The organism is Falseniella ignava CCUG 37419 (assembly GCF_000301055.1).
In the GTDB taxonomy this organism is placed as follows: domain Bacteria; phylum Bacillota; class Bacilli; order Lactobacillales; family Aerococcaceae; genus Falseniella; species Falseniella ignava.
The window spans coordinates 270,879-326,027 of the sequence record NZ_JH932301.1; the positions used below are offsets into that span (position 1 = coordinate 270,879).

The following is a 55,149-nucleotide window of genomic DNA, read 5'->3' on the forward strand; positions in this document are numbered from 1 at the left end:
AATCTGAGTAGACCTTTTGGGGTCTACTTTTTTTACTGTAAGAGATAAAATAGGGATGTAAATTGTTGTTTAAGGCGTCATTTGCTATATTAAATGTAATATGAAATAAAGGAGAGCACGATGAAACAGATACTTGTAGTAGACGATGAGTCAGCAATCTTAACACTGATTGAATACAATTTAAAACAAGCCGGATTTCAAGTAACTCTGGCTTCTGACGGACGAGAGGCTTATCGAAAGATTCATAATGAAACATTTGACTTGATAGTGTTGGATGTTATGTTACCAGGTATGGATGGGGTTGAATTGTGTCGAACCGTTCGTAAAGAAGGTGTTGAAACACCGATTATTTTATTGACGGCTAAAAGTGAAGAGTATGATAAAGTCATCGGGCTTGAATTAGGAGCGGACGATTATATGACCAAACCATTCAGTCCACGAGAATTAATTGCGCGAATTAAAGCCATTCTCCGTCGCTCCGATACAACCCGGAAACACAAGGAAACAGCGATGAATGATTCTAACAATGACACAGAGAATTCAGAAGATAATATTATTCAAGCTGGAGATATTACGATTTACGAAGATCGCTATGAAGTTCAAGTTCGTTCAGTTTGGGTTGAATTAACCCCTAAAGAGTTTGAATTACTTGTTTATTTAGCGAAGCGTCAAGGTAGAATATTAAGTCGCGAGCAATTATTAAGTAATATTTGGCAGTTTGATTATGCCGGGGAATCTCGTATTGTCGATGTTCATATAAGTCATTTACGTGAAAAAATCGAACAGGATTCAAAACATCCGGAATATATTAAGACGGTTAGGGGATTTGGCTATAAATTTGAGGTGCCTAGCGTATGAGCCAGTCCGTAACATTCCCAGTACGTAGAAAAATTCGTTTAGTTTATGGTATGTTGCTACTGCTTATTATCCTAATTGCTTTAGGCTTTAATGATCAATCGTATCGTTGGATGAATCATTATTTATTCGAACAAACTAAAAATGAAGGTGAACGTATCGAACAATTAAACCTTCCAATGGAGCAAGCTTTGGAAAGTGACCTCGCAAAAGAACTTCCGGTATATAAGCGAATTCAGCGCGGTGTGCAATTACTAAATGGAACAACTTATGGTGAAATCCCATCTGAACGGTATCAGGATCAGGATGAAGCGATTAAGCGAGATCGGGACGGCGTTTTAATACGTGTTCCGTTCAATTTACCACAAGCGCAAGGGTATTATTATCAATTTTATCCGAACTATGTATTAAAAAACCAGTTTCAAAAAGAATATTGGTTGCGCTATGGAATGATAGGGCTTATAGGGTTAGGCTTGGTGTTACTCTTTATGGTTTATCGTTATCTAATCGTTCAGTGGATACAAAGTTTAGTTGTCCGTCTTCAAAATACGATGGAAGAAGATGGAGATTATCAGTATCAACCGGTTGGCTATCCTGCAATGGACCGATTGGATCAGTCTATCCATCAGCTAGTTCATACGAAGCATGAAGAAGTATCTGAACTACACTCGAAGTTAAATCAGCTCCAACTTTTAATTAATCATCTCAATCTCGGAGTCATCCAATTGGATCCATCGGGGAAAGTTGTGTTGATGAACCCCTTTGCAGCGCGATTATTAGCGATTGATACGCCTTTATTGCATCAACATTATCAAGTTTTAATTAAGAGTCGAACTTTAGTTGAAATGATCCAACAAACTAAGCAACATGAAGTGACATTGCATCGGGAAATTGAATTGTACGTTCCAACTTTTAAACAGATTGATGTAACGATTTTGCCGGACCGCTTGAAAAAGGGAGATCGCCCGATGATGTTAGTCCTTTTATACGATATTACAGCTGTCCGTCAGCTAGAAACTGTCCAATCTGAATTTGTAACCAATGCTTCGCATGAATTACGGACACCGATTACGGCGATAAAAGGATTTACTGAGACGTTGTTAAGTGGTGCGTTGCAAGATGAAGCAGCGGCTTATCAATTTGTAGAAATTATTGATCGAGAAGCGAATCGTTTAGAGTTAATTGCCAATGATATTTTAAGCTTAGCGCAAGCTGAACGCGGCGAAGAGTTAGCACAAGAAACTTTTGATTTAGCAGAGTCTATTTCGATGATTGTGGGGAATTTCCAGCCAATCGCTGAGGCCAAAGCGATTCAAATAGCTTCAAAAGTTGATTCATCAATTACTATAACAAGTCACCGACCATGGGTAGAACAAATCTTGATCAACTTAATTGATAATGCCATCAAGTACTCTGAAGAAAATGGTCAAGTAGCAGTCAACTGTCGACGGGAAGCTGAGACGGTTGTAATCAGTATAAAAGATACGGGTTATGGAATTGCCCCCGAGGAGCAAGAACGTATCTTTGAACGATTCTACCGAGTAGATAAAGCTCGCAGCCGTCATTCAGGAGGAACCGGCTTAGGGTTATCAATTGTGCGTCATATGGTGACGAGCTTGTCCGGCGAAATTTGGGTCGACAGTCAGTTGGGGAAAGGGTCAACCTTTTTTATTCGATTACCCATCAACGATAGATCCACTCACATCTAAGAGTCAGACCGATTCGTAATATATTCGAGGCAAACTTTACCAGATATTTACATAAAATTTACAATTGCCACGTACAATAGGAATGTAGTACAGATCCATCGGATAGAAAGCAAGGTGTGCTCGTATGCAAAAGAATTTTAATGAAGTATTGATGCGGTATATATTTTTAATATGTGCCTGCATGTCCATTGTATCGATTATCTTTATTTTTTATTTCGTCTTTGAAGGTGGCCTTCCTTTTATTATGGAAGAAGGCATTGGTAACTTTATTTTTAATACTGTTTGGCGGCCAACTGCATCCAATCCATCCTTTGGAATTGGACCGATGATTATTGGGTCCTTTATTGTCACAATTGGGGCTGTTATTGTGGGAGTTCCAATTGGTGTTTTAACAGCGGTCTTTCTGGCTTACTATTGTCCGAAAAATTTATATCGATTGGTTAAACCTGCTGTCAACTTAATGGCTTCAATTCCTTCGATTGTTTATGGCTACTTTGCCTTGCGCATGTTGGTACCTTTCTTCCAAAAAGTGATGGGAGGATCCGGGATGAATATGGTTACGGCTTCCGTATTGTTAGGGATCATGATTTTACCGACAATTATCGGTCTATCTGAGTCATCAATTAGATCAGTGCCAAAATCTTATTACCAAGCGAGTATCGGATTAGGAGCAAATCATGATCGCTCAGTGATGGCTGTCGTTGTTCCGGCAGCTCGTTCTGGGATTTTTTCATCGATTATTTTAGGAATTGGGCGAGCGATTGGGGAGACGATGGCGGTAATCTTAGTAACAGGGAACCAACCGAGAATTCCATCTTCATTGAACCAAGGGGTCCGAACTTTAACGACGAATATTGTGTTAGAGATGGGGTACGCATCGGGCCGACACCGTGAGTCTTTGATTGCTACAGCGGTCGTTCTATTTATCTTTATTATTATTTTAAATGCGATCTTTATGGTAGTTAAGAATAGAGGAGTGAAAAAATAATGAAAGATAAATTGACTTTAACCCGCGTACTTATCTGGGGAGCGGCTTTATTTACATTAGGAATTTTACTATTCATTATTGCTTATATTTTATGGCAAGGGGTTCCAGCGCTATCGCCGGAAATCTTCGCTTGGAATTACACAACGAGTAATGTTTCGATGATGCCAGCGATTATTTCAACATTGATTATTATTGTGATTTCACTTTTAATAGCTGGACCTATTGGTGTTTTCACAGGCTTTTACTTAGTAGAATATGCCAATCAAAATAATAAAATACTACCCATTATTCGTTTAGCAACCGACACGTTAGCGGCGGTCCCTTCGATTGTTTACGGTCTTTTTGGGATGTTGCTCTTTGTGACGCGTCTGGAATGGGGTTATTCACATTGGGCTGGAATTATTACCATTACGATTATGATCTTGCCAATTATTATTTCATCAACAGAAGAAGCATTACGCGCAGTTGATAATTCGTTAAGGCAAGCTAGTTTTGGATTAGGTGCGGGCCAACTTCGTACAATCTTTACCGTTGTACTTCCGGTTGCGATGCCCGGAATTTTATCGGGTATTATATTATCGATCGGACGTATTGTTGGGGAATCTGCAGCTTTCCTATACACGTTAGGTTCGTCATCAGGGATGCTTTCGAAGTTAACGGATTCAGGTAGAACCTTGGCCGTGCATATGTATGTTTTATCTAGTGAAGGTCGACATGTACAGGAAGCTTTTGCGACTGCGACCGTGTTAATTATTTTAGTGTTAGTCATCAATTACATTTCAACCCGACTCAGTCGTCGTTTAAGCCAAGGAGGAAAATAAAATGCCAGTAAATAAATTTGAAATTAAAGATTTAGATTTCTTCTATGGGGATTTCCAAGCTCTTCACAAAATTAATATGGATATTGAGGAGAAATTAGTAACGGCATTAATTGGCCCTTCTGGTTGCGGGAAATCGACCTTTTTAAAAATTTTAAATCGAATGCAAGATCTAATTCCAGGCACGCGCGTGGAAGGGGATGTCTTGCTTGATGGTCAAGATATTTTCCAAAAAGGTTACGATGTGAACCAATTACGCAAACAAGTTGGAATGGTGTTCCAGCATCCGAACCCTTTCCCTAAAAGTATATACGACAATATTGCCTACGGGCCAAGAACGCATGGTATTAAAGACTCAACCGAATTAGACCGAATCGTCGAGGAAAGTTTGAAGTCTGCCGCTATTTGGGATGAAGTTAAAGACAAATTGGATAAGCCTGCTACAGCGATATCAGGGGGGCAACAACAAAGAATTTGTATAGCCCGTGCAATTGCCAATCAGCCCGAAGTTCTATTGATGGACGAACCAACATCGGCTCTAGACCCAATCTCGACCGGTAAGATTGAAGAGTTAATTGAAGAATTAAAGAAAACTTACACGGTAGTCATCGTCACACACAATATGCAACAAGCTGCCCGTATTTCCGATAAAACCGCTTTCTTTTTAACGGGAGAAATGATAGAATTTGATGATACAGAGATTATCTTTACCAATCCAACAGATCAACGAACAGACGATTACATTTCGGGTCGATTTGGTTAATAAAGGAGTGAAGTGACATGAGAAAGTCTTTCCAAAATGAATTAGAACAATACCGTGATCATTTAACGTATATTGCGAATGCGGCGAATGAAGCAATCTACAAAGCCATTCAATCATTGAATCAACACGATCAAGTTTTGGCTGAAGAAGTCGTTAATGGCGATTTAAAGATTAATACTTTAGCCATTCAAATTGAACAAGAGGCTTACCGAATTATTGCACTGCAACAACCTGTTGCGTCAGATTTACGTAAAGTCTTTGCGGTATTATTGGCCAGTTCGGATATTGAGCGATTAGCTGACCATGCAAGTAATATTGCAGGGACAGTGATTCGTCGTCAAAATATCCCAATGGTGCGTGAAGCAGCAATTGATGAGATTATTAATCAAATGGCCGATATCGTGAAAGTGATGTTATCTGATGCGATTGAAGCATTTATTCAAGAAGATGCCACTAAAGCGCGAGAAGTAGCACTGCGCGATAATGAAGTGGATAGACTGCTGAAAGAAGTTTATGATCAAACAAATCATCTTATGTTGACACATACAGATGAAGACCGTATCGAAATCGCACGGGATTATGTGATTATCGCCAAAGCGCTCGAGCGTATGGGAGACTATGTGACAAATATTTGCGAGCGGATTGTCTATATGGAATCTGGCGAGATTGTAGAACTTGACTAAAGTTATGTGAGCCCACGATGAAGTGAGCTGCCCCCAAAAGTTAGACCAAAAATCTAACTTCTGGGGGTTTTATTATGAGATGAAGCCCAATAATATTCCGACAAAAAGTCTTGAGATCAAGTCAGCTGGGGTTGTATTGCTTTTTTTGAAAATGTATGACAGAAAATATTTACAGTAACTTTACAGTAGTTTTACCTAAAAACTACTTCGAGTTGTTAATATGAGTATGAAATCATATGTATTTCAAAAATTATTAAAAAAAGAGGAGCATAGAGAACATGAAAAAAACAATCTTGAAGACCTTGTCAACAGCGTTATTTTTATCAACATTAAGCCCTGTTGCGGTCTTAGCCAAGCAAGAAGAAGGGCAATTTTCAGAATTACCAGTTGTGGCATTAGAAGAAGGGAGAGCACTCACGGAAGACTTAAGCTTAATTAGTGAAAGTCAAGCCAAATATGTCTTCTTATTTATTGGGGATGGTATGGGAAATATTCCAGTATCTGCGGCTGAATATTTCTTAGGACCTGATAATGGAAATGAAGGTAAAGGGCGAGCCCAAGCTCAACCTTTAAACTTCTCTCAATTCCCAGTGATTGGTTTGCAAAATCCAACTGATGCCGACCACTATGTGCCAGATTCGGCAGCAACTGCAACCGCTTTTGGAAATGGTGTTAAGATTGATTCAAATGTGATTGGTTTAACACCAGGTTATACTGAACAGACGGAATCTGTGGCTGAAAAAGCAAAAAACGATGGTAAGTCAGTAGGGATTTTATCTACCGTTACTTTAAACCATGCGACTCCAGCAGCCTTCTATGCTAATGTAGAACACCGTCGTAATTACTACGAAATTGGCGAACAAATGGCTTTATCTAACTTTGATTACTTTGCAGGTGGGTCTTTAGGTCGTCGTACTGGCGATAATAAAGACCAAAAAGACCTCTATGAAGTAATGGAAGAAAATGGATACACTGTAGCAGAAACCAAAGAAGAGTTCGAAGCCATTACTGCTGAAACAGGTAAAGTATATGCTCCTTCTGAAGTAATGTCAGATGCGGATGGCTCCTCTATGAAATACGCCATTGACCAAGAAGAAGGTGAACAAACCTTAGCAGATATGGTAGCAAAAGGTATAGAAGTATTATCTACTAATGAAAATGGATTCTTCATGATGACTGAATCTGGTAAGATTGACTGGGCAGAACATGCCAACGATGCAGCAACAACCGTCAAAGAAGTGATCGATTTCCAAAATGCTATCCAAGAAGCGGTTGATTTCTACTATGAACACCCAGAAGAAACTTTGATTGTTGTAACTGCTGACCACCCAACCGGAGGCTTTACCATTGGTAACTCTGAAACAGGTTATAACTCTTATTTCCACTTATTAAATAACCAAAAAGTTTCTCAAGAAAAATTTGATACCATTTTTGCTGAATTACTAGAGGCTAACCCAGAATTAACTTTTGAAGAATTCCTACCAACTATTGAAGCGAATTTTGGTTTTGTATTTGACTTAGAAGCAAGTGAAGATGTGTTGACTTTTGGTGAACTCGAAGCGGCTGAAGAAGCAGGTGAAGTGGAAGAAAAAGACTTAATGCTAGTGACTCCTTATGAATTAGAGGAATTAAAATATGCTTTCGAACAATCTAAATTACCATTTGAAGAACGTAATGCCGGTCAATCAGATATTATCAAGGGGTATCATTCATACCTACCAATCTCTATTGCTTCCACACGTTTACTTGCCCGTAAAGCGGGTCTAGCCTTTACAACCGTTGACCACTCTCCAGAACGTGTACCTGTTTATGCTATTGGTGCTGGTGCTGCTATGTTTGAAGGAAACTATGAAAATATCGACATTGCATACAAGTTACTCGCAGCTATGGGTCTTTATGAAGGCGGCGACACAAAGGTTGACAAAATTACGGTCACAGGTAAGGTTGATGCAAGTCAAGAAAACATTTCTGAAGAGACTAACCAACCAGGTGATGACTCGAGTGAAGTATCTGAAGAATCCGAAGAATCAAGTGAAGATAGTTCTGAAGAGGAAAGCGCTGAACAAGAAATTGTAGAAGAAAGCTCAGAGGAATCTTCTGAAGAAGCTACTGAATAACTCAGCCTTCTCAACAAAATGATGACTTTAAGCATGGGGTGGGTTAGAACCCTGTGCTTTTTAGTTTAAAGGAGTAATTATGTACAAAAATTTTATCAAGAGTTTGATATGTCTTTTCGTTCTATTGCCGGCGGGTATAACTCATAGAATTCAGGGCATGGAGTTAAAGGATTTACCCTTTGAAGGTTACTATATTAATCAAGAAGACAATGCCATCGAAGGATTGGTGTTTAAAGAGAATGAATTGTATGTTTATGTAAAGGTCCTTGAAGCTATTGATGAAGATCTGGCAGGTTACGAGGATCTAACCCAGTTAACGGAATTTCATTCTTTTCCTTATCCAGACTTAAACGCCTATAGCCAGTCGGTAAAACAGGTCTATATGGAAGAATTTAATTTACCTTTTGATTTACAGGAAATTTATCAAAATCTCCTAAATCAAATTGAGCCAAAGATGTCTCAAGAAGATGTGCTCCACCTACTTAATCAGGAAATTCCTGGCATTTATTATACTCAAAGAGCGGGCTATCACTATTTTATCATTGCAAACCCTAGTGTTACTGAGGTGGATGATGGCTGGCAAGTTTTTCTATTCGGTCAGGAACTTTTCACTTTCAAACAAGCAGGACAAAAGATACTAGATCACGCCGGTCGAGAATTCGAGTATGTGGATGGCATTATGCCCCATTAGAAGGAGAAATCATGAAGAAAAAAATAGTCAATTACACCCTGATTCTTAGCTTAATGGTGGGATCTTTTCATAGTCTAATTCAGGTTCAAGCGAACGAATCTTCAACTGAGGATTCAACAGAAAAGGTCGCTCAGTCCTCTCAAGACGTGACAGAAGGTGAAGATGATCACGTCAATCATGGACATCATCACCACCATGATCATAATGAAGAAGAGATAGAAGACTTACCTGACCATATTCAATCTATCAAGTCCTCTTTTGTCGATCATCATCATAACCATGGCATTAAGCGAGCTAATTTCATCCCAGAGGAAATTCTGAATCCTGATGATTCAACTTATCAAGCTCCTAGAGAAGTAGCAGATTATCAGGGGTTTTACCAAGGGAATCTCCGTTTAGAGGAGCTAGGTGTTGATTTAAAAATTATTTTATCCATCGAAGATGATGGTCTTTTTAACCTAGCATATTACTTTGTTCAAGATGAAGATAACCGAGGTCAACGCTTTTATGCAGATGACCAGGGACAAGTGCGGTCACGCCCAGCAATCTATAACGACTTGGTTATTATGACTGGCGGCTTGAAGGAAGGAGAAGTTGGACTATTCGGTGGATTGATTCGTAAGACCCTTTCGCCGGTTGTGTTATTAGGACAAAGTGGGCAACCGGTTGCTCTATATCCTTATACGAATATGGCTTATGACTTAAGAGAAACTTATCGTAAGTATCGTATCTACCAAAACATCGGTCTTTATTTGACAGAAGGTAGTGTTTATATCGATGTGAATCATCTGATTGGCTTGGATTCAGAGACTTCTTATCAAGTGGAATTAGAACGATTCGAGGAGGAGAGTGAGGATCATTTCTTAGTAGAAAAGTATAGCTATGAAATCTTACAAGAATCCTTTGATCAATATTTAGTCGATCATAATGATTTTGCCTTTGATTTTGAGACAGCGAATGACTTCCTTCAAGAAATTTTAGCTATGCATTTACAAACTAATCGCTCTTTTCCATTGGATACAAAGATTTCGATGGTTGATCCAAGCCAAGTTGCAGTTGACCTGGGAGAAGATCGATTCATTAAATGGGCATTTATTATTGACCAGGCAGAGTTATATCTATACGATGGTGAGTCAGTTTATTTAGCGGATGGCTTACATAAAGAAGGCGGAATTTATCACGCAGACCAATGGATAAAATCAAAAAATTAAAAATGAAAGAATATAATTCTCTTAAAGCAGAAAATAAAGATAGTAGCTATTTTAGGAGGTGTATTTTGTTTTGGTAGGCTTGCCACTCTTGGGCAAGGTTAATGACTCTATTGATGCACTACAAGTAAGCAAAAAATCACAGGTGTGGTTATTGAGAAAGGAAGCCCCTCGCTTAAGTTGAGCCCCAAAAGTTAGACTAAATTTAACTTTTGAGATCGCAACAGTTATGTGGGCTTTTTTTGTTTGAATCAAGTCTGAAGGTGGCATCAAAGGTGAAGTCCGACTATAATGAAAGGTAGAACATGCAAGGAGGCACTATTATGATTAAGAAGAAATATTTTACCTTACTATTAAGTATTTTATTATTTATCCCTATTCGATCGGTTTCAGCTCAATCGGGACTGATTACCATTGTTTCTCGCGAAGATGGTTCAGGGACGCGCCAAGCTTTTACTCAAATTATGGGCGTCACCGATGAGCTGGGCGATGATATTACGACCTTTGAAGCGAATATCCAAAATCAAACGAGTGGCGCCATGCAAGTCGTTGCTAATGATCGTCAAGCAATTAGTTATATTTCGTTAGGCTCAGTTGATGACTCTGTTAAAATTTTAGCGGTAGACGGTGTCATGCCTACCCCAGAAACAGTGAATGATGGTAGTTACCCAATTTCTCGACCATTTCTATTAACATGGGGTAAGGAATTAACGGATTTACAAAACGACTTCCTCTCATTTATTCATTCGAAGCAAGGACAAACGATTGTAGAATCGGCTGGTTTTATTGCAGTTTCTGAAAAGGAATCGATGCAAAGTGAGGATAATAGTGAGTCACTCATCGACAGATTGCCAGATTATAAAGCTAACTCATCTCTTAAAGGAACGATTGAGTTAGTTGGGTCAACCTCTGTCACTCCTGTCTTGGAGCAATTGGCTGAAGTATATAGTGAATTAACCGGCGTCAAAGTCAATATCCAATCTACAGGTTCATCAGCAGGCATTCAAGCAGCCCTCGAAGGAACAGCTGATTTTGGGATGTCTTCTCGAGCATTAAGCGAAGCTGAAGATGAGAAATTAGAATCATCGATTATTGCTCAAGATACCATCGCGGTGATTGTTAACCCCGATAATCCGCTAACGAGTTTAAGCTTAGAAGATATCCGAGGTATTTTTATTGGGGGTATTGAAGACTGGTCCCAAGTTACGAAGTAGGAAAAGGTGATATTGAAATGGTAAAACAAATTAAGGTTGTAGGGGCCGCAATCGTAGATCCAAAGACCGGTCATATCCTCATCGGCCAGCGCGGTCCGACCCAAAGTTTAGCAGGAATGTGGGAATTCCCTGGAGGGAAGATTGAGCCGGGTGAGACAGAACCCGAAGCATTGATGCGAGAAATTCAAGAAGAATTAAATTTATCGATTGAAGTGAATGAAGCAATCGATACAGCGTCTTATCAGTATGATTTTGGTCAGGTAACGATGACAGTCTATTACGCCACATTGCGAGGTGGGGAATTAAAAAGGCTTGAGCATGCTGAAATTCGATGGGTAAGTGTTGAGGAATTAGCTGACTTTAATTGGGCTCCGGTCGATATTCCCATCGTAAATACTATAATTAAGAAACATCGAGAATAGCCTTAATAAATAAGCTATCTGCCTGGGGTAATTAGGTAGATAGCTTATCTTTTATGTATGGAGTGTGTGTGTTAAATAATGATAGAGGTCGTATTGAACTGGTGTCTCGAGGATTAGGTCCATCGTAACGATATCAAGTAGTTGATTATTTGCAGGTATTTTAGTTTCGCAAAATGATTCAGGGTGAGTTTGGACCGGACCTAAATAGTAAAAGTCACTTCCTTCAGCATCTTCCTTCTTCACAAAGAGGTGAATTTGTAGCCCCGTAGCTTGGCTATGATAAAGTTGTTGAACTTCTTTCGAAGCAAGCGTTCTCCGGCTGCGGGTATACCACTGAAATATTTGTTGGTTGCGGAATTGGTCTTCGTACATCGTTGAATCTGAGATATCTTCATTTTTATGATAGGTTACAAAAATTGGACAAGTGCCGTGTTTTGTTTTATATCCATAAACAGTGCTACTCTCATCAGTGTTCCAATTGAGTAATCGACAAGCATCTTTTCGACTATACTTCATACCTATATCTAGTTGACCTTGATAGCCCGCGGGATATTGCTTTGACTGATACAGACCGGTTTGAATAATATCATTGGCGACGTTTAAGGCAGCCGTATCATTGAACAGATTAGTGAGTCGTGAATCAAGTTGGTATTGTCCCTTACGGTAAATGACCACTGGCCCTTGATATCGCTTCTGTTCACTTTGAGTGTAAAATGATAGGTCGAGGATTCGGTGAACCGATTGACGCAACGCATCATTCCATGTGACACCTTCTTTTTTAAATACCGTTTGGAGCTCGGATTCATAAATAGTCCCGTTGCGACTAAAAATCTCTCGTAAAATAATCAATTCGTGGGGACGTTTGCCATTGAGTAATTCACGGGTCATAAAATCGAGTAGGGCATAATATTGGGGGTTGAGTGTAATGTGATCATAATTTGAGAATTTATTGATTACATCCGCATATGTTTTAAAGGTCGGGTTTTCGAAAAATACGGCTGGATCCATCTGTTGTTGCGTTAAGTAGTCAATCATCCAAGGAGTTCGTCCAAGCCGTTCCTCCAAGGTTAAATAATTTTTTCTCAGATGTTGGATGCTCGATAATTTCGCTTGGGTAATGGACGCGAAAATTTGATTTTTTGCAATTTGTTCAAAATTAACCGACGTTAATCCTTGGATCTGATTAAGATCACTCATTTGTCGACGATAATTATCTTTGTTAGAAGAGCGATCCCCAAATAATGCAATGGGAATTAAGTAGTTATTTTGATAATTGCCGATAAAATCAATCACTGTCACAAATTCTTTTGAAGGATGTTTCCGTAGTCCTCGTCCAAGTTGTTGTGTAAAAATAATGCTGGAAGCAGTTTGGCGTAACATAATCACTTGATTAATCGAAGGAATATCAATCCCTTCATTGAAAATATCGACCGTTAAAATGTATTCCAGTTGTCCTGACTCCAATTGCTCGATGGCTCTTTGTCGAACAGGTTGCGGGTCTTTACCGGATAAGTAAGTTGTTTTTAAGCCATATTGATTGAGTTTATTCGATAGAGTACGGGCCTCTTCAACGGAACCGACAAATATTAATCCTCGAGAGGGGTGTCCTTCAAAGCTGTAATAATCAATCTTCTCAATAATATGTCGGACACGTTCATCAGAAGTCAATTGATTAAAGTGAGTGAACTCATCCAGTAGCTTGCCGTCGGACATTATTTCAGTGACCCCATAATATAAAAATGGCGACAGCATTTCAGCCTCCAGTGCTTCACGCAATCGGATCTCATAGGCAATATTATAATCAAATAATTCATATAAATTATAATCATCCGTTCGATCCGGAGTGGCCGTCATTCCTAATAAAAAATCAGGTTTAAAATGGTCAATCACACGTAAATAAGAGGGAGCCCCAGCACGGTGTGCCTCATCAATTAAAATATAATCAAAATCATCCGGGCTGAAACTTTGGAGATTATCTTCTCTCGAGAGCGATTGAATCGTTGCAAATAAATATTGAACATGTGAATCAACAGGTTGATTACTGCGGTATATGGCTGCTTGCCCTGCTGAAAAACCGAGTATACGTTGAAAATCATCCAAGGCTTGATTTAAGATTTGTTCTCGATGGACGATAAATAACATTCGCCGAGGTTGATATTGCTTTACGTCAAAAGCTGCGAGATAGGTTTTCCCTGTTCCAGTAGCACTAATAACGAGACTACGATGTGCTCCACTGTGACGAATTGAATCGAGTCCTTTCAATGCTTCTTGTTGCATGGCGTTAGGTTTTATTGAGACTGGATAATAGGGAGTAAGCGGATCGTTGATAAGTTCTAAAGGTAATGCTTGATTTGTCTTATCAAGGTCAGAACTCTTTCCAGTTCCCAATCTATTTTTGATTGAAAAAATTTGAGGTTGCCGAAGTTGTTCATATTTTTGGATATAGTGCTCATCAATATGAGAAGCTTGATCCCATACGGCACGGAATTCAGTCATCGCTTCCTGAATAAATTGTCCATTATGGGTTGAAGTTAGCGAGACATTCCATTCATAGTTCGTTTTAAGGGCCGAATCGGTTAGGTTTGAACTTCCGGTTATTAACACTTGATAACCATTTAAGTTGAACCAGTAGCTTTTTGCGTGATGATTTAGATTGGAATTTGCAATCTTTACTTCGACTTGGGGAAATTTTAATAATTCCCTTAAGGTGGCGGGATGATTGAAACTTAAGTAGGGCGAAACGAGAATTTTACCATGGCCCCCTCGCAATGCAAAATCAGCTAATTGCGTCTTAATCATTCCAAGTCCAGCTTGGGTGACAAAGGCAATATTAAAAGCAAATTCATTTGCTTCCATCAGTAATTCTTGAATACTCGTAATTACATGCCGACCTTCTTCATGCCGATTAATAATTAATTGAGGTGCATATGAGTATTGGGTATAGTGTTGGGGGTCTACGAGACTATGGCCAAGCGAGCTCATGAGTCTCTGTTCAAAATTAGTCATATGCAACCTTCTTTCTTTATTATCTAAGTACAATTAGTATAACAGATCTGATCTGTCCAGATCGAGTGCAATTCATCTTCTTTGATGAAGCGAAAGGATACGTCTTTACACAACCTTTACATTCAATTTACTCAGAATTAATAATGGGTTGTTACACTAACAGTGTACTGATGATGATGTCAGTCAATAATTAAAAACCAAGTAGTTTTTGTTAAAGGAGAGAATTATTCATATGAAAAAAGCTTTATCATTTTTAACCGCAGCTGGTGTTGCTGTATCTGCCCTTGCATCAGTTTATGCACAAGAAGGTCCTATCACTATTATTTCTCGTGAAGACGGTTCAGGTACACGTACTGCTTTCGTTGAAATTGTTGGTGTCGTAGATGAAAATGGCGACGACATGACAACATTGGATGCAAGTATCCAAAATCAAACAAGTGGTGTTATCCAAGCGGTATCAAATGATCCATCAGGAATTGGTTATATCTCATTAGGATCTTTAGATGAATCCGTTAAAGCTTTAAAAGTCGATGGCGTTGAAGCTACTGCAGAAAATATCAATGCAGGCGACTATGCGATTGCGCGTCCATTCAACGTTGCATGGGGTGAAGAATTATCTGCAACAGCAGAAGACTTCTTATCATTTATCCACTCAAAACAAGGTCAAACATTAGTTGAAGAAGAAGGCTTCATTGCGGTAGCGCCAAGTAAAGAAGGCGAAGAAGATAAAGCCGAAGAAGGCGCAAGTGTTATTGACTCATTAGAAGAGTACACACCAGGTGAAGGTCTTGAAGAAACACTTGAAGTAGTAGGTTCAACTTCTGTTGCACCAATTATGGAACGCTTAGCAGAAGAGTACAAAGCATTAACCGGTGTTACAGTAAACATCCAAGCGACAGGATCATCTGCCGGAATCCAAGCTGCGCAAGAAGGAACAGCTGACTTAGGTATGGCTTCACGGGCTTTAACAGAAGAAGAAGCCGAAACATTAAATTATGACCGCATTGCAATGGACGGAATTGCGGTAGTTGTTAACAATGAAAACGAACTTGAAGATATTTCTATTGAAAATGTTCGTAAAATCTTCTTAGGCGAAATCTTAAACTGGGAAGACGTTAAATAATTACAACTAAATTAAGCTAACCAATCAATTATAGAACCAAGTACCGAGCGTACTTGGTTTTTTTATGCGAAGCGTCGAACGAACGTTTGTTTGCTTTGTGTGTTATAATAGAAGGGTATGTGATAGGAGAGGAGCGATTGCCTTGGTACAAGATAAAATTATTGTAAAAGGTGCACGAACGCATAACTTAAAAAATATTAACCTTGAAATACCTCGTGATGCGATGGTTGTGGTTACTGGACTATCTGGTTCCGGAAAGAGTTCGTTAGCCTTTGACACATTATATGCCGAAGGACAAAGGCGATACGTTGAAAGCTTATCGGCTTATGCGCGTCAATTCTTAGGTCAGATGGATAAACCCGATGTCGATTCAATCGATGGACTCAGTCCAGCAATATCGATCGATCAAAAAACGACGAGCCAAAACCCACGGTCAACTGTGGGGACAGCGACTGAGATTAATGATTATTTACGGTTATTATTTGCCCGTGTCGGGGTTCCATATTGTCCAACGCACCAAATTCCGATTGAACGACAAAGCCCGGAACAGATGGTGAATCGGATTCTTGAATTACCCGAACGCACCAGGATTCAAATTTTAGCTCCTTTAGTTCGTGAGAAAAAAGGACAACATGTAAAATTATTTGAACGCATCAATAAAGAAGGTTTCGTACGCGTTCGAGTGGATGGTGAAATCTACGATGTCACCGAAGTACCTGAATTAAATAAAAATTCAAAACACACGATCGAAGTCGTCGTTGACCGTATCGTGATTAAAGATGGCATTCGCAGCCGACTATTCGATTCGGTAGAGCAAGCCTTGACATTGAGTGAAGGCTATATGGTCGTGGATGTCATTGGCGAGGAACCGTTGTATTTTAACGAGCATTTTGCCTGCCCATTGTGTGATTTTTCGATTGATGAATTAGAACCGCGCTTGTTTTCATTTAACGCGCCGTTTGGCTCATGCCCAGCTTGTGATGGATTAGGTTTCAAATTAACGGTAGATGAGGACTTGGTCATTCCAGATCCGAGTTTATCCATTGAAGAAGGTGTCTTCGCTCCATGGAATCCAATCAGCTCGAATTATTATCCGTCGATGTTGGATCAGTTCGCGAAATCATATGGTATTCCAACAGATGTCCCTTATAACGAATTGACCAAAGACCAGCAAGAAAAGTTGAAATACGGGGGAGAAGGGACGGCCTTTAAGTTTACCTTTAAGACCATGGCAGGTAAGACGCGGACGGTGGAGCAACCGTTTGAAGGTGTGATGAATAACGTAGAACGCCGCTATCACGAGACCAATTCAGATTATACGCGCGATGTAATGCGTGAATATATGCAAGAATTAACGTGTAAGAAATGCCACGGCGCACGTTTAACGGATGAAGCTTTGTCGGTTAAGATTGCCGGAATGAATATTGCGGAAGTGACTGACTTATCAATTGGAGAAGCACTAGCTTTCTTTAATCAACTAACTTTTGAGTCCGGAGATCAGCTGATTGCCCGACCAATCTTAAAAGAAATTCAAGACCGTTTAACTTTCTTAAATGAAGTGGGATTGGATTATTTAACGTTAAGCCGGATGGCCGGAACGCTATCGGGTGGGGAGTCTCAACGGATTCGATTAGCAACTCAAATTGGTTCTAACTTATCGGGAGTACTCTATATTTTAGATGAACCGTCGATTGGGCTGCACCAACGTGACAATTCGAAATTACTGAAGTCGCTTCAGCGGATGCGCGATCTAGGTAACACCTTGATTGTCGTTGAGCACGATGAAGAGACGATGATTGAAGCGGACTACTTGATCGATATTGGTCCAGGAGCAGGCGAGTTAGGTGGTCAAATTGTGGCGGCAGGAACGCCCGAAGAAGTTAAAGCCAATCCAGACTCGATTACGGGCCGTTATCTCGCCGGTATTGAATCAATCCCGGTGCCGAGCGAACGCCGTCAAGAAGACTTAGGTTGGATTGAAATCAAAGGAGCGAAAGAGAACAACTTAAAAAATCTGGATGTTGCCTTTCCAATTGGTCGTCTAACCGTAGTGACTGGTGTATCAGGTTCAGGTAAGAGTAGTTTGGTGAATTCGATTTTGAAGACATCGCTTGCCCAGAAGTTGAACCGAGCGAAGTTGCGACCAGGGCAATTTGATACCATTGACGGCTATCAATCCTTGGATAAAATTATTGATATTGATCAGAGTCCGATTGGTAAGACCCCTCGGTCAAATCCGGCCACTTATACAAGCGTCTTCGATGATATTCGAGCCTTGTTTGCTCAGACGAATGAAGCGAAGATGCGTGGCTACAGTAAAGGCCGCTTTAGTTTTAACGTGAAGGGTGGCCGATGCGAAGCTTGTAAAGGGGGCGGCGTAAAGCAGATTGAAATGCACTTCTTGCCGGATGTCGAAGTCCCTTGCGAAGTTTGCCATGGGACACGTTATAATTCCGAGACCCTTGAGATTAAATTCCGAGGCAAAAACATTGCCCAAGTCTTGGATATGACAGCGGATGATGCGCTAGAATTCTTCACAGCGCACCCAAAAATCAAACGTAAATTACAGACCATTGTCGATGTGGGGTTGGGTTATATCCGATTAGGACAATCTGCTACTACTCTCTCGGGTGGGGAAGCCCAGCGGATGAAGTTAGCTTCAGAGTTGCAACGGGTGGCGACGGGGAATACCCTTTATATCTTAGATGAGCCAACAACAGGACTGCATACGCATGACATTAAGAAGTTACTACAAGTAATTGACCGCCTAGTTGAAGCGGGAAATACAGTCGTTGTGATTGAACATAACTTAGATGTCATTAAAACAGCTGATTATATTATTGACTTAGGCCCTGAAGGAGGCTCCGGCGGAGGTGAAGTTATCGCCACCGGGACACCGGAAGCTGTGGCCCAAGTTCCAGAAAGTTATACCGGACAATATTTAAAACAATATTTAAAACAATAATTATGACTTAGTGCAATAGACATAGTGAGTGGCTGACGAGCGCTCAGCATCAAAGGACAATCCTAGTTCTTGAAATGCTTTAAGCTTGGTCGGATCACTCACTTCTTTTTCTGCTAAAAAACGGACCATGGCGCCACGCGCTTGTTTTGCGAGCGTAGCAGGTTGGTAATAGCGTTCTTTTTCAACGTCGTATTTATAGAAGTCAAAGTCGATGACTTGGACTTTTGAACGGTCCAAGTATGGTAGGACTAATTTAGAGAATTCTGCGGAAGCTAAATTTAATAACGTTCCTCCATCAAGTGATAACGCTTGAGCCACTTTTTCACCCCAAAAGTCATATAGAGACGAGCTGGAATCGAATTGCAATTGGCAGTTAAAGTCCAATCGATAGGGTTTAATCGCATCAAAAGGACGCAACACCCCGTAAAGTGCGGATAATATACGTAAGTGCTCAGTTAAGTAACGCCACATGGATTCGGTCATTACATCGGCTTGCATTGCTTTAAATTGCAGTCCATTATAGCACAGTAGCGCAGGGCTCATCTGCATGGCATCCCAGTCTTGGAAGCGTTGGTAATTTGTTAGTGCAATTGATTCATTGGATCGGTAGAGTTGTGCCAGATCTTTCGGTGAGTAAGTGGATAAATGTTGAATGAGTTGATCCGCTTTTGTCTGAAAAATAGGTAGGGATATAGAAGAAATAACTTCTTCATCCGTAAATGTTTTGGCAGGTGAAATAATTGCAATGAGTGGTTGCATCGTTATCCTCCTCAATTTGTTCTTTAAATATCGTTCTTTGCTTAATTTTACCATAGGATGCAATATCAGTCTCGAGTACCATGAATTAAATCATCGAGCGTGTCATAATATAATTAAGCTAGTCATCAAGTTAGGAGGAAATGTGATGAATAAAAAAGAGCGTATTATCGAATTAGTCAAACAAAACATTATCACTTTAGAAGAAGCATTGGATTTGTTAGAAGCTTCTGACGTAGAGTTTGTCCAACAACAAGCACCTACCTCTCGCCAACAAACTGAAGAGGTGGAACATCCATTCACCTCAGATACAACGAGTTCCGATGAATACAATGAACCAGAAGTAACAGTGGAAGATTTGAGAAAGGATGAATTAAATCAACGTCGCACTGAATTAGAAACACAATTAAAATCACTTGAAGAATCGAAGACAATCCTACAACAACGTCTTCGGGAATTTGATATTATGTCCGAGCTCGATCCATTAACGGAAGAGCTCATCGAACAGCGAGAAGCATTGATCGAACAACAAGAAGACCTATTAGATCAAATCGAAGATATTTATGATGAAATCGATGATATCAATGATGAACTGGATGAGATCAACGAGGAGAGCCATGATGCATTTGATTGGCGTGAAGATTTGAAACGCGTGATTGATATTGATAGTGACCGTATCTCCAAAGAAGCGGCTTATTATGCTAATGAAGCCCGTCGTGGTGGTGAAAAATTAAGTAAATCGATCAAAGATTGGGCGACAGATTTTGCGGAAAATTTCAAAATGAAAGAATGGAATGTCAATGTTCAAGTTCCATGGGTTAAAGACAATCCATTTGACGTGTCAGACCATTACCCCGCAGAAGGCATTCAAATGATTGATATTAATAACTTGAATGGTGATGTTACGGTGCGTGGGGGAGAGAATGATCAAATTGAACTCGAATTAGTTGGTTCTATCTATGGAAAAGATGAATCAATCGATGTACAATATTTCTATGATAACGGTTGGGTGATTCTTACCGAAGATAAGTTAGCGATTGCTTTAACGTCACCAAAAATTCAAGTCGATATCGTTCTAACGCTACCAAAAAAACATTTTGATAGGGTTGATGTTCGTACGGTCAATGGTGATATCGATGTGACATCGGTTGAGTCTGAGGAATTGAAAGTCAACTCAACGAACGGTGATATTCAACTTGCTAAAACGCAAAGTAGTGAAGCAACGATTGATTTAGTCAATGGGGATACCCATATTAAAGATAGCCAGATTGATACCATTGTCCATAAGACAGTGAATGGCGATTTTTCAATCGACGGTCAATTGACCAATGCGTCAATTAACGCGGTTCATGCGGATTGTTACATTACCAAACGCGATACCAACCCTGCGCGTATCAAAGTTGAGACGCAATCGGGAGATATTATGTTGGCGATGCCTCAAGCGATGAAAGTCGATATTCAAAGTAAAGCACAATTCGGTAACATTAAGTATCGGATGACCGGTACGGAAGAAGAGGATGTATCTGAAGTGGATGGCGAGATGCGCTCGAGTCGTCTTCGCCGCAATCAATTATCGGCAGATGATGGATTAGAGGCTACATTAAAAACACGTTTAGGTGATATTTATATTAAGGATAATGAATTTAATCAATAGAAGGGGTGGAGAGAATGAATAACAACAAACGTCTTTATAAATCTTCGACAAACAAACAAATTATGGGGGTTTGTGGTGGACTTGCGGAATTTTTCAATGTTGATCCAACGGTCGTCCGTGTGATTACGATTATCTTAATTTTCTTAGGGTCTTCAGGATTTTGGTTATATCTTTTATTAGGGATTGTCTTGCCGTATGACTATCAAGTCAACGGGCAAACTCGACCGACTTATCGTTCCGTTAACTCACAAGGAAGTCGTTATAAAAAAGATGTAACACCTAAAAATGAAGGACGCTGGGACGAGTTTTAATCAATATATTTAAGCAACTGCGATTGAGCAGTTGCTTTTTTTATGAACTGAAGATTCAATAGTGAGCAAGGTAATGTTAAGATGGATAGCTCAGGTTGAATATGGTAACATTTAACCAGATATAAAGCCATGGAGGGATAACATGACACGTACAGTTACCGTAGATAAATTAGTCAATACGCTTGCTGTGACCATTAAATACGGCAGTGAATTTAAGGATAACAAACTTTATACCAGTGAGGTTTCACGACCTGGACTTGTTTTAGCGGGATTCTCTCAAGGATTCCCTCACGAACGAATTCAGTTGATTGGTCGAACAGAGATGGCTTATTTAGAACAAAAAACGGACAGCGAAAAAGAAGAAATCTACCAGGCGCTTTGCCATAATGACACGCCAGCGATTGTGTTTGCACGAGATATTGAGATTCCTGCAAAGCTGATTCCATATGCTCAAGCGGCTGGGATTCCAATTTTAGGTGCAAAATCTAAGACCAGTCGCGTTCTTTCCAATTTGACCAATTTCTTAGAACATGAATTGGCTGAGCGCATCTCAAAGCATGGGGTGTTTATGGAAGTGTACGGGATGGGTGTGATGTTAACAGGAACGAGCGGAGTCGGTAAATCAGAGACCGCACTTGAGTTGATTCAACGTGGGCACCGACTCGTTGCGGATGATCGCGTCGAACTCTATCAGATGGATGAGTTAACACTCTTAGGGGAAGCACCGGATATTTTACAAAATTTAGTTGAAATTCGCGGCCTCGGCATTGTTGATGTCGTCTCACTCTATGGGGTCGCTGCAATACGCAGTAATTTACAGCTTGAGTTAATCATTAATTTAGTTGTAGATGATGGTACGGTCGTCTATGACAGGTTAGGGAATATGGAAGATTATGAAGAAATCTTCGATGTTAAAATTCCTCGCATTACCATTCCAGTAAAAACTGGACGAAGTCTTTCTGTAATTATTGAGTCCGCGGCAATGAATCACCGTGCCACTTTAATGGGCTTTGATGCGAAAGAAACCTTTAATCGCAAGCTCAGAGAGCTGATTGATAGCAATCGTGAGGTTTAATGATGATAGGATTATTTTTAGCAATTTCTCGTGTTGCCTTTGAAATTGGCCCCCTCAAAGTTCATTGGTACGGTTTAATTATCGGTGTTGGAATGTGGCTAGGGTACTTTATCTTTAAACGTGAAGGGCTGCGACGTGGATTTTTATCAGAACATCTGTTTGATTTGTTTTTCTGGACGATGGTCAACGGCTTAATCGGCGCACGGCTCTATTATGTATTATTTAATTTAGACTTTTTCTTACAAAATTGGTGGGAAATTCCCGCTATTTGGCATGGTGGCATGGCTATCTATGGTGGGGTTATCGGTGGAATATTGACCGTGTACTATTATAGTCGCCATTATCACTTACCTCACTTGGAATTAGCTGATTGTGCAGCGCCAGGGTTAATGTTAGCTCAAGCAATCGGGCGCTGGGGAAACTTTATTAATCAAGAAGCACACGGCCAAGTGGTGACGCGCCAATTTTTAGAAAGTTTGCACTTGCCAGAATGGTTGATCCAGCAAATGCATATTCAAGGGCAGTATTATCAACCAACGTTTCTCTATGAATCTGTTTGGAACGTCATCGGTGTTTCGCTGATGCTGATGCTGCGTCGTTACTGGAAATCTTTACGAGCAGGAACACTGACTAGTTTCTATTTAATTTGGTATGGGTTAGGACGTTTTTGGATTGAAGGAATGCGCACCGATAGCCTGTATTTAGGTCCGATACGGATTTCTCAACTTGTATCGCTCGTTGCAATCGTGAGTGGTATTGGTTTGTTAAGTTATGTAAATCGTCAAAAACAATCATAAAAGGAGTGGACGGGATGCGAGTAGCAGTATTAGGTAGCGGATCTTGGGGAACCGCCTTAGCCAAAGTATTAGCAGAAAACAAACATGAAACGACATTATGGGGAATTGAACCTGAAGTTATCGAGTCCATCAATATGCATCAGGAGAACGAACGCTATTTGCCTGAGGCGAAGTTACCAAGCGAGCTTGAGGCGACGTTGGACTTATCTCAGGCTATTCGACGAGTGGAGTTGATTGTCTTAGCGGTGCCAAGTCAAGCGATTCGTGAAGTATGTCAAACGTTAAAAGAGGAACTTCAGCATCAAGAGATTGCCCCAATTATTGTCCATGTCGCGAAAGGAATCGAACGTGGTACGGAGCTCCGTTTAAGTCAAGTGATTGAAGCAGTTATGCCACGCGAAACGTATCGTGGTATCGCTGCTTTATCTGGACCGAGTCATGCTGAAGAAGTTGCGCGACGTGACTTAACTTCCATTTCAGCAGCAAGTGAAGACTTGGCGGTTGCTGAAGCGGTTCAACAAGCGTTTATGAATGACTATTTCCGCGTTTATACCAACCAAGATGTTCTAGGTGTGGAATTAGGTGGTGCACTCAAAAATATTATTGCGGTCTGCGCGGGGATTATTGCCGGACTGGGATACGGCGACAACGCGAAAGCTGGTTTAATTACCCGTGGCTTGGCAGAAATTACGCGACTCGGTGTTAAACTCGGCGCCGATCCTTTGACATTTAGTGGATTAAGTGGGGTTGGCGATCTCATTGTAACGTGTACCAGTGTCCACTCAAGAAATTGGCAAGCTGGGAATTTATTAGCATTGGGCTTAAATCTTGAACAAGTTCAACAAAAAATCGGCATGGTCATCGAAGGGACAGTGGCTTGCCAAGTGGCACGCAACTTGGCACGGAGCCAAGGTGTTGAAATGCCTTTAACCGAGATGTTATATCATTATTTGTATGAAGATCCAGATTTTTCAATTCAAGAAGCCGTGCAACAATTGATGTTGCGCGAAGGCAAGCATGAGACAACCTATTACGATTAAGGAGACGGTAAAATATGACGAATTTATATAACGATGTGGATGTACTAGTAGTCGGGGCAGGTCCTGGGGGATTGACCGCTGCTCAGTATGCATCGCGCGCGAATTTAAAAACGGTAATTGTCGAACAAGGAGCTCCCGGAGGTGAGTTATTGAATACTGCCGATGTCGAGAACTATCCTGGCTTTACTAAAATTAGCGGTCCTGAATTAGCCGCTAAAATTTACGACAGTTCGATGTGCTTTGGGGCGGAAAATGTGAGCGGTCACGTCGCTGACATTGTTTGCGAGGGAGCCTATAAAATCGTGACAGTCGGTGACACAACCTATCGTGCAAAAGCGGTCATTATTGCGACGGGAGCGACGCACCGTGAATTAGGTTTAGAAAGTGAGAAGCGACTGACTGGTAAAGGGGTCTCTTACTGTGCGGTCTGTGATGGTTTCTTCTTCCGAAATCGCGATGTCGTTGTCGTAGGTGGAGGAGACTCTGCGGTCGAAGAGGGAACATTCTTAACGCAATTTGTAAATAAAGTGACACTAATCCACCGTCGCGATCAACTTCGCGCACAACAAATATTACAAGATCGCTTATTTGCGAATGAAAAAGTCGAAGTAATTTGGAATAGTGAAGTGAAAGAAATTAAAGGAGATCAAAGCGTCTCGTCCGTCTTGATTGAAAATACTGAGACCGATGAACAGTCTGAGATTCCAGCAGAAGGAGTCTTTATCTATGTTGGAATGGTGCCTAACTCACAAATGGTGGGACAGTTAGGTGTAACGAATGAGGAAGGTTGGATTGTGACGAATGAGCGAATGGAAACGACCGTTCCGGGACTATTTGCGGTTGGAGACGTGCGCTTAAAACATCTACGTCAAATTGCAACGGCAGTTGGCGATGGAAGTATTGCGGGACAAGCTGCGTATGAATATTTACAAACTTGGAATGAATTTGAAGGAGCATAATGATGGATTGGCAAAAAGCATATCAAAAGTGGCAAACACATATTGAAATGGATGAAGAGCTACGCCAAGCGATGGCAAATTATTCTCCCGAAGAAGCGCAAGAGGCATTTACGGGAGCATTGTCATTTGGGACGGCAGGCATGCGAGGAATCTTAGGGCCTGGCACCAATCGGATGAATCGCTATACTGTTCGTCAGGCGACGGAAGGGTTAGCTCAATTAATCATCCAACATCAAGCGCAAGAACGCGGTGTGGCGATAGCGTATGACTCAAGACATTTTTCGCCCGAGTTCGCCCAAGAAGCAGCTTGCGTGTTAGGTCATCACGGAATTCAAGTCTATCTCTATGAGCGTTTAAGACCGACACCGGTGTTATCATTTGCGGTACGATATTTTAAAGCCTATGCGGGAATTATGATTACTGCCAGCCATAATCCAGCCGAATATAATGGTTATAAAGTCTATGGGGAAGACGGAGGACAGATGCCACCGGTCGAAGCTGAGCAGTTAATGGATTATGTTAGTCAAGCGGCAGATCCGTTGGAAGTTGCTACCTCGGATTTTGATGAATTGGTAGCATCAGGCAAGATAAAAGTGGTTGGTGACCAAGTTGATCAAGCTTATTTAGATGCGATGAAGTCTGTGACCATTGATTCAGAGCTAATTCAACAACATCAATCGAATATTTCAATTGTCTATACACCACTGCATGGGGCTGGGATGTATCTTGGTCTTAAAGCATTGAAGCAAGCTGGCTTCGAACAAATTCATGTTGTTGCCTCGCAACAAGAACCGGATGGTGCCTTTCCGACCGTTAAAAGTCCGAATCCAGAGTCAGCTGAAGCTTTTGATGAGGCACTACAATTGGCTGAAGAAGTTAAGGCAGATATTATCTTAGCAACCGATCCCGATGCGGACCGGTTAGGCGCGATGATTCGCACTGCAACAGGAGACTATCAAATGCTGACCGGTAACCAAATTGCGGCGATTATGCTCGATTACTTATTAGAAGCAGCTCAAAGCCAAGATAGCCTGCCTACAAATGGTGTGGTGGTCAAATCGATTGTCTCAACCGATCTTGTAAGACCGATTTGTCAACATTACGGCGTCGAAGTCGAGGAAGTATTGACCGGCTTTAAATTTATTGCTGAGAAGATCAAGGGATATGAACAATCTGAGACAAAACAATTTTTAATGGGATTTGAAGAAAGTTACGGCTACTTAATCCGTCCATTTGTTCGGGATAAAGATGCGATTCAAGCATTGGTCGTCTTGGCAGAACTTACAGCGTACCATCAATCCCAAGGCAGAACGCTCGGTGATGCGCTGGAATCAATCTATCAACGTTACGGCTGCTATTATGAACATACCATCGCCATTACGTATCCTGGGTTAGATGGTGCCGAGCGCATGCGTCAGATTATGGCACATATTCGTCAACAAGGTCCAAGCCAACTCGGTGAGATCGCTGTCGTTCAAAGTGATGATTATTTAACGAGCCAGTCAATGCAAAGCGATGGACACAGTGTGCCTTTAACGTTACCAACTAGTGATTCGTTGAAATATCATTTAACGGATGGCAGTTGGGTAGCGTTAAGACCGAGTGGTACCGAGCCGAAAATTAAACTTTACATTGCGACGAAAGCAGATTCGATGAATCAAGCAGAAGCCAAAGCCCAGCGGATTGAAGCAGACTTGCGGACCTATGTTCAATAGTTCAACTTACTGAATTTAACAAGCGAACACCTTGCTCTACCAAAGCCCTGTAAGCGTTCAAATTTTGACAGAAAATAGAATAAAGGTATAATAGATTAGAAGTATATGTCCCAGATAAGGAGGGCACGGAATGAAAAGAATCTTAGTAGTCGATGACGAAAAACCAATCTCGGATATTATTAGCTTCAACTTAAAAAATGAAGGATTTGAAGTATTAACTAGCTTTGACGGTGAAGATGCGATTGAGACATTCAATGAAGAACAGCCAGACCTTGTTATCTTGGATCTTATGTTACCGAAAGTGGATGGACTTGAAGTCTGTCGCCAAATTCGTAAAGAGAGTGCCGTTCCCATTATTATGTTGACGGCAAAAGACTCAGAAATTGATAAAGTGCTTGGACTGGAACTGGGCGCAGATGATTATGTGACAAAGCCTTTCTCAAATCGAGAACTGATTGCTCGAGTCAAAGCAAACTTACGACGTAATTCTGCGATTCTTAACGAAGCATCTGAGCAACGTCCGAATGATATTGAAGTTGGTGATTTAGTCATTCATCAAGATGCCTATACTGTCACTAAAAATGGGGAAGATGTTGAATTGACCCATCGTGAATTTGAACTGCTTAGCTACTTGTCGCAACATATCGGACAAGTGATGACCCGTGAGCACCTATTAGAAACAGTGTGGGGTTATGACTATTTTGGTGATGTGCGAACGGTCGATGTTACCATTCGTCGTTTACGTGAAAAGATTGAAGATCAGCCAAGCCATCCGACTTATATTTTAACGCGACGTGGCGTAGGCTACTACTTAAAAAATCAAAATGGCGACAATTAATTTGTCGCAAATAATTAGCCCCGTAGATTGATTCTACGGGGTTGACTATTAATAAAAATTAAGGGAAGATTATTTGTAATAAGAAGATAATAGGTGACTTTATGAGAAAAACACGGTTTCGTTTCTATCAATCGATTTACTTTAAAATACCTCTCCTGTTTTTATTTATTTTACTGATTAGCTTTCAGTTTATTGGGGTATTTTTTATTGACCAGTTAGAATCTCAAACGATTAATCAAACGAAAGCTCAAATTAATACGCAAGCGGACTTTTTAATGAATAACGTGGTCAATGTAATGGTCAATAATGCGGAAGATAGTCAACAGACTTATGTCCAACTCAATCAGACTTTAGATACCTTTACATCGACTTTGCCCGTTCGAATTAATGTGGTTAATAATTCAGAGACGATTATTGCGACCAATCAAGGATCGGAGCTGAGTTTGATTGGAACTCAAACGACGGAGCCGGAAGTTCGCAACGTTATTTTAAATCGTTCGATGATGGAGTTAGAATCGTATGATAATGAGACGAAAACACCGCAGTATCAAATTATTAAGCCTTTGTTAACACCTGACGGGACCAGTATCTTAGGCGCTTTATTAATCGAGACCAATTTAAATCAAGTGTATCAGCAAAACAATAATATTATTGATTTATTTGTTCAAGCAACCTTTTTGGCGATTGTCATTGCGATTGTGATTGCCTTAGTCCTCAGTCAAGGTCTGACACGACCGATTGAAGAGATGCGTCAACAAGCCTTGCGAATATCAGAGGGAGTCTACAATTATCCTGCGACAATCTATGGAACGGATGAGCTGGGTGAATTGGCTAATACGATTAACGAACTTGCGATTAAAGTAAAAGATGCCCAAGAATCGACCGAATCTGAACGTCAGAGATTGGACGGGATTTTACGGCATATGACAGACGGCGTGATTGGAACCGATCACCGCGGTAAAGTCTTGCTAGTGAATGATCGTGCGCTATCTTTACTTAATTTACGTGAAGATCAAGCGCACGGCCAGTCAATTTTGAAGTTATTAGGTATTGAGGATCAATTTAAACTAAATGATTTGTTCCGTAAAGAGCAAGAAATTTTAATGGTACAAGATGACGCAGAGCAGTCTATTTATAAAGGGGAATTCTCGATTATCAAACGCGATAGTGGATTTATTTCAGGGTTAGTTTGCGTCCTAACTGACGTTACCGAGCAACAAAAGACAGAACAAGAGCGACGTGATTTTGTATCGAACGTCTCTCATGAGCTAAGAACGCCACTCACAAGTATTAAAAGTTACTCTGAGGCTCTGGCTGAAGGCGCTTGGCAAGATGAATCAATCGCCCCTCATTTCTTAGAAGTTATCGAGTCTGAAAGTAATCGGATGATTCGAATGATTTCGAACTTATTAGATCTTTCCAAAATTGATGGTGGACAGATTGTTTTAAATAAAGATTATGTCGATTTAAAGCGCGTGCTGAATTTTATTTTAGACCGCTTAGAATTTACCGTTGCCAATGATCCAAACGGAGAGAACTATCAAATTGTTCGCGAGTTTACGCCGCGTGATATCTACGTGGATATCGATCAAGACCGGATGACTCAAGTGATTGATAACTTACTGAACAATGCGATTAAGTATTCACCAGATGGCGGCACCGTGACGGTCAGACTATCAGAAGAGCAAGGTTATGTAAAAGTGAGTGTGATTGATGAAGGCTTAGGAATTTCGAAATCTGACGCTGAACGCTTATTTGAACGCTTTTATCGAGTTGATAAGGCGCGCTCACGAGAACAAGGTGGGAGCGGTCTTGGCTTAGCGATTTCTAAAGAGGTCATTGAATTACACGGTGGTCAGATTTGGGTTGAAAGCGTAGAAGGAAAAGGAAGTAACTTCAGCTTTACATTACCATCGACATCTTTTGAAGATATCGAAGAAGATTGGGGGTAGGAACATGATAAATCGTTTGAAGCGACTATTACCTTATATTTTAAGTGCTTTAGTTATTTTAGGGTTATGCTTGTCCTACTTTATTTTCTACGATATTCGAGGGATTCAAAGACTGATTGGGATTGAACAAAGATTAACCACTCCTGAAGTGAGTGAATCGGACGACGAATCGAAGGTGGGGAGTTATCTCTATTCACCGATTCAGCAACGTTACTCGGATATTGTTACTCCGTCAACGATCTATTATCGTATGGTGGATCAAACGTATTGGGTTCGTTCACAAAATACGTATCAATCGATTAAAACATTAATTGAATCTCGCCCGATCCACGTGAATGACTCGCATGAGACGGTCAATCCTGGAACCTTAAATTATTTATGGGAGATTGAGCATTTACAATTAACCTTTCCACACCGTATTCCTTTAGGGGTGTTGAATCATCTCGTGGAAACTGAAGATGGGGACCTTGAGGACTTTTTAATTGACCGAATTGTTATCCCTCTAATTCCTGATGAAGGTGGCAATGTTTACTTGATGGATACGGGAGCGAATCGATTCGTTGTTGGACACCTTTCTAGACAGCTTAAAATCGAAGATTTAAAAGAAACATCCGAACAAAATAAAGAAAATCTCGTCCCAATGATTCGCTATGCAGGGCGTAGGGGGCCGATTTATTTACCTGAATTAGCCATGACGTTATCGACTCAGTTGTATACGCTCGAAGCGGTCCCGGAGAACTTATTAGTGAATCAGATTTTTCCGGACAGTGATTACAGTCTATTAGAAATCAACCCTGCGGGAGACGCACCAATTTATCGCTATCAAAACTATTTAAACACGCTCGATATTGATCGGACGAAGCAGTTGATTAGTTTACAACCCAACCGAGTCGAACAAGGAGAGGCACGGACCATTAGTGATAAAGTAACCAATACTTATTCCTACTTACAACAATTGGAGTATTGGCAAGGGGAATTACAACTCGAGCGAGCGGCTAATAATCATATTATCTATCGGCGATTGGTCAATGGGCTTCCAGTTCGCAGCGGATCGAAAGAAGCCGATTATGGGGAAATTACCTTTCAATTAAGAAATGACCGGAGCGGTGATGTTTATCGCTATCAACAGCCAACGTTATTTCCAAATATTTTTATCGACTCACTCTTTCAAGAAGTGACGCTAGATAATCATGAGCAGTTGCTCAATAATATTCAACAATATAATATGATGCTAGGGAGCTTTGATGCGATTTTTATAGGGTATTACTGGGAGAAAGATATGGAGAATTTCCGTAAAGTTCAGCTAACACCCCAATGGTTCTTTGAGTATCGCGGCGAAGTTTATACTTACGACGAAGTGATGAGCGAAACCTTTATTGATTATTGGTTCCAAAAAGAGGCAGAGGAGGAAGCGTAATGGACTTTAAACGAATTCAAATTGCACTGATTATCTCGTTTTTGCTATTTGATATTTATCTAATCTTTATGCTCTTCGCACGAATCAATACGATTTCAACGTATAATGCTACAGCTAGAAACTTAACCATCGAACAAGAGTTGAGTGCTAGAGGTATCTCTTATCCTAAGTTAAAATCCGACTCGCAAGAAGTCCCTTATGTCGTTGCTTCCAAAAATAATTATTTAGCAGCAAATATTGGACAGCTTAGCAATCAAAATGCCTCTGTTGATGGTGAAGGGACTCTTACAAGTACCTTTGATGAGCCTGTTAAGTTAAACTTGAATTTAAATGATCAAACGACGGGATTGTCTGAAGAAGACCGGACCCTCTTAACGAATAACTATTTATCGGATCCAGAAATGTTTATTGGCGGTCAATACTATCGAAATTTCTGGTATGTCAACAGTCAGCGAACCATCTATATTCGAATGACGGCATATGATGGCAATCCCATTACCGATGGAACCGCAGAAATTCAAATTAATTTAGATGAGAACTATAATATGGTAGGCTATATTCAAACCTTCCAAGCAGATATTACCGCTTTGAAGCAAAAAAGTCGCATGATTACTGAACGCGAAGCCATCGAAGTGATTGACCGTCGAGCTGAGACATTAATTCCTGACGGTTCACAAATTCATTATTCGGTTTTCACGTATTATCGATCACAAGAATTGGATAAATTTAATGTGTATTCACCCGCATGGCAAGTCGTTTATGATAATCAAAATGGACGTTATACCATTACTGTAGATGCAATCCGAGGAACTGTAATTCAACGAAGACAAATCAGCTAAGTATAGAAGGAGTTGAAATGTATGAAACGCAATCCATTTAAAATAATTCCGATTCTTTTATGTCTTTTATGGCAAGTAGGGCTGACAGCGATCCATGCGCAAGAAGTTCGTTTTGATATGAATCAGATTGAAATGAAGGGAGAAATCTCTTCGGAAGGTCATATGACGTTCCGCGAAATCTATACGTATGACGTCGAATTTATGAATGGGATGTATATTACAATCGATCATGATCAACATAACTTAACAAATTACCGCGTAGGGATTGTGGATGAACAAGGAGATGTGACGTATTTAAGCGAAGGTTTAAATGGTCGAGAAGGAACTTATAAAACGTCGGATGATGGAAAACTTTTAAAATTTCAAATTTTCTATCCAGCAAAAAACGAACAAGTCCGCGTTTTAATGGAATATACGCTAGAAAATTTAGTCACAAACTATTCTGATACAGCTGAACTCTACTGGGCGTTGACAGGAGATCAATTCGACTCCGCTTACGATTATCATGCGATTATTGAGCTTCCTGGTAAAGTAAATCAAGTTGAAGACTTTCGAACCTGGGCGTACGGCCATTATGAAGGAGAAGTCTATCCTCGAACAGAAGATCGAAGTTATATCGAGGTGACTGTGCCGAATAATCCACCGAATCAACTGATTGGTTTACGTGCGATTTTCCCAACATCATTAACCCCGAATAATCCAAACAAAGTGGATGCAGCGATGAAAGAGCAAATTATTGAGAAGGAGAATCAGCAAGTAGAAGCGGATCTCCAGCGTCGCGAAGCAAAACAACGTAGTTTAATGCGTCGCTTATTGGCCTTATCTCTTGCGCCACTCTTTACGATTTACGTGGGCTATTATTATTTTTCACGGAAACGTCGCTTGAATCCGAATCCGGTTCATATTCCAGATCATGTCTATTCATTACCCGCTGATTTAACACCGGCGATTATGGCAACGACCGTTTTGCGTAATGAACCTAATTCGGATGATTTCTCGGCTACGATTATCGATATGGCACGAAAGGGTTATATAATGATTGAAGAAGTTGACCGTGAAGAAGGAAAAATTTTCCGTCGACGTTCTCAGACGGTCCGAATCAGCCCATCGTCGCATTTGACTCAGGAAAGATACAATCAGCTCGAACGACACGAGAAATATGTCTATGATTACTTATTACCTGATGATGAGCCGGTTATTTTACGTGATATCGAAGATCGAATTCGCAAAGAATCGCACTTTGCTCGCACTAAAAATCGTCTATGGAATCAGTTCAGCAACTATGTCTCAGCGGTCGGTGAAAAACAACGTCAAGCTCCAGCTGAAAGACAAGTTGCCATAAGCTTAGCAATGTTTAATGTATTTGTATCTATTGGCTTATGTGTGCTCATGCTTGTTTGGGTGATTGACTCACCTTTAGCAAATTGGCTCCAATATATTGGTTTCTATTTTGCAATAAATGCAATCGCTGCGATTATCCTAATGATTTTGACTGCCGCAAAACCCATTCGTTCTTACGAAGAAGATAAGCAAATCAAAGAATGGCAGGGCTTTGCGAATATGTTAGACGATATTGGTAATATGCGAATGCGTGAAATAGCCTCCCTCCCATTGTGGGAAGAGTATTTGGCTTATGCAGTTTCGCTCAATGTGGCAGATAAAGTGATTGAAGCCATGAACCAGCAATATCATATTGAAGAATTACAGACAGAAATGCATATGCCGCTTGTTTTCTATCGTAATCCTTATTGGATTAATCAGGTCATTCGACCAACGATTAATCAATCGATTGCGGACGCCGCACCAAAACCTGTTTCAAGTAAATATACTGGATCAAACACCGGCGGCTTCGGTGGAGGCTTTTCAGGGGGCTCCTTTGGCGGCGGCGGTGGTGGCGGCGGAGCCAGTGGTTTCTAAATAAAGGATGTTTAAAAACCCATAAGGTGAGTTTTCCAAGTGAAAGCTCACCTTTTCTAATGAGCCACCATCGATTAGCAGTTTAGAGAAGATTTTTGTATAATAAAGATGAAGAATGAGAGAAGTGATGAAATGATCAGTAATTTAAATAGTCTAAAACTCGGCTCGTCCTCGAAGGTTGCTACAGTCGAATTGGATTCGCTACAATTTTCGGTATTAGCGAGTGGCAGCAGTGGTAATTGTACGTATATTGAATCAAGCACAACTCGTTTAATGGTCGATGCTGGCTTGAGTGGAAAAAAGATCGAGGGGCTTTTTCAACAAATTGACCGTAGTTTGAAAGATGTCGATGCAATTTTAGTGACGCATGAGCATAAAGACCATATTCATGGGCTTGGTGTGCTAGCACGACGCTATCATATACCAATTTATGCGAACCGTCGGACTTGGGATGCAATGATGCCTTCGTTAGGTAAAATCGATCCAGAGCTCTGCTTCCTCTTTGAAACCGATACAATGTTAACGATTGGAGACATCGATATTATCAGTTTCCCGGTCAGTCATGATGCGATTCAACCGCAATTCTATGCCTTTCAGAAAGCAAAGAAACAATTTGTGATGTTGACTGATACGGGTTATGTGAGTGATCGATTGCGCGACCAGTTAAAAAATGCGTCCGCCTATTTAATTGAATCTAATCATGAGTTGGAGATGCTCCGATCAGGACGCTATCCTTGGTCATTGAAGCAACGGATCTTAGGTGATAAAGGACACTTGAGCAACGAGGATGGAGCCTTAGCGATGGTCGATTTGATTGGGAACCAAACCAAGTCTATCTATTTAGGGCACTTAAGTCGTGATAATAATACAAAAGAAATTGCGATGAAATCGATGGAGTATATTTTGCACCAGCATGATTATTCTACGACCGATTCCATGCGTCTTTATATGACACACCCTGATCAGGCAACTGGATTGCGCCGAATTTAATTCATATTTTGTTAACAAAATGACTCGAATATCTCTTAAATAGTTCATAATGTATTCATATTTTCGTGTTACATTAGTTTTAGTTAATTAATAGATAAGAGGGGATTCACAATGCGAAATCAACAACAAAATATTCAATGGTGGAAAAATATTTGTGCAGGGATGTTAGGGACACTGGCCGTATTAGTGGTGGCTGGATTGTTTGGTCTAGGATTAACAGATCCGGTTCAACCTCGCAATGTCCATTCACAAGCAAGCTTATCTGATTTTGAAAGTACCATTACCGGTGTAGTTGATCAAGTTCAAGACTCCGTTGTGACGGTGAATAACTACCAACGCGATCAACAAATGGGGAATATTTTCTGGGGCAATGATGGTCTAGAAATTAATGATATTCAAAAAGAACCCGTCCTAGCTGGTACAGGTAGTGGTGTTGTCTATAAAGTAGACGGAGATACTGCCTATGTCGTAACCAATAACCACGTGATTGCCGGGGCGGATCAAGTTGAAGTCGAGTTACGCGATGGTACCGTACATGAAGCGGAAGTCGTTGGATCGGACCAAATTAGTGATCTGGCCGTGCTAAAAATTTCTGCTAAGGGAGTTGGCAATCCAATTGAATTTGCGAATTCAGATGAAGTAAAAGTAGGTCAAACGGCGATTGCGATTGGCTCACCTTTAAGCTCACGCTTTGCATCTTCAGTGACGCAAGGGATTGTATCAGGGCTTAACCGTTCGATTCCGGTAGATATTAATGGGGACGGTCAACAAGACTGGGAAATGACCCTAATGCAAACAGATGCAGCGATTAACCCAGGTAACTCCGGAGGAGCGCTCGTTAACTCGCAAGGACAGTTAATGGGAATTAACTCCAGCAAATACGCCTCTTCACAAATTGATGGGATGGGATTTGCGATTCCAAGTAATGAAGTGAAACACATTATTAGCATGCTAGAAGAGCACGGCGAAGTGATTCGTCCAGTCTTAGGTGTGGGAACTTATAACTTAAATCGTTTCAGCCGTCGTAGTTTGGAAGAAGAATTGAACTTACCTGAAACGGTCACAGAAGGAGCTTTAATTGCCAATGTACAATCTCAATCTGCTGCGGATAAAGCAGGATTAGAAGCATTGGATATTATTACTGCCTTAAATGGTGAACCCGTGACTGACTCACAAAGTTTGAAACGAATTTTATATCAATATCAAGTTGGTGATACGGTGACCTTAACGATTTATCGTGAAGGTGAAGAAATGCAATTAGAAGTTACGTTAACGAATAAATTAAATCATCAAGATTCATCGCCAATGTATCCGGTTGAAGATGACGGTGGGGAACAACCTAACTCAGAAGATGAGATTATCGGATAATAAGTTATCCACAGGAACTTCGGTTTCTGTGGATATTTTTATACAAAAAACAGAGAAATGGACTCTATTTGTGAAAAAAAGTTTTTTTTCACTAAAAAATAAACATTTTTCAACTTGTTTTACACAGAAAATATGGATATGAACAGACTTATCCACAGCGTCAAGTGAAAAGGGGTTCGCAAAGCGTTGGCAAGATAAGGTATACTATAGACAAAGGGGCGTGAAGCAATGAATATTGAAATTATTGTAGTAGGCAAACTTAAAGAAAAATATTTAAAACAAGGCATCGCAGAATATATGAAACGTATGAAACCGTATGCGAAAGTCTCCATCATTGAAGTTCCCGATGAACCAACGCCAGATCAACCGAGCGAAGTCGAAAAAGAACAAATTCTTGAACAAGAAGCAGAACGGATTTTAAGTCGGGTGGGTGCGAACCGACGACTGATCGTGCTAGCCATCGAAGGTAAGTTGATAACTTCTGAAGCGTTAGCGAGCACCTTAGAACAATATGCTATTTATGGTGATAGTAAAGTGACTTTTGTAATTGGAGGGTCACTCGGCTTATCCGAAGCCATTAAAAAACGCGCAGACCATTCGATTAGCTTTGGTCGAATTACATTGCCTCACCAATTGATGCGTTTAGTGTTAATGGAACAAATTTATCGATCTTTTCGAATTATTAATCATCATGCGTACCACAAATAAATGAGGTTTTTACGTAAAACCACAGCTCAAACTAATACGGATTCACTAGCTGATTTTAAAAGCTAGTCATAATTGTGATCAGTAGTTCAGAATGAGCCTTACCACAAATAAGTGAGGTTTCTTCGAGTAACCACAGTACAATCTGGTGTGGGCCCCCGCACTATTGGGGCTATTTATCGCACTAGTCGGGGCTAAAGTCCGCACAGCTGGAGCTTTCGCTCCGCAGTATTCAGTGGACGTACAAACACTATATTAAACGATTCAGACTGTAACTTTTCTAACAGCTGTTCAGCTTGGAGCTTACTATCACCATAAAAATTATCCGGATTAGGTAATGTTTCCTTAGTAATTACTGCTTCCTTTGTTCCAAAGACAATAATACTACTCATATAAACAAAATGAGGAACGCCTTCGCTCTTGGCTTTTTGGGCAACTTGAACTGATAAATCACGATTCACTTCGTAATATAAACTTTCAAGTGACTTATCAGAAGAATTATGTGCAATCCCAGCGACATGAACAATAGAGTGATAATCACTTGTTAATGCTAAATTAGATTCAGCAATTATTGATAGATAAGTTTCGGCACTTTATTCCAAAAAAAGAACCAATTCAGTTATACTTTTGCAGTATCAATTGAATTGGAGGATAAGAGGTGAACGAAAAAAAGATGAGTATTTATCATGAAATCCATCGATTACATCGATTGGGATTCAATAAAAGTCAAATTGAACGAAAAGTTGGAGTGAATCGAGACACGGTGAGGAAATATCTGGCAAAGGACTTTAAGTAAATGTCCGAATGGACATATACTTTACAAAATCGAGCCAAGAAATTAGATCCTTACGCAGACATAATTCTGGAGTGGCTGAAGGAGCACAGCGATTTATCGGCTGCTCAAATTGAGGACTGGCTATTGGAAGAATATCCGGATCTGTAAAAGGCAATTATATAATGTAGGAAATCGGCAATTTAAAATTGTTGGTTTTCCTACATTTTTTATATACTTTTCTTATCCCCTTTTCAGAAATGGAGGAATCAGGATGAGAAAAGATATTTGAGAAGGAGTGAAGAAACATATGATAGATGGTATCAAACCCAATTATGCCGCGTTAGCGAAACAATATGGCTGTGATTACCGAGCAGTCAAAGCAGCCTATCATGAACCTTTAGAAGGAGGAAAAAGACCGGTACAGAGGAAGAAGCGGCCAAGTAAACTGGACCCTTATAAAGCAACGATTGAAGAGAAACTGAAAGACCAATGTAGTGCGTATAGTATTTTTAAATTTATTGAGAAGAAAGGTTTTGATGGGAGTTACAGTTTAGTCAAACAATATTGTCGGTCATTGTCGGTCCTTTAAGCAAGAGAAAATTAAGAAAGCAACGGTACGAATTGAGTACACTCCTGGCCTGTCGGCCCAAGTGGACTGGAAAGAAGAAATGAAAGTGATCAGCAATCAAGGAGAAATCTTTACGTTTAACATTTTTCTTCACATACTGCCTTATTCAAAGAAGAGGTATATCACGCTTACCTTTGATTGTAAACAAGATACCTTATTTTCTTGCCTAAATGACGCCTTTTACTACACCGGTGGTGTGCCTGAAGAAATCTGGTTCGACAATATGAAGACGGTCGTGGATCATTCAAGAACACAGTTTTCAAAAGCGCAACGGAATGAGCGGTTTTATGCCTTCAGTAAAGACGCCGGTTTTCGGACGATGGTTTGTCGTCCCTTCCGACCACAAACGAAAGGCAGCGTCGAAGCACTAGCACGAGCAGTTGAATGATTGCGTGTCTATAATCACGAGTTCTATGACAGCGTGGATTTAATCCATATCGTCAATGATTTATGTGAAGAAATGAATTCAGAAGTGAGCCAGGCGACCAATGAGATTCCCAATCTCCGAAGGGAGATGAATGAAAAAGAGCACCTACACAAATTGAAGAAAGACCTTTTGAAACCTTACTTTAAAGACTTTATTACCCGTAAAGTCACCAATGAGGCGATGGTCAATTTCCGTCAGTGTAAGTACTCTGTCGACCCTCGTTATATCGGAAAAGAAATTGAAGTCGAACTTTTCGAAAACGAAGAGCACGTGCACTTCTATTATAACGGAGAGCGGATTCGTTCGCACCAGAGAACCACAAAAAAATTGAATAACCATCAAGAGGATCTGGTACAAATCTTAAAATCAGAAGCCATGAGCCACAAAGAAGACGAAATACAGGAACACATTAGACAAAGTATGAAATTATATGATTTATTGGAGGACGAAACCGATGAGTAGTTCATATCAGAAACTATTAAACAACCTAGAAGCCTTGAATTTAGGCTTTATGCGAGAATATGTGCCAAATTATATAGATATCGTAAATGAACAAGAAATCCCCTTTACTGAAGCTCTTTTAAAACTCACAGAGCAGGAGCTGGTTTTTCAAGAAGAACAGAAAGTTGAGCGCGTCATCAAACGCGCTCGATTTCCTAAACGAACCACTTTAGACGAATTCGATTTTGATTTTCAGCCCAGCATCAATAAAAAAGAGATCCTTGATTTAAAGTCGCTCAGTTTTTTAGAAAAGAACGAGAATTTGATTTTTATTGGCAATCCCGGAGTCGGCAAAACACATCTCGTCATTGCCTTAGGTATTGAAGCCTGTCGACAGGGCCATCGGACCTTGTTTATCAGTTGTCATGAGCTCCTTTTGCGCCTGCGGGCGGCTTACGAGAAAGGCACAATCAAACGAGTGATCAAACGATACGTACGGTATGATGTACTAATTATTGATGAAATTGGCTATCTGCCTATTCAAAAAGTTGAGGCTGACCTCTTCTTTCAATTACTCACCTTGCGTTATGAGCAGAAAACAACCATGGTCACTTCAAATATTACACTGTCCCGCTGGGGTGAGCTTTTCCAGAACACTGAAATAGCCGCCGCCATCTTACACCGACTGGTCCATCATGCGAAGATTTTTAAAATCACTGGAAAGTCCTACCGTCTAAAAGGAAAGTTAAAAAATGACTAACTAATTAAATTGCCCAAAACCTACATTTTTAGATTGCCGAATACCTACAATTTTAAATTGCCCTTGACAATTGTTGAGAACGTACTTGATAGCGTTCCAACTAACACGACTTGTGCTTTTATTTTACCTGATAAAAAGTTAGATAAGCACAATGATAAAAAAATTTTAAAGAAGCATAGACTTGAAAAGATTATTAAATTACCCGAGACTACCTTTTTTGGAATAGGTATGACAACCTCTGTCTTCATTTTTACTGCAGGCATTAAGCAAAGTGGTCAAAGTATTTTTGCTTGCTACATTGAAGAAGATGGACTAGTAACAGTTAAGAATCAAGGGTGACAAGATGTTCATAATCGTTGGGCGGAGATTGAAGATTACTGGGTAGAAGTTATTCGTCGCCAAACAGGTCATGGAACTATTCAATGGTTAGATCCGAATGAACATTTATCATGGCAAGAACCAGAACCACCGTTTGAATTATTTGAAGAGGATTTTATGAGGTCTTTAATGGACTATGAAATGTTTAAACAGGGGATTGATGTTAAAGAGTTCAAGTCAGAGATGTCCGATAATGTTTTCTATAATTCTACTACAGAACTTAACGATAACATATTATCAATAAACATAGATACGGTAGATGAGGTGTTGGATGATGACGAGAATTAATATCCATTCTTGGGAAGAGTTTAAACCGGAGAGCATTTTTTCTCATGTATCAAGAGGTACTCGATTAAAGGTTGCAGATAGAATTTCTGGAGATATTCCATTGGTTACTGCTGGATTTGAAAACTATGGTATTGCTGATTATGTCTCAATCAAAGAGGTTGAAAATAAATTATACGATGGGATCAATATTACTATTGATATGTTTGGTAATGTCTTTTTAAGAGATGAGCCTTTCATATGTGACGACAATATTTTGGTACTATCTAATGACAAATCTAAAGAAGCTAATCTATTCTTGGTGGCTGTGTTGACTGCAACTTTGTCAGGGAAGTATAGCTATAAGAATCAATTTCGATTAAAGTCTTTAGATAAAACAGTTCTAAATCTTCCAGTGACTTCCCAAGGAGAACCTAATTGGAAGATGATGGAGGAAGTCGTTGAAGTTCACCATGAGAAAGTTAGCAATCACTTGAACAGTTTCAAAGTAACACTCAACCAAGAATTTGTTCCAATTCCTATTGAAACTTGGAAAAGCTTTCTTATTGATGACTTATTTGAACGTAAACCCGCTAAATTTAAAGCTGATCGTAAGTTTTCAAAGGCTAATGATGTGTCTGAGGTAAAAGACGATGAATTTTCATTACCATTGACCAATGCTAAGCATGGTGATAACGGAATTATGTACTATGGTCGCCCTGATGATTGGAATGCAGTTGAGATGTCAATTGATGTAGTGGCTAACGGAGCTATTGCTGTTGGGGATGTTTATGTTCAAGTCCAACCTACTGCTACACTTGGAGATTCATTTTTGATGAAACTTAAAAATGAATACCAAAAACATGAATCAGAAAATATGTTGTTATTTTTAGCTACAGTTTTAGAAAAAACTATAAAACATAAATTTAGCTATGATCATAAATCTACTTGGAATCGTGTGAGAAAAGAATCCATTCTTTTACCTGTAACTGATGAAAATCTCATAGATTGGGAATACATGGAGGAATTTATAAGTTCATTACGCTTAATTTCTGAAGAACAAGTCAATAAACTAGGTGAATTAATAGTCTAAAAATTAAAAAAAAGATGAATTATAAAAAATGGAAAATATAACTAGAAAAGTATAATTTTTGAACTTTATTCTCACTCAACTCCCTCTCTATGAATTCATTGAAGATAATTATTTATTAGAAAGAGATAAATAGTTAAGCAGTTCCAGTAATAACTTATTGGACAATAATGATTATCATATTTTTGGTCTGCCGTTTTATAATACTGAATATAACTTAGAAGGATTTCCAGATAAAATAAATGAATTTTTAGAATATACTATAATTAAAATTGGCTTTGCAGATTATTACAAGAACTGCAAAGCCCATAGTGTAAAATTTCTTGTGTAACCTCCAAAGTCCATAGAAAAAGGGACCTTTATCTTGTAAGATTGTAGTTACGACAAAACAATCACTTACAGGAGGTCCCTTATGGAAAACTTTAACACAAAATTAATGACAGCACTAGCTAAAGGTGAGTCTATTCATGAAATTTTTAGACAAGCCTTGGAGGATGCAGTTAATCTTTTGCTAGAATCCGAAAGAACCGTCTTCTTAGATTATGAAAAATGGGATATTAAAGGATATAATTCTGGAAATTCAAGGAATGGTTATTACTCTCGGCGTTTAAAGACGGAATATGGCACCCTCGAACTCAAGATACCCCGAGATCGCTTGGGTGAATTAGAAATTCAAACGGTTAAAGCCCTGAAAGAGTCTCATTCGCATCTCGAACAAATGATTATTTTGATGTATCAAAAAGGGATTACGACTCGTGAAATATCGGATCTCATCGAAAAAATGTATGGGCATTATTATTCAGCAGCTACCATCTCGAATCTATCAGACAGTTTTAAAGACGAATTGTATGCTTATCGTCAGGAAGTGATTCAGGCTGATTATGTGTGTCTTTATTGCGATGCAACCTTTATCCCAGTGAGACGAGGGACGGTTTCTAAAGAAGCTGTGCATACCATCGTGGGCATTGATTCGAAAGGCTATAAGAAAATACTCGATTTTCAAGTATATCCTACAGAGTCAGCGCTCCATTATCGTGAAATGCTTCAAGATTTGAAACGTCGCGGTCTCCAACAGGTCCTACTCTTTGTTTCAGATGAATTAACCGGTTTAGCAGAAGCCGTTACCCATGAATTCCCTCAAGCCTTACACCAAAGTTGTTGGACCCATCTTTTGAGACAAATGGGTTCAAAAGTGAGAGTAAGTGATCGTTCAGAAGTTCTAGCGGCTTTAAAACAGATCCCCAAAGCTTCCAATATCAAGGAAGCGACACAGCTACTGGGTGAATTCTGTCAACAATGGGAATCTAAATATCCAAAACTGGTAAAACAGATGAGAAACAAACAGAATCTCTTCTCTTTTATGCATTTTCCAAAAGTGATTTGGCCTTCATTGTATACCAACAATCTTTCCGAAAGTATCAATAAACAACTGAAGCGACGTACAAAAACGAGAGAACAATTTCCACATGATTATTCATTAGAGAAAACCGTTTACTGTTATGTTTCAGAATATAACACACGATTTAGCCAACGAATACATAAGGGATTTGGACAAGTAACGTTTGAATTAGAGGCGCTCTTAGCACAGAAACAATCCGTTAAACGGAGTCAAATGACACTAAAGAAGAATGAAACACACGTTTCATAAGTAATCAATTAAACACTTAAATAAAGTATTAAAATTATCATATGAACTGATTCGTATAAAATACAATTTTACAATCGAGTTTACACAATTTTTTTGACACTACCTGCAAAGCCATTTAATATATTTATTTAAAATAAGTATTAAATACTTTATTTTAACTGTGACTTACCTAAAAGTAAACTTCCAACAATACCTGAGTCACTTCCTAATCCAGTTGGAATAATATACTCATCAATAGGCGGCAAATTAACATAGTCATTTAATAATTCTAAGAATTTAACTTTAATTAAATCAAGAAGATGTTTTTGATTCATTACACCGCCACCAAATATAATACAATCAGGACTGAGTATTAATGTATAGGCCATTGCCGCATGAGCTAAATAATGAGCTTCAATTTCCCAAGCCTCATGTTCCTCAGGTAAATTTTTTGCTCTAATACCAAAACGTTCTTCAATTGCGGGTCCAGAAGCTAACCCCTCTAAACAATCTTTATGGTAATCACAAACACCTTTATAAGTATCCTTTTTATGTCGTGGTACTAAAAGATGCCCCATTTCTGGATGTCCAAAGCCAGTTAATAACTCTTGATTTACAACAGCGCCCCCTCCAATACCTGTTCCTACTGTGATATAGACACAAGATGATTTCCCTTTAGCTGCTCCCAGAGTTATTTCACCTAATGCCGAAGCATTTACGTCAGTATTCCAACCGATAGGAATATTATAACGTCTTTTAACTGTCCCTAAAAAATCAATATTGCGCCATAGTTTTTTTGGAGTAGATGTAATATATCCGTAAGTTTCTGATTGTCGGTTTACATTAATTGGCCCAAAAGATCCTATTCCAATAGCTTTTAATTCGTATTGATCAAAAAAATTAAAGATACTATCAAATGTTTCTTCTGGGTGAGTTGTCGGAATAGTGACTCTTTCTATAATATTTAAACTGTTGTCACTTACTGCACAAACAAACTTAGTTCCTCCAGCTTCAATAGCTCCTATCATATCTTACTTCCTTTCAATATTTAGTTTATATATTTATGCTACTAACACTATATATGCTAATTTGTTATACTTTAATGTAATTAAAATGGAATTACTAATAAGTACATAAATTTCTGGTTTAGTAAGGATTCTTTGCCATAGTACTTAGGAGAGATGCAATTTTATATTAAATTAACGTAATGCGAAGATTTTGTTTCTATTCACAATATAGAAGAGCAACTTAACCTTATGTAACTAGTATAAGATGCAAATGATAGAATATGTACCTAATTTTTTTAAACTATATTTAAAAGTAAAACGTTTTCAACGGTGTTTATTAATTTTATAATGAAAGCGTCAATAGGGGGATAACAATGAATAATCAACATTTTAAACTTTTAAAAATTATTTATGAGAACAATGTAGTTTCTTATAAGGAACTAATAAATAGATTTAAATTGTCAAGGTATTTAATAGGTAAATATATTGAGGAAATAAATTTATATTTAGAAAGTTTAAAAATTAATTCAAGGATTAATTTTAAACCTAGAATTGGTTTTTCAATTGGAGGTGAAACTAATAAAATTGAAGAATTATTAAATTCTTTCGATGATACAAGTGACTTAACGAAAGATAAAAGAATAGTACAGCTTCTATCTTTGCTACTTGATATTAAAGGTCGTGTTACCATTCAAGAATTAGCGGATAATATGTATATTAGTAGAAGTACACTTGAAAATCTATTAAAGGATGTTCGAAAATTACTAAAGAAATATGACATTAATATTATTGGAACGAAGTCTGGTATTTATCTAGATTTAGAAGAAGAAGATAAAAGACAACTTATTTCAAAACTTATTAACACTTATAAAAGAAAATTAGTGGCTGGTAGTGATCATAAAGAGGGATTAAAGATATCTTTAAAATTTTCAGAAGATATTAAAGGTTTTATTGATTTAAAAACAATAAATAAAGTGGCAGATATTGTGGGAAACTTTATTAATGAAACTAATTTATACCTAACTGAATATGAATATAATTCCCTTGTGATACACATAAGCATCTCGATTGATAGAATGAAAAAAAATTTCATTGTTAGACAAGAAAGTCAAATATACGATTTAGAGAAAAACACTAGAAAACTGATTATGAAAATAGAAAACGCATTTGGAATTCAATTACCAGAATTTGAAAAAAATTATATAGATATCCATATTAAATTTATACAACAGAATAATGTTAACAAAATTGAGTATAGCGATGAAAAACACCCTAATGACAATAAAGAAATTTCAAAGTTTAGAGAAATAACTAAGGAGATATTAAGCGATCTAAATCCTGATGAAGAACTTATTGAAGATTTGACTGTGCATTTAAAAAGTGCTGTTAATAGATTAGGGAATAATATAAGTATTCGCAACCCTTATCTGGAACAAATTAAATCTAATTTTATACCGGCATTTGAACAAAGCAAAAGATTAGTTCTTGGTTTGGAAGACGACTTTGATATCGAATTTGATGAAGACGAAATAGCTTACATTACTATTCATATCCAATCTTTTTTTGAGCGAACTAAAAATGATGATGTTACAGATATAATCTTGGTCTGCAGTAGTGGCTATGGTACTTCTAAGCTATTAGAACAAAGAATAAAAAATTTTTTTGGAGAAAAAATTAATATTGTAGATACTGTGGGTATAAATCAATTAAGTACTTTGAAATTGGATGATGTATTAATAGTAACCACAGTACCTATAACAGATTCTTTTACCAAGTCTGTATATGTGAATCCTTTACTTACAAAAAAAGATATTGATAAAATTCAAATGCATATAAAATCGGCGAATCGAAGTTCTAATTTTATTAAATTATTATCTGAAGATTTTTTTAAAATTGATAATAAAAATATGAAACAAAAAGACGTTATTAGGAATATGGTAAACGACTTAGAAGAGAATAATTTTGTGAAGCCTCAAATATATGAAAGTATAATTGAAAGAGAAAAGCTATCATCTACTGCTATAGGAAACATTGCTATACCTCACGGAGGAGTAGAATACGTAAATTATCCATTAATTTACGTATATATAAATAAAAATGGAATTGTTTGGGGAGAAGAAAAGGTCCAAATAGTATTTTTATTTTTGTTAAATGAGAGCAAAAAAAAGGAACTTGATGATATCTATAGTTTCTTTAATGAAATAATTAATAGTGAAGATGTTTTAAATAAAATAACAAAAGTAAGAGATTTTGAAGAGTTTATAGAAGTCTTAGTGGAAGAGGGATGAATGTGCAAGAAAATAAATTAGTGATTAAAAAAGAGAATATTATATACGGCTTGAAAGCCGAAAATATGAATGAGGTCATAGATAAACTTTCAAAGTGTTTATACGAAAATAAAGATATTGATAATGTTGAGAAGTTCAAGGAGGCAGTTTACAACAGAGAAGCAGAAGTACCTACAAGTATTGGGAAAGGAGTTGCTATACCACATGGAAAAAGTAGTATAGTAAATAATTCTACTGTAGCGTTAGGAGTGTTAGAATCATACATCCCATGGGGAGAAGAGTCTGAAGATGAAGTTAAATTTGTTTTTTTAATTGCTATTAAAGATGCAGATGAACCTGAAAAACATTTACGAATACTAGCAAATTTATCTGCTAATTTGATGAATGATAATTTCGTCGCAGAATTTAAGTCTGCCGAAAATAAAGAAGAAATATTTAATGTTATAAATAATTTTAATAAAGACTAACAGGAAAAGGAGAAAATATATAATGAAAATTGTGGCAGTAACTGCATGTATAGCAGGTTTAGCCCATACTTATATGGCTAAATCTAATTTAGAAAAGTTTTCTAAACAGTATGGACATGAAATTAAGGTAGAGACACAGGGAGCAATGGGGTTAGAAAACAAAATTTCTCAAGAGGAAGTAGAAGAAGCAGACGTAGTTATATTTGCTGTAGATACAAATGTGACAGAAAGAGATCGTTTTTCAGGAAAAAAAATTCTAAAAGTTACAACACAAGAAGCGATAAGGGATGGCGAAAATGTTATAAAGAAAGCAGAAAATTTAAATTAAGAAAAGAGGATTAACATGGCAGACAACAAAAGAAATATAGGTAAAGAAATAGTAAGACATTTTCAAGGTGGCGTTTCATATATCATTCCACTTGTAACAGCCTCTGGTTTACTTACCTCTCTTGCTGTTATTTTTGGAGGGACAGATGTTTGGGATCATACTGATACAATATGGGGTGTCTTAAGATTAATCGGTCAATCAGGTTTAGGTTTTATTGTCCCAATGATTTCAGGATATATAGCATACTCAGTGGCTGATCGACCAGGCCTGGCACCAGGATTTATAACGGGAATTATCGCAAATGAAATGGGAACTGGATTCTTAGGTGGGATGATTACAGGGTTAGCTGTTGGATACTTGGTTGAGCAGCTCAAAAAAATAAAAGTACCTGACAATATTAATTCTTTAAAATCTATTATTATTATTCCTTTTATTAGTACCGGTCTTGTCGGACTTGCAATGTGGTATATTATTGGCCCACCTATCGCAGGTTTAACTCAAGCTTTAACAAATTGGTTGAATAGTATGAGTGGAGCTAATGCAGTATTATTATCTGCATTGTTAGGTGCTATGATGGCAATAGATATGGGAGGGCCAGTAAATAAAATTGCTTATGCGTTCGGTACAGCTGCTTTTACTTCGGGAAGTTATATTGCAAGTACAGCTATGTTATTAGGTATTGGTTTGCCGAATTTTGGGATGTGGCTAGCTACTGTTCTTAAAAAAGATTTATATACGCCTGCTGAAATTGAAAATGGAAGAACTGCGTTGATTATGGGATTAGTAGGAATTACAGAAGGAACTATTCCTTTTGCTGTAGCAGACCCAGTACGTGTTATTCCTAGTATTGTAGTAGGAACAACTGTCGGCGCTGGATTAAACGGATTTTTTGGATCTACACATTCAACGATGTTATCAACTTTTATGGCAATTCCATTTGTTGATAATATCATCGGATATGTCGTTTCAATACTAGTAGGTGGGTTAGTAACAGCGCTTATGGTTAACTTCTTAAAATCAAGAAAAGCAAAGCAAGTTAGTGACACAGTAACTGAATAATATATATTATGGAGGATATTAATGAAGAAAAAGAAAGTACATGTAATTCCTCATACACATTGGGATAGAGAATGGTATTTTAATACATCAAGATCTACTATATATTTACTAAAGCATATTAAAGAAGTTCTTAATGTGTTAGAAAATGATGAAAAATTTAAAACGTACATTCTTGATGCTCAAACCTCTCTCGTTGAGGACTACCTAGAGTATTACCCTGAGGATAAGGAAAGAATACAAAATTTAGTAAAAGATGAACGATTATTCATAGGTCCTTGGTATACACAAACAGATCAGCTAGTTATTTCTCAGGAATCAATTGTTAGAAACTTATTATATGGGATTGACAAAGCAAATGAATTTGGTCATTCATTTAATGTGGGCTATGTGCCAGATGCTTTTGGTCAAGGGGGTAATATGCCACAAGTTTATAATAGTTTCGGAATAAATACGGCAGTTTTTTGGAGAGGAGTAGCAGATACTACTTTCGATGATACCCAATTTATTTGGAAAGGCACTGATGGAAGTCAAGTCGTTACAAATATAATGAGAAATGGATATCATTATGGTGGCGAGCATGGAATTCCTGAAGATGATTCTGAAATGATGGAATATATAAATAACTTTATAGGTAAATTGGATAAAGAATCCAATACTAATCATATCTATTTCCCATACGGACATGACCAAGCACCAATTAGAGAAAATTTACCAGAATTAGTTGATAAATTTAATAGTATTGATTCTGAAAGAGAATATGTTATGGGAAATCCCGAATCATTTTTTACCGAATTAGTTGATGATTATAACAGTAAGCTAAAGTCTTTTTCTGGAGAGTTAACTCAAGCTAAGCATAGTAGAGTTCATAAATCTATTTTTTCAACACGAGCAGATATGAAACAACTAAATAATAAAATTGAAAATTATTTAGTAAACGTTTTAGAGCCAGTATTAGTAATAGCAGACAGCCTAGGGATAGAATACCCTCATGCACAAGTAGAAAAAATATGGAAGCTGATGTTTGAAAATGTTGCACATGATAGTATCGGAGGCTGTAATAGTGACTCAACAAATAGAGATATTCTACATCGATATAAGGTAGCTGAAGATTTAGCAACTAATCTACTTGAATTAACCATGCGTACAATATCAAACAAAATCAACTTTGACCATGATTTAAATATAATATCTTTTAACCCTTTACCATACGATTACGAGGGGATAGTTGAAATTGAAGCATATGTTCCAAGTTTAGATTTTACTCTATTCAACTCTAAGACAGGTAAAGAACAAGATTATGTAATAGAAGAAGCACAAGAACTTACAGAATATGTATTAAATCAAACAATACAGGTGGATCCAAGCAAAGATATATATATTCCAGACAAAGTTTATAAAGTAAAACTAAAAGCTTATTTAGAAGACTTGCTAGCCTTAGGTTATCAGACTTTCCATATAGAACCAGCTAAAAAACATAATGAAACCAATCATTATAAAGAAGATAATGGTTCGACTATTGAGAACGAAAAGTATCATATTAAACTAAGAGATGACAACACTTTAACAATTACAGATAAAGCTACAGATACTGTTTATGAAAAACAAATGGTATTTATTGATTCAGGAGATGATGGTGATTCTTACAATTATTCACCTCCTAAGAATGATTTGTTGATTTCATCAGAGAATTCTAAAAGAATTGATTCAAATGTTTATAAGAATCAATTAAATCAACGATTAGAATACACATTCGTAATGGATGTTCCTTATGATTTAGAAGAACGTGCAAAAGGTGAAATTACAAGTAAACTTCCAGTCAAGGCTTCTATTGATTTAGAAAAAGGAAGTGAGATTATAAAGTTCAATATTGAAGTGGATAACAATGTATTAAGTCACAAATTATCTGTTCAATTTGATTCTGATATTGCAAGTAATTTTTCTTATGCTGATCAATTATTTGGTCCTATTCGACGTCCAGTCTACCTTGAAGAAGAGGAAGTATGGGTAGAAGAAGAGTGGGACGAAAAACCAATTGCAATAGAGCCAATGCAAAGTTATGTTGCTTTGTCTTCTGACTCAGAAGTTTTCTCAGTACTTACAGAAGGAGTACGAGAATATGAAATAGTAGGTGAGAACTACAGTACTATTCAACTTACACTATTTAGAACATTTGGTTATATGGGTAAAAAAGATTTATTGTATAGGCCAGGACGTGCTTCTGGTGAAACTATAGTAGAAACGCCAGATGCTCAATTATTAGGAAAAATTAATTGTGACTTTGGTATATACATTAATTCTCAAAAAGGATTTAATGATATTAATATGTCAAACATCTCTAAAGAATACCTAACTGATATTCCGACATACCAAAATTCAGATTTCTTAAATGGACGAATGATTTTTAGTCAGAAACGAGAAGAGAAGAATTTACCTGAAGTGTACAATTTAGCCAATTTTGATGTAGGAAATCTTGGCGTGAGTGCGATAAAGGCATCTGAGAAGAATAGTGATTATTTAATTAGAGTTTACAATCCTTATTATGATAAGTCTGTTGAAATACCCGAGAGCTTTAAAAATGGTTCGGCTTTAGAATTAGACGAAACCACTGAAATAGATTTCCCAGATAAACTTGGACACAATAAGTTTATTACAATTAAGGTAAACAAATAAAAGTTATAGTATATAACCTATAAATCAGAATATTGATAATAATCTTATTAAAAAACAGGGTATTGAAATCGTTCATTGATTTTTAATGCTCTGTTTTAATATTCTTTCTCCAGAAAAAATAAATAAAATTTGAATTAATAGAAAAATATATCAGATTGCTTTTAGGATTCTGAGAATTAATATAATACAGATTTTTTAAAATTAGTATGAAAGATAATGAAATGGAGTGATAAAGTGGAACCATTATTTTTAGAAGGTGTATTGCAAGACAAAATCTGGGGTGGGACAAAATTACGTGATGAATTTGGCTATGATATCCCTACAGAGACAACAGGAGAACTTTGGGCGATTAGTGCCCATCCAAATGGTCCAGCGACGATTAAAAATGGCGAATATGCTGGGAAAACGTTAGCGGAGTTGTGGAAGACGAATCGAGGATTATTTGGCAATCAAGAAGGCGAAACTTTCCCTCTTTTGACGAAAATTATAGATGCGCACAATGATTTATCGGTACAAGTACACCCTGATGATGCATACGGATTAGCTCATGAAGGTGAACTTGGAAAAACAGAATGCTGGTATGTTCTTTCTGCAGAACCAGGAGCTAAAATTGTATTTGGACACAATGCAACATCAGAAGAAGAGTTTAAATTGTTCATTGAGAATGACAAATGGGAGGACTTACTGCGTTCGGTTAAAGTGGAAGCAGGGGATTTTTTTTATGTTCCAAGTGGGACTGTCCATGCCATTGGCAGCGGTGTGATGATTCTTGAAACGCAACAATCGAGTGACACCACGTATCGTCTATATGATTATGAACGGAGAGACGATTCAGGAAATCTACGTGAGTTGCACATTAAAGAATCCATTGACGTGACGACTATTCCGCATAGTGACGAGCAGCCAAAGTTTGTTATAAATAAACAGGAAAATGGATTTTTGAAAACTTTAATTTCAAATGAATTTTTTACTGTGTATGAATGGGATTTATGGGGTGAAGTTTCTTTTGACCAAAAGGGACTTTATACATTAATTAGTGTAATAGATGGACAGGGTGAATTATTACTTTCAGATAGCAAATTTAAAATTAAGAAAGGAGACCATTTTATTTTACCAAATAATATTGAACATTGGAAATTTTTAGGAGACCTTAAAATTATTGCTTCTCATCCATAAATATATACAGAAGTATGATGCATTTTTTATAAATCATAGTTGATTGGATCAAAAATTTAGATGGAAATTTCAAGTTCAAGTTAGCCACTTAGTCCCAAAAAATATTAGTGTTCTTACTTTGTATTAACTTAACTATTTCTGACCTCTACATGTTTTGTTTACCAGGCGTTCCTGATGGAAAGCGCGGATAAAGCGTTCATAAGGTGTGTCATAACCCAAGATGCGGCGTGGATAGGCATTCATCCATTGTTGTATCTTTAAACATTACTCTTCGGTGATATCTTTCAAGGAACATCCTTTGGGGAGGAAGCGCCGAATCAACTTATGTTGGTTCTTACTGGTCCCTCTTTCCCAAGAGGCATAAGGGTGGGCAAAGTAGACCGCAATGTTCTCTTTAAGTAAGTCATATAAATCCGAGAATTCCGACCCGTTATCCGAGGTAAAGCTTTTAAAGAGCTGAGAAAAGGCATCCCCGGCACGCTCCTTTAAGTCTGTGATGGCTTGATTAACGGATTGGGTATCTTTCCCCGTCAATTTCATGATAATTTCAAAGCGGGTTTGGCGTTCGACCAGGGTGAGTAAGACAGGGTCTAATTTCGTTTGTTGCCCAATGACCGTATCAATTTCCCAATGCCCAAATTCGGATCGGTCATTAATTTCCTCCGGGCGCAGGTCAATCGAAGGACCCAGCATCTTCTTATCGGCCCAGTCGATAAAAGAACTGGCTTGGATCCATTTCGGCTGGCGACCGCTCATTAAACGTTGTTCATCATAAGAGGCTTGGCCTGCATCGGCAAAATAAATGTCCTCGAAGTAAGTATAAACCTTACCCTTAGACGTCACGCGATTGATTTGGGTCACAGTGCCTCGCTTGACTTCATTATTGATGGTTTGATGATTGCGGCCTAAAACACGGCCGATATGGCGGTGGGAGTAGCCTTCCTTTAATAGAATCTGGATTTGATAACGTTCGCCGTCGGTCAGGTGTTTTCCTTTACGGGCATTTATGTTAGAATTAGTTTGCGTCATGTGAATTCATCCTTGTCTATTGAGTGTTAGTGGTAACTTCAATATAACATGAAAATTCACATGGCGTATTTTTTTATGCCTTTTTAAGGGTGGCTAAGTTCATTATAAAATCCACCTTTCAAAATATATATGCATTTTAGCCAAGCAGAAATAGATAAATTAAATGATTATATTAATAAAGAGTCAACAGCAAAAGATAATGCTGTTGGCTCTTTTCATTTGCCTCATGTATTAAGGCTTTCTATTTGATGAATTAGTTTAAGTAGTTAAATTGGGGTTTAATTGGTAGACTGGAAGAGTGCAAGTTAAAGTATACAATTTAATGGGAGGTAAAGTATGGTTGAAAGCTGGCTGTGTGATTCTTGTGGGAGAAAGATTGAATCTGTTGAAGATGGATGGATTGAATGGTTGAAAGATAGAAGTACAGAAAAACTTTATGGGTTAAGGATAGTACACCACCAAAATGATTGTATGTACGATGATAGATGGCAATTTGATAATAATAATGCACTTGAGAAAAATATGGACCTAGAGCATTTTCTCAACCAAGATGGTTTCATGACTTTGTTAAGCTTTATTAGTGAAAATGAATTTAAAGATAATAATGAAGTATTGGAAGTAATCAAACACCTTTTTATACCAGATTATGAAGCTGCCAGACATCACTTTGGAGGTGCTATCCAAGAAGAGTACTTTGAACCAAATACTCTTAAAGGCTTTTATCGTCAATCAGATATAGAAAGAACTATGGATTACATGCGAGATAATGGTTTACTATAGTACCTATTATGAAATGGATTTTTTTGATAATAATATTAGTTAAAGATTGTCATAAGAAACTGAACCTTTATTAATAAAATGCTGAGTAAGACCATGTAATAGAAAGTTGGTAGAAAATGAGAAAAATTATGTCATTGTTAGGTATCTTATTTTTATCTTTTCATATAAATGTTGTACACGCACACATAACTCCTGACGGTGAGTTTTATAATCCAGCCGGTTTTCGGGCAGAATGGACGAACCCTTACTCAGTTGAATACATAGCGAGTTTAAATAAAAAATTTTCCGATTGGGAAAAGTCGATGGATCAAGAGTACTATAGCATCACTTTAGATAATGGCAAGAGATTTCATTCATATGATATTTATAATTTACTTTCATTCACTCAAGTTTATGGGGTGAATACTGGATTTGCCTATCAGGAGGAATCTTTTTTTGGAGCAACAGATGAAATCAGGTTCTATGTTGTGGATGTTAAAGCATCATATGACGGACAGCATTTATATATATTTGCGATTGATATAACAGATTACGAGCCAAGAGTGCTTTACATGGAAGGAGACTTTAGTGAAGGGAAGGGATTAGATTTAGTTGATACTGCAAACGAGGAATTATATCAACTATTCTATAATCATGTAAAAGATGAATTAGTGGAACGAATGGGCCAAGATCTTTACCTTTATGATTTCTTCTTTCTAAAACAATAACACCAAACAATAACTAAATTAGAAATTAATAAAGAGCCAACAGCATCTTACGATGATATGCTGTTGGCTCTTTTTCTATCTGGTGTTCCTGGTTCTATTTACATATAGATGGAGACAAACAAAGCTCATCACTACGGTGATGGGCTCAGATTGGAGACAAACCCCGTTTGAGTTAATCTCAAAATAAGGGTTTGTCTTTTGTTTTAGTGAAATATCCTCTGAAAATAAAAAAACGAAGCCTTTCTAGCTTCTCAATGCCAGTATATTGGCCAGTTTCTTCATGTTTAAGCAGGCAAAAGTGAGCCCTGCTTTGAATTCCATCAAGGCTTTCCCAACTAAATGGGTATATCGAA

The 55,149-nt window shown here is 38.3% G+C and carries 45 protein-coding genes and 2 pseudogenes; 42 read left to right on the plus strand and 5 right to left on the minus strand.

The annotated features are described in order from the left end of the window. Positions 1–120 precede the first annotated feature (120 nt). The 11 genes from HMPREF9707_RS05505 to HMPREF9707_RS05555 all read left to right on the plus strand — a co-directional run bounded on the left by HMPREF9707_RS05505 (position 121) and on the right by HMPREF9707_RS05555 (position 11,468). Complete coding sequence (locus HMPREF9707_RS05505) at positions 121–858, plus strand: response regulator transcription factor (RefSeq protein WP_006701706.1); 738 nt, start codon at positions 121–123, stop codon at positions 856–858. After that, positions 855–2,564: a two-component system histidine kinase PnpS gene (gene pnpS, locus HMPREF9707_RS05510; RefSeq protein WP_006701707.1), complete on the plus strand. Its 1,710-nt coding sequence runs from the start codon at positions 855–857 to the stop codon at positions 2,562–2,564. The genes HMPREF9707_RS05505 and pnpS overlap by 4 nt, the downstream gene beginning before the upstream one ends. A 124-nt stretch (positions 2,565–2,688) precedes the next feature. Further along, positions 2,689–3,552: a phosphate ABC transporter permease subunit PstC gene (gene pstC / locus HMPREF9707_RS05515; protein WP_006701708.1), complete on the plus strand. Its 864-nt coding sequence runs from the start codon at positions 2,689–2,691 to the stop codon at positions 3,550–3,552. Continuing rightward, complete coding sequence (gene pstA, locus HMPREF9707_RS05520; RefSeq protein ID WP_006701709.1) at positions 3,552–4,373, plus strand: phosphate ABC transporter permease PstA; 822 nt, start codon at positions 3,552–3,554, stop codon at positions 4,371–4,373. The genes pstC and pstA overlap by 1 nt, the downstream gene beginning before the upstream one ends. A 1-nt stretch (position 4,374) precedes the next feature. Further along, positions 4,375–5,133 carry a phosphate ABC transporter ATP-binding protein PstB gene (gene pstB, locus HMPREF9707_RS05525; RefSeq protein ID WP_006701710.1) on the plus strand — a complete coding sequence of 253 codons (759 nt, stop codon included), beginning with the start codon at positions 4,375–4,377 and terminating at the stop codon, positions 5,131–5,133. A gap of 17 nt (positions 5,134–5,150) precedes the next feature. Further along, positions 5,151–5,816, plus strand: a complete 666-nt coding sequence (gene phoU / locus HMPREF9707_RS05530) for a phosphate signaling complex protein PhoU (RefSeq protein WP_006701711.1) — start codon at positions 5,151–5,153, stop codon at positions 5,814–5,816. 278 nt (positions 5,817–6,094) lie between these two features. Next, on the plus strand, positions 6,095–7,933 hold the full coding sequence (locus tag HMPREF9707_RS05535) for an alkaline phosphatase (protein ID WP_006701712.1): 1,839 nt from the start codon (positions 6,095–6,097) through the stop codon (positions 7,931–7,933). Between the two features lie 79 nt (positions 7,934–8,012). Next, positions 8,013–8,624, plus strand: a complete 612-nt coding sequence (locus HMPREF9707_RS05540) for a hypothetical protein (RefSeq protein WP_006701713.1) — start codon at positions 8,013–8,015, stop codon at positions 8,622–8,624. Between the two features lie 11 nt (positions 8,625–8,635). After that, the gene (locus HMPREF9707_RS05545; protein WP_006701714.1) at positions 8,636–9,835 is read left to right on the plus strand and encodes a hypothetical protein; all 1,200 of its coding nucleotides are present in this window, start codon (positions 8,636–8,638) and stop codon (positions 9,833–9,835) included. A gap of 320 nt (positions 9,836–10,155) precedes the next feature. Next, a complete protein-coding gene (locus tag HMPREF9707_RS05550) occupies positions 10,156–11,046 on the plus strand; it encodes a substrate-binding domain-containing protein (RefSeq protein WP_006701715.1) in 891 nt (296 codons plus the stop codon). Between the two features lie 17 nt (positions 11,047–11,063). After that, positions 11,064–11,468 (plus strand): (deoxy)nucleoside triphosphate pyrophosphohydrolase, encoded by a 405-nt coding sequence (locus HMPREF9707_RS05555; protein WP_006701716.1) that lies wholly within the window; start codon positions 11,064–11,066, stop codon positions 11,466–11,468. A 51-nt stretch (positions 11,469–11,519) separates the two neighbouring features. Here HMPREF9707_RS05555 and HMPREF9707_RS05560 read toward each other — a convergent pair whose 3' ends face one another. Further along, entirely contained in the window at positions 11,520–14,474 is a 2,955-nt protein-coding gene (locus tag HMPREF9707_RS05560; protein WP_006701717.1) for a DEAD/DEAH box helicase, read from the minus strand. Positions 14,475–14,706: 232 nt separating this feature from the next. Here HMPREF9707_RS05560 and HMPREF9707_RS05565 point away from each other — a divergent pair, with 232 nt between their 5' ends. Continuing rightward, positions 14,707–15,597, plus strand: coding sequence for a substrate-binding domain-containing protein (locus HMPREF9707_RS05565; RefSeq protein WP_006701718.1), 891 nt, complete (start codon positions 14,707–14,709; stop codon positions 15,595–15,597). A gap of 142 nt (positions 15,598–15,739) precedes the next feature. Then, positions 15,740–18,562, plus strand: coding sequence for an excinuclease ABC subunit UvrA (gene uvrA, locus HMPREF9707_RS05570; RefSeq protein WP_006701719.1), 2,823 nt, complete (start codon positions 15,740–15,742; stop codon positions 18,560–18,562). Here uvrA and yaaA read toward each other — a convergent pair whose 3' ends face one another. Next, positions 18,563–19,321 (minus strand): peroxide stress protein YaaA, encoded by a 759-nt coding sequence (gene yaaA, locus HMPREF9707_RS05575; protein WP_006701720.1) that lies wholly within the window; start codon positions 19,319–19,321, stop codon positions 18,563–18,565. A 145-nt stretch (positions 19,322–19,466) separates the two neighbouring features. Between yaaA and HMPREF9707_RS05580 the strand changes: the two genes are divergently transcribed. The 15 genes from HMPREF9707_RS05580 to rlmH all read left to right on the plus strand — a co-directional run bounded on the left by HMPREF9707_RS05580 (position 19,467) and on the right by rlmH (position 36,898). Then, positions 19,467–20,972, plus strand: a complete 1,506-nt coding sequence (locus tag HMPREF9707_RS05580; RefSeq protein ID WP_006701721.1) for a DUF4097 family beta strand repeat-containing protein — start codon at positions 19,467–19,469, stop codon at positions 20,970–20,972. A gap of 14 nt (positions 20,973–20,986) precedes the next feature. After that, a complete protein-coding gene (locus tag HMPREF9707_RS08750; RefSeq protein ID WP_006701722.1) occupies positions 20,987–21,283 on the plus strand; it encodes a PspC domain-containing protein in 297 nt (98 codons plus the stop codon). A 142-nt stretch (positions 21,284–21,425) separates the two neighbouring features. Then, complete coding sequence (gene hprK, locus HMPREF9707_RS05590; RefSeq protein WP_006701723.1) at positions 21,426–22,358, plus strand: HPr(Ser) kinase/phosphatase; 933 nt, start codon at positions 21,426–21,428, stop codon at positions 22,356–22,358. 2 nt (positions 22,359–22,360) lie between these two features. Next, on the plus strand, positions 22,361–23,155 hold the full coding sequence (gene lgt, locus HMPREF9707_RS05595; RefSeq protein WP_006701724.1) for a prolipoprotein diacylglyceryl transferase: 795 nt from the start codon (positions 22,361–22,363) through the stop codon (positions 23,153–23,155). A gap of 14 nt (positions 23,156–23,169) precedes the next feature. Continuing rightward, complete coding sequence (locus HMPREF9707_RS05600) at positions 23,170–24,195, plus strand: NAD(P)H-dependent glycerol-3-phosphate dehydrogenase (RefSeq protein WP_006701725.1); 1,026 nt, start codon at positions 23,170–23,172, stop codon at positions 24,193–24,195. 14 nt (positions 24,196–24,209) lie between these two features. Further along, complete coding sequence (gene trxB / locus HMPREF9707_RS05605) at positions 24,210–25,154, plus strand: thioredoxin-disulfide reductase (protein WP_006701726.1); 945 nt, start codon at positions 24,210–24,212, stop codon at positions 25,152–25,154. Positions 25,155–25,156: 2 nt separating this feature from the next. Beyond that, positions 25,157–26,869: a phospho-sugar mutase gene (locus tag HMPREF9707_RS05610; protein WP_006701727.1), complete on the plus strand. Its 1,713-nt coding sequence runs from the start codon at positions 25,157–25,159 to the stop codon at positions 26,867–26,869. Positions 26,870–26,999: 130 nt separating this feature from the next. Further along, the gene (gene yycF, locus HMPREF9707_RS05615; RefSeq protein ID WP_006701728.1) at positions 27,000–27,707 is read left to right on the plus strand and encodes a response regulator YycF; all 708 of its coding nucleotides are present in this window, start codon (positions 27,000–27,002) and stop codon (positions 27,705–27,707) included. Between the two features lie 101 nt (positions 27,708–27,808). Then, a complete protein-coding gene (gene walK, locus HMPREF9707_RS05620) occupies positions 27,809–29,659 on the plus strand; it encodes a cell wall metabolism sensor histidine kinase WalK (protein WP_006701729.1) in 1,851 nt (616 codons plus the stop codon). A gap of 4 nt (positions 29,660–29,663) precedes the next feature. Then, a complete protein-coding gene (yycH, locus tag HMPREF9707_RS05625; protein WP_006701730.1) occupies positions 29,664–31,076 on the plus strand; it encodes a two-component system activity regulator YycH in 1,413 nt (470 codons plus the stop codon). After that, positions 31,076–31,915 carry a two-component system regulatory protein YycI gene (locus HMPREF9707_RS05630; RefSeq protein WP_006701731.1) on the plus strand — a complete coding sequence of 280 codons (840 nt, stop codon included), beginning with the start codon at positions 31,076–31,078 and terminating at the stop codon, positions 31,913–31,915. The genes yycH and HMPREF9707_RS05630 overlap by 1 nt, the downstream gene beginning before the upstream one ends. 21 nt (positions 31,916–31,936) lie before the next feature. Further along, positions 31,937–33,832, plus strand: coding sequence for a DUF2207 domain-containing protein (locus HMPREF9707_RS05635; protein ID WP_006701732.1), 1,896 nt, complete (start codon positions 31,937–31,939; stop codon positions 33,830–33,832). Positions 33,833–33,964: 132 nt separating this feature from the next. Continuing rightward, entirely contained in the window at positions 33,965–34,822 is an 858-nt protein-coding gene (locus HMPREF9707_RS05640; protein ID WP_006701733.1) for an MBL fold metallo-hydrolase, read from the plus strand. Positions 34,823–34,933: 111 nt separating this feature from the next. Further along, positions 34,934–36,190, plus strand: a complete 1,257-nt coding sequence (locus HMPREF9707_RS05645; protein ID WP_006701734.1) for a S1C family serine protease — start codon at positions 34,934–34,936, stop codon at positions 36,188–36,190. Between the two features lie 228 nt (positions 36,191–36,418). Next, positions 36,419–36,898 (plus strand): 23S rRNA (pseudouridine(1915)-N(3))-methyltransferase RlmH, encoded by a 480-nt coding sequence (gene rlmH / locus HMPREF9707_RS05650; protein WP_006701735.1) that lies wholly within the window; start codon positions 36,419–36,421, stop codon positions 36,896–36,898. Positions 36,899–37,089: 191 nt separating this feature from the next. Here rlmH and HMPREF9707_RS08755 read toward each other — a convergent pair whose 3' ends face one another. Next, the gene (locus HMPREF9707_RS08755) at positions 37,090–37,467 is read right to left on the minus strand and encodes an NAD-dependent epimerase/dehydratase family protein (protein ID WP_083857182.1); all 378 of its coding nucleotides are present in this window, start codon (positions 37,465–37,467) and stop codon (positions 37,090–37,092) included. Positions 37,468–37,691: 224 nt separating this feature from the next. Between HMPREF9707_RS08755 and HMPREF9707_RS08960 the strand changes: the two genes are divergently transcribed. From HMPREF9707_RS08960 to HMPREF9707_RS05680, 6 genes and pseudogenes are all read left to right on the plus strand, one after another. After that, positions 37,692–37,838, plus strand: coding sequence for a hypothetical protein (locus tag HMPREF9707_RS08960; RefSeq protein WP_006701737.1), 147 nt, complete (start codon positions 37,692–37,694; stop codon positions 37,836–37,838). A gap of 139 nt (positions 37,839–37,977) precedes the next feature. Further along, positions 37,978–39,187, plus strand: a pseudogene (gene istA, locus HMPREF9707_RS05660) (IS21 family transposase). Then, positions 39,180–39,926, plus strand: coding sequence for an IS21-like element helper ATPase IstB (gene istB, locus HMPREF9707_RS05665; protein ID WP_006701740.1), 747 nt, complete (start codon positions 39,180–39,182; stop codon positions 39,924–39,926). The pseudogene istA and the gene istB overlap by 8 nt, the downstream one beginning before the upstream one ends. 507 nt (positions 39,927–40,433) lie before the next feature. Next, positions 40,434–40,592, plus strand: coding sequence for a hypothetical protein (locus tag HMPREF9707_RS08965; RefSeq protein WP_156790260.1), 159 nt, complete (start codon positions 40,434–40,436; stop codon positions 40,590–40,592). Continuing rightward, positions 40,576–41,661 (plus strand): restriction endonuclease subunit S, encoded by a 1,086-nt coding sequence (locus tag HMPREF9707_RS08530; protein WP_006701742.1) that lies wholly within the window; start codon positions 40,576–40,578, stop codon positions 41,659–41,661. Before HMPREF9707_RS08965 ends, HMPREF9707_RS08530 begins: the two co-directional genes overlap by 17 nt. 409 nt (positions 41,662–42,070) lie before the next feature. Beyond that, positions 42,071–43,306 carry an IS256 family transposase gene (locus tag HMPREF9707_RS05680; RefSeq protein WP_006701743.1) on the plus strand — a complete coding sequence of 412 codons (1,236 nt, stop codon included), beginning with the start codon at positions 42,071–42,073 and terminating at the stop codon, positions 43,304–43,306. A gap of 149 nt (positions 43,307–43,455) precedes the next feature. Here the strand turns inward: HMPREF9707_RS05680 and HMPREF9707_RS05685 are convergent, their stop codons facing one another. Continuing rightward, complete coding sequence (locus tag HMPREF9707_RS05685) at positions 43,456–44,313, minus strand: ROK family protein (protein ID WP_006701744.1); 858 nt, start codon at positions 44,311–44,313, stop codon at positions 43,456–43,458. A gap of 353 nt (positions 44,314–44,666) precedes the next feature. Between HMPREF9707_RS05685 and HMPREF9707_RS05690 the strand changes: the two genes are divergently transcribed. The 6 genes from HMPREF9707_RS05690 (at position 44,667) to manA (ending at position 52,280) form a co-directional block, all read left to right on the plus strand. After that, positions 44,667–46,580, plus strand: a complete 1,914-nt coding sequence (locus HMPREF9707_RS05690) for a BglG family transcription antiterminator (protein WP_006701745.1) — start codon at positions 44,667–44,669, stop codon at positions 46,578–46,580. A gap of 2 nt (positions 46,581–46,582) precedes the next feature. Beyond that, positions 46,583–47,047, plus strand: a complete 465-nt coding sequence (locus HMPREF9707_RS05695) for a PTS sugar transporter subunit IIA (protein WP_198003486.1) — start codon at positions 46,583–46,585, stop codon at positions 47,045–47,047. 19 nt (positions 47,048–47,066) lie between these two features. Then, positions 47,067–47,375, plus strand: coding sequence for a PTS fructose transporter subunit IIB (locus HMPREF9707_RS05700; protein ID WP_198003496.1), 309 nt, complete (start codon positions 47,067–47,069; stop codon positions 47,373–47,375). A gap of 15 nt (positions 47,376–47,390) precedes the next feature. Further along, positions 47,391–48,434, plus strand: coding sequence for a PTS fructose transporter subunit IIC (locus HMPREF9707_RS05705; protein ID WP_006701748.1), 1,044 nt, complete (start codon positions 47,391–47,393; stop codon positions 48,432–48,434). A 21-nt stretch (positions 48,435–48,455) separates the two neighbouring features. Next, positions 48,456–51,104 carry a mannosylglycerate hydrolase gene (gene mngB / locus HMPREF9707_RS05710; protein ID WP_006701749.1) on the plus strand — a complete coding sequence of 883 codons (2,649 nt, stop codon included), beginning with the start codon at positions 48,456–48,458 and terminating at the stop codon, positions 51,102–51,104. A 216-nt stretch (positions 51,105–51,320) separates the two neighbouring features. After that, complete coding sequence (manA, locus tag HMPREF9707_RS05715; RefSeq protein WP_040443190.1) at positions 51,321–52,280, plus strand: mannose-6-phosphate isomerase, class I; 960 nt, start codon at positions 51,321–51,323, stop codon at positions 52,278–52,280. 132 nt (positions 52,281–52,412) lie between these two features. Here manA and HMPREF9707_RS05720 read toward each other — a convergent pair. Beyond that, positions 52,413–53,309 (minus strand): annotated as a pseudogene (locus tag HMPREF9707_RS05720) (IS30 family transposase). A 336-nt stretch (positions 53,310–53,645) separates the two neighbouring features. Here HMPREF9707_RS05720 and HMPREF9707_RS08535 point away from each other — a divergent pair. Both HMPREF9707_RS08535 and HMPREF9707_RS05730 read left to right on the plus strand, forming a co-directional pair. Then, positions 53,646–54,089 (plus strand): hypothetical protein, encoded by a 444-nt coding sequence (locus HMPREF9707_RS08535; protein WP_006701752.1) that lies wholly within the window; start codon positions 53,646–53,648, stop codon positions 54,087–54,089. A 128-nt stretch (positions 54,090–54,217) separates the two neighbouring features. Then, positions 54,218–54,796, plus strand: coding sequence for a hypothetical protein (locus HMPREF9707_RS05730; protein WP_006701753.1), 579 nt, complete (start codon positions 54,218–54,220; stop codon positions 54,794–54,796). Positions 54,797–55,149 lie beyond the last annotated feature (353 nt).

Bases quoted from the DNA above. Each gene is read 5' to 3' on its own strand.
- HMPREF9707_RS05630 (WP_006701731.1), top strand. From the start codon at position 31,076: ATGGACTTTAAACGAATTCAAATTGCACTGATTATCTCGTTTTTGCTA.
- pstC (WP_006701708.1), top strand. From the start codon at position 2,689: ATGCAAAAGAATTTTAATGAAGTATTGATGCGGTATATATTTTTAATA.
- mngB (WP_006701749.1), top strand. From the start codon at position 48,456: ATGAAGAAAAAGAAAGTACATGTAATTCCTCATACACATTGGGATAGA.
- HMPREF9707_RS05680 (WP_006701743.1), top strand. From the start codon at position 42,071: ATGGAAAACTTTAACACAAAATTAATGACAGCACTAGCTAAAGGTGAG.
- HMPREF9707_RS08750 (WP_006701722.1), top strand. From the start codon at position 20,987: ATGAATAACAACAAACGTCTTTATAAATCTTCGACAAACAAACAAATT.
- yycF (WP_006701728.1), top strand. From the start codon at position 27,000: ATGAAAAGAATCTTAGTAGTCGATGACGAAAAACCAATCTCGGATATT.
- yycH (WP_006701730.1), top strand. From the start codon at position 29,664: ATGATAAATCGTTTGAAGCGACTATTACCTTATATTTTAAGTGCTTTA.
- hprK (WP_006701723.1), top strand. From the start codon at position 21,426: ATGACACGTACAGTTACCGTAGATAAATTAGTCAATACGCTTGCTGTG.
- pnpS (WP_006701707.1), top strand. From the start codon at position 855: ATGAGCCAGTCCGTAACATTCCCAGTACGTAGAAAAATTCGTTTAGTT.
- manA (WP_040443190.1), top strand. From the start codon at position 51,321: ATGAAATGGAGTGATAAAGTGGAACCATTATTTTTAGAAGGTGTATTG.
- HMPREF9707_RS05685 (WP_006701744.1), bottom strand. From the start codon at position 44,313: ATGATAGGAGCTATTGAAGCTGGAGGAACTAAGTTTGTTTGTGCAGTA.
- HMPREF9707_RS05545 (WP_006701714.1), top strand. From the start codon at position 8,636: ATGAAGAAAAAAATAGTCAATTACACCCTGATTCTTAGCTTAATGGTG.
- istB (WP_006701740.1), top strand. From the start codon at position 39,180: ATGAGTAGTTCATATCAGAAACTATTAAACAACCTAGAAGCCTTGAAT.
- HMPREF9707_RS05690 (WP_006701745.1), top strand. From the start codon at position 44,667: ATGAATAATCAACATTTTAAACTTTTAAAAATTATTTATGAGAACAAT.
- yaaA (WP_006701720.1), bottom strand. From the start codon at position 19,321: ATGCAACCACTCATTGCAATTATTTCACCTGCCAAAACATTTACGGAT.
- HMPREF9707_RS05540 (WP_006701713.1), top strand. From the start codon at position 8,013: ATGTACAAAAATTTTATCAAGAGTTTGATATGTCTTTTCGTTCTATTG.
- HMPREF9707_RS08535 (WP_006701752.1), top strand. From the start codon at position 53,646: ATGGTTGAAAGCTGGCTGTGTGATTCTTGTGGGAGAAAGATTGAATCT.
- walK (WP_006701729.1), top strand. From the start codon at position 27,809: ATGAGAAAAACACGGTTTCGTTTCTATCAATCGATTTACTTTAAAATA.
- HMPREF9707_RS08965 (WP_156790260.1), top strand. From the start codon at position 40,434: ATGGACTATGAAATGTTTAAACAGGGGATTGATGTTAAAGAGTTCAAG.
- HMPREF9707_RS05555 (WP_006701716.1), top strand. From the start codon at position 11,064: ATGGTAAAACAAATTAAGGTTGTAGGGGCCGCAATCGTAGATCCAAAG.
- HMPREF9707_RS08530 (WP_006701742.1), top strand. From the start codon at position 40,576: ATGATGACGAGAATTAATATCCATTCTTGGGAAGAGTTTAAACCGGAG.
- HMPREF9707_RS08960 (WP_006701737.1), top strand. From the start codon at position 37,692: ATGTCCGAATGGACATATACTTTACAAAATCGAGCCAAGAAATTAGAT.
- HMPREF9707_RS05730 (WP_006701753.1), top strand. From the start codon at position 54,218: ATGTCATTGTTAGGTATCTTATTTTTATCTTTTCATATAAATGTTGTA.
- HMPREF9707_RS05705 (WP_006701748.1), top strand. From the start codon at position 47,391: ATGGCAGACAACAAAAGAAATATAGGTAAAGAAATAGTAAGACATTTT.
- trxB (WP_006701726.1), top strand. From the start codon at position 24,210: ATGACGAATTTATATAACGATGTGGATGTACTAGTAGTCGGGGCAGGT.
- pstA (WP_006701709.1), top strand. From the start codon at position 3,552: ATGAAAGATAAATTGACTTTAACCCGCGTACTTATCTGGGGAGCGGCT.
- HMPREF9707_RS05645 (WP_006701734.1), top strand. From the start codon at position 34,934: ATGCGAAATCAACAACAAAATATTCAATGGTGGAAAAATATTTGTGCA.
- HMPREF9707_RS05565 (WP_006701718.1), top strand. From the start codon at position 14,707: ATGAAAAAAGCTTTATCATTTTTAACCGCAGCTGGTGTTGCTGTATCT.
- HMPREF9707_RS05640 (WP_006701733.1), top strand. From the start codon at position 33,965: ATGATCAGTAATTTAAATAGTCTAAAACTCGGCTCGTCCTCGAAGGTT.
- HMPREF9707_RS05550 (WP_006701715.1), top strand. From the start codon at position 10,156: ATGATTAAGAAGAAATATTTTACCTTACTATTAAGTATTTTATTATTT.
- HMPREF9707_RS05635 (WP_006701732.1), top strand. From the start codon at position 31,937: ATGAAACGCAATCCATTTAAAATAATTCCGATTCTTTTATGTCTTTTA.
- lgt (WP_006701724.1), top strand. From the start codon at position 22,361: ATGATAGGATTATTTTTAGCAATTTCTCGTGTTGCCTTTGAAATTGGC.
- pstB (WP_006701710.1), top strand. From the start codon at position 4,375: ATGCCAGTAAATAAATTTGAAATTAAAGATTTAGATTTCTTCTATGGG.
- HMPREF9707_RS05600 (WP_006701725.1), top strand. From the start codon at position 23,170: ATGCGAGTAGCAGTATTAGGTAGCGGATCTTGGGGAACCGCCTTAGCC.
- HMPREF9707_RS05610 (WP_006701727.1), top strand. From the start codon at position 25,157: ATGGATTGGCAAAAAGCATATCAAAAGTGGCAAACACATATTGAAATG.
- HMPREF9707_RS05505 (WP_006701706.1), top strand. From the start codon at position 121: ATGAAACAGATACTTGTAGTAGACGATGAGTCAGCAATCTTAACACTG.
- rlmH (WP_006701735.1), top strand. From the start codon at position 36,419: ATGAATATTGAAATTATTGTAGTAGGCAAACTTAAAGAAAAATATTTA.
- phoU (WP_006701711.1), top strand. From the start codon at position 5,151: ATGAGAAAGTCTTTCCAAAATGAATTAGAACAATACCGTGATCATTTA.
- HMPREF9707_RS05560 (WP_006701717.1), bottom strand. From the start codon at position 14,474: ATGACTAATTTTGAACAGAGACTCATGAGCTCGCTTGGCCATAGTCTC.
- HMPREF9707_RS05580 (WP_006701721.1), top strand. From the start codon at position 19,467: ATGAATAAAAAAGAGCGTATTATCGAATTAGTCAAACAAAACATTATC.
- HMPREF9707_RS05535 (WP_006701712.1), top strand. From the start codon at position 6,095: ATGAAAAAAACAATCTTGAAGACCTTGTCAACAGCGTTATTTTTATCA.